This window comes from Methanothermococcus thermolithotrophicus DSM 2095 (assembly GCF_000376965.1).
GTDB classification, from domain to species: Archaea; AGJL01; Methanococci; order Methanococcales; family Methanococcaceae; genus Methanothermococcus; species Methanothermococcus thermolithotrophicus.
In genome coordinates, this window is record NZ_AQXV01000055.1 from 57,672 (window position 1) to 115,342 (window position 57,671).

Here is a 57,671-nt window from a genome sequence, read left to right on the forward strand (position 1 = left end):
TTTTTTATTGGAAATTGGAAGGGGCTGTCCAAGGAGATGTAAATTTTGCATGGCTAGAAGTATATACTATCCACCGAGATTCAGAAAACTCGACGATTTAAAATATCTTGTTGATGAGGGCCTAAAACATACAAAAACAAATAAAATTGCATTAATATCCCCATCTGTTGGGGATTATAAATACATAATTGATTTATGTCAATATATAAAGGAAAAGGATGAGAACATTTCAATATCACCATCATCACTAAGGGCAGACACCATAACGGATGAGCTCCTAAAAATCCTTAATCTTAAAACCCTTACAATAGCACCAGAAGCTGGAAGCGAGAGATTAAGAGGGTATATTAAAAAGGACATATCAAATGATGATATTTTAAATGCTGTGGAAATAGCAAAAAATAACAACATTGATAAGGTAAAATTATATTTTATGGTTGGACTTCCAACAGAAACCGAAGAGGATATTGATGAAGTTATAAATTTATCCAAATATATTAAGAAGGATTTTAGAAAGGTAGAAATAAGTGTAAATCCATTTATTCCAAAACCTCATACCGAATTTGAAAACGAACCATTTAATTTAGAATCAAAAAGTAATATAAAATATATTGAAAAATCCTTAAAAAAGTCCAATGTGAAGGTAAACTATGAAAATTTCAACTCCATGGTTATTCAGTATGTTTTATGCCGTGGCGGTGCTGAATTAGGAGATTTATTGGAAAATTATAATAAGCCAGTGCAGTTTTTGAAGCATTTGAAAAAGAATAATATGTTAGAAGATTATTTAAATAGCAGTATTTAGCGCCAATTTTTAAGGTATTCTTTTCCGGCCTGAATGCATCTTGTTATAGTAGTTTGGAGGGGTAGGTTTAAACCTCTTATCCATCTTTTGTAATGAATAACTTTGATGTTGGAAATCCCTCAATGATTGTATATCTATTTTTCCAACTATCAAAGTGGCATTATCGCCCCCCTTAATTTTGACAATATCTTTAATTTCCGTTTTAGATGGTTGTGTAATTCTACTATCCCCATATTTTGAATTATTGACCTGAATCATGTATGAATGAACATCCCTTGAAATACTTTCCACAATGCTTGAAAAATAATTTAAATCACCATTATATTCTATTGCTATGGTATAGTCGTTTTTCCCTACTAACTTTGAACGATATTCTATGTCAGCTAGTTCATAGCAATTAAATACGCTGAAATAAGTTCCTCTCCATACAAATACATCTATTTCATGATTATCTTCGTTAATACCACATCGATCTATTAGATTATAACATACATCTGGTTTATGGTGATTGTGGTTTATTTCCTCGTTTTCTGCCGGAGCTCCGTGAAGTTTTAGATTAAATTTAACAAAAACATGTTTATATTCATCATCTTTGAAGGGTAAAGCGATGCATGTATAATTATATACATTACTATCTACTGAAAAATGTTCAATTCCAAATATCACTGCAATACTGTTTTTTCTAGAATAGTCTATTAATATGTCCATCCACTCAACAGGAATTGAGACCTCAGGAAAAATCAATACATCACATTTATGTTTTGAATCATTAGCCATATTTAATATATGATAAATGGCGTCTAATCTACTATTGTTATGATTTGGATTTCCATATACTGAGTTGAAGGTGTCATTTTTATCAACCGCAATGTTTGCAATTCCAATGTTTAACGATTTTGGGGCGTCTTTTTCATCATGCTGAATTATGTAATATGTAATATTTATGTCGTCTTTATTTAATTCATCTTTTTTGCTTTCTTTTTTGTCATTAATAAAAATTCGATAATACTGTTCTGATTCGGTAGAGTTATCGGGGCTCTTATTGTCATCATAATTGAAAATTTTTGATTTATTATTGTATATGTCTTTATAATTAACATCTTTACCTTTTGCCCATGATAAAAACCGTTTATAGAATAATATTTTTTCATGATGGTGTATGTATCTTGGGGAATATTTTATTTTATTGCCATCTATATTGTAAATTTCGTACTCACCATTATTTTTGCGTTTTTTAGTTAAATAATCATGTTTTTTATTTACAAATGAAATTGATTTAAAATCATCATCCTTAAATTCACAATAGTTAAACAACGAATTTGGTATATAATAGTGCCTGATTAAATTAGATTTTATTAAATTTAAAGCCCTTGAAAATAAACTATCAATTTTCTCGTTTTCTTCTACACATTTATTTAATTCATCTTTAAATTTATATAATCTACCTAATTTATTTTTATTTAATTTTTCTAATTCATTTTTAAGTTTTTTGTTGTAAAATTTTGGGTCTAATCCAATAGCTATGGCTAATGAATGAGATAAGTAATATTCTAAATCTTCTTTCATCTTTTCGACAATTTTTTGATTAATTACTCTCTCCCCATCTTCATCCTTATTTTTATATTCTATATTTGAAATAATGTCCAATAAATCATTTACAGCACTAACGAGCTCTTTTTCGTTTTTTGAAATTATGTAGTACGTAAATATCTTTTCCCACAATCTAAGTATCTCCAATACTTCCGCGCCTGAGAAAATATATTTTATTGTTTGATTATACTTATTAATATCTTCGTCAGGTAGTTTGGCCCTTAAAAATTTGTAGATTATGTTTTTGCTTAAATTTGTTGAGAGTAAAAAATGGTCTAAACTGTGTCCATCGATAGAGCTCAGTCTATTTTTTGAAGATGATGAGTATTTTATATTAATAGGACTGCTACCTAATGTAGAACTCATGTCATCATCTTCGGGCAGAGTTTTAAATATGCTCCTATTACGAGTAATCTGTTTTGAATATTCTTCAAGCAAATAAATAGGGTCGTTTTTATCAAAATCGTATATTTTAACTTTATTGCTATTTATTAAAAATGTATTTTCAATTTTTTTAGTTTCATCCTTTTCATCATTTTTTATTTCGAAATAAATAACGACTTCATCCTTAGTTTTTCCACATTTCTTTTCTTCATAATTTATTTTACAATTGCAATATTTAATTAATCTATTTCCACAACCCTTCATATTGCAATTTATGACTGATTCCAAAATTTTTGCAATTTTAAGTTTTTCATCGTATTCATCAATAGGGTTATTGTATTTATCAATTTCCAACTCTTCAACATACTCATTGGCAAAAACAAACAACATATCATCTACATATCTGCCGTAATATTCAGGTTTTACCTTTTTGATAATGATATCATCAAAATCTTTTAAAGCATAATTTGCTATAATGCTCGATGATAGCAGACCTATTGGTAATATTCTCTTTTCGGCATTATCCTTGTCAAGTTTAATATTATTAAAATTATTATCGTCCTTATTTTCATTGGCATATACATATTTAAATATACCATTATCTATAATATCATCTACAAATTTATCTTCTTTTAAACGATTTTGGAATTCCTCATGGATTTTTGACATTATATTATTCAGCTTTTTATTAAATTCATCTTCTTCATTTTTTGACAATTCCTTAAAGTCAAATGAAATATTGTAAAAAAATTTATTTATATCGATATTTATTAATATCACATCCGATTTGTCTTTATAGCACTTGATAGCTTTTTTAATGGCATCATCACGAAAACTGGAATATTTTTCATGATACTTCTCAAAAAGACGGAATTTGTTATCCTTTTCAAAACATTCATATTCATTTCTAACAAGTCTATATCCTTTGACATTATTAGATAATACCTCATCGAGTTTATGCCCTATTTTCATAATCCACAAAACAGAAATTAAATGAATTTCTATTGGACAATCGATAAAGATATTATAATCTTCTACTTCATATTTTCCAAATTTTGCATGGTTTTTATATATATTACTTGGATATTTTGGTTTTTCAACTTTTTTTGGTAATATCATATAATTTATATCTTCTAGATATTCATTTAATTCAGTTTTTCCACCGTTATAATCAATAATGGCTTTTGCTAACTCTTCAAATTTATTCTCAACATTATTATTGGCTTCAAATTCTGCTAATTTCATTCTTATATGTGGTAATGTATTATCATAGTATATATATGATTTAAATTTTAGATATGCTTGTTCAATATTCTTTTTTAATTCTTCAATCCCATCATTCTGTTTATTTTCTGATTGGGTAGTCATAGTTACCCCCCGTCCTAATTAATAAGTATATTAGCTGATGCCCATTTATATATGGATTTTATCTGAAAATTAAAACATCCTTAACTTTTTCACCATTATAACGCCCTCTTTCTTCTAGAAGATAGTAATTTTTCCAAATTTTCCTTCATAATCATCAATTCCGCTGATGATTCTTAGGTTATAGTTTTTCCGCCCCGTTATGTCCCCATAGTCTAATATTTCCCCGCTTTTTGATAGCATATGATAAATCTTTTATTGCCATCTTTGAACGTAGATTTTGAAACATGTTTAATATAATTCTTTCTATTGTTCCCAACGAATAATTATATATTAAATGATTTTGTAAATACACGTAATAATGGTTTTTAAATTATTAGTATTATTGGTATATTAATGATATATTGGTGAAAAAATACGTGAAAATCATATTTGAATTTTTTCACTATTATAAAGTCAAAGATTTTGGGAAATTAAAAACTCAAAGTTTTTAATTAAAAAAGAAAGAGCGTGAAAAAATACATAAAATCAAAAGATTTTATATTTTTTCTCCCGGAGGTCGAAAAAATGGCAATATTGGGACTAGTAGGAAAACCAAACGTTGGAAAATCAACCACATTCAATGCAATGACTGAAAAAATGGTAGATATAGGAAATTATCCATTTACCACAATAAACCCCAACATAGGAACTTCTTTTGTAACTGCAGAATGCCCTTGTAAAGAGTTAGAAATAGAGTGCAACCCACAGAACTCAAAATGTATAAATGGTATGAGATACATCCCTGTTGAAATAATCGACGTTGCAGGATTAGTTCCAGAAGCCCATAAAGGGAAAGGTATGGGAAACAAGTTTTTAGATGATTTAAGACAGGCTGATGCTTTCATACTTGTTGTAGATGCTAGTGGTAAAACAGATTTAGAGGGAAATCCTACAGAAAACCACAATCCCGTAGATGATGTTAAATTCCTTTTAAATGAACTTGATATGTGGATTTATGGAATTTTAACCAAAAACTGGGATAGATTATCCAGGAGAGCTCAGCAGGAAAAAAACGTAGTTAAAGTAATTGCAGATCAGCTAAGTGGTTTAAACATTTCAGAAGATCAGGTAAGAATTGCAGTAAGAGACTTAGACGAAAGTCCAATAAAATGGACTGAAGAAGACCTTTTGAATATAGCTCAGAATATCAGAAAGCTATCAAAGCCAATGATTATTGCTGCCAACAAAGCGGATCATCCTGGGGCAGAAGAAAACATTGAAAAACTAAAAAGCGAATTTAAAGATTATATAGTTATTCCAACTTCTGCTGAGATAGAACTTGCTTTGAAAAAGGCCCAGAATGCAGGTATTATAAACTACACTGGAAATGATTTTGAGATTTTAAACGAATCTGCGTTAAATGATGCTCAGAAAAACGCTTTAGAATATATGAGAAATTATTTAAAAAAATACGGCGGAACTGGAATTCAGGACCTCATAAATAAGGCCTACTTTGAATTACTCGATATGATTGTAGTTTATCCTGTTGAAGATGAAAATAAATACTGCGATAAAAAAGGAAATGTACTTCCAGATGCTCACTTAGTAAAAAGAGGAGCTACTGCAAAGGACTTGGCATTTAAGATTCACACCGAAATTGGTGAAAAGTTCATCTATGCAATTGATGCAAGGAAAAAAATTAGAATAGGGTCTGATCACCAGCTGGAAAACGGAGATATTATTAAAATAGTATCTGCAGCATAAACTTATCTATTTGCAGAATTTATTATATTATTGCCTCAGTAAATTTTTTAAAGAACGACCATAACGCAAACGATTATAAATATTATAAATCATATTAACTTTATATATGCTATGTTAACATTATTATATTAATAATTTTTTAGGTGATAATTATGAAGTGTCCCAGATGTGGCGATGAAAAGTGTGTAAATGATGATGCAGTTGAGATATATCTAGAATTGATAAAGATGTTTTTCAAATATAGGGATGAAAATAGTGATGTAACATTTAAAAAATATCCAACAGTTGGGGAAGTAGGAGCATGTGAAAAAGACGGTAAAAAAATCTGGTTCTGCCCATACTGTAAAAAACCATTTGAAGAGAATTATGAATTAGATAAAGTTACAGTTAAATGTCCACACTGTGATGAAACTTTGTGTATCCCAGTATCAAACAGGACGTTTTGCTAATTTAGTTATCTCTTTTTATCTATTAAAAAATTTCATACTTTTTCCCCTTTGGAGTTAGGAGCTCCTAACACCATCTAATATTATCCCATACTTCCACATAATTTTGAAGTGATAGAGATTCCCCCATGATTAACTTATATTTTCATTCATCCTATACTTAATAATTGCAACAATTTCAGGTTTAGCCAAATTATCAATAGTAGTTTGAATAGATTCACCCTTATTTAAAATTTTATTCAATTCTTTGATTAATTTTGAGATTTCATTTTCGGTGTTCCTTATTAAATCTGGAATATTATTATATTCTTCTAATAATTTAATAATCTTCTCCTTATCAGCACGAGGTAAAGTATTTAATTTACCATCATTTATTAATAATCTCCTTATTTTAGGGCTACAATTCCTACACAATCTCTTAATCTCGTTAGAGAGTTTATCATTCCTATTTTTAGACTGCATGAACTTGGTATCTATATCATTAATCCTATCATTAACCATCTTATTTATTACATCAAAATCATCATCAGTTAATGGTGTTTTGTACTCAATTGGGTGATAGGATAACCCTCCACAATAATGATTATTATTCCTATACTTCAATACAATAAAATAATCATCCTCATCACTATTTAAGGAAGTGTAAATAGATTTTCCATATTTTTTATAATAAAGGAGAACGCTTTCTTTTGAAATATTATACTGATTAATGTACTCCCTTAAAACCTTATCCTCCCTATTAACCGTACTACTAATACTCTTCTGCAAATCACCAAGACTTGAGCTAGCCAATTTATTCTTCCACTCTTTAATGCATCCATAAATAATATCCCTATTCTCATCTGAAAACTTATCAACTTTCTTCTGCTCAACAGCCCAAATTAAAAACTCCAAACCAACCGTAACAGCAATATTCTCAACCCTCTCCTTCAACTTATCACAGAGCTCTAACTCCTTATCAATACTATCATCAGGTTTGAAATTATATACTCTAATATGCTTTGGATTATTCAATCTGATAGCACGCCCTGCTCTTTGAATCAATCTAACAGGGTTATATGGTAAATCAAAGTTTATGACAATATCTGCCCTTGGAAGATTAACCCCCTCGCTTAAACTATCCGTAGTAATTAGAATATCATATATTCCTTTATTGAATAATTCTTGGATTTTCTTTTTATTTATTTTACCTCCTTTGCTTCCACCATAAGCCACTTCTATCTTATTAAAACCAGCAGATTCTAATTTACTTCTAAGATATAACACCGTATCCTTTGATTCTGAAAATATAATTGCAGGTTTATTCTCTTTTTTAAGGATTTTAACTAATTCTTTAACTTTATCATCTTTTTTTAATAATTCCTCTATACTATTTACTCTTTCCAGCATAATTTTAGTAATATCAATATCTTTCTCTATATTCTCTATTATCTTCTTTTTTGTATCTTCATCTAATGATTCGTATGTTGAAAATATTGTTTCCAGCCTATCGTTAGTAAATAATCTTTCAGCACCAGTCTTTACTAATTTCTTCCTGTTTATATCTTCAAAGGCAGTTAATAAATACTCATTTCTTTGGACAAATAATTCTAAACTTGTTTTAAAGGCATGAATACTACTTTCTAATCGTTTATACAATCTCCACTTATACCAAAAGATTAAGTTCTTACTTTCTTCGTATCCTTCATCCCCCCACAATTTAGCGTATTCATAATTTAAGTGTTCCAAATAAGGTATTACCCTATCAAAAACCGCCTGAATAATATCCTTATTGTAATTATACTCTACTGGCCGGACTTCTGGCATTTCAAAATCAGTAACACCTGCAATTTTAAGCAAATCCTCTTTAAAATGACTGATTACATCAATCCATTCAATCCTTACAGTAAATTCCTTAATTAACTCCCTTACTACACTAATAGCATTTATTGTATCTTTATTCTTAACATATTTTTTAGCAATGTTTATTTTAGTTAAAATACCAGTATTCTCAAATTTTCCATAATATAACGGTTTAAGAGTGAATAATTCAATCAAACTAATGTAATTATCCAATGAAGTATTAATTGGCGTTGCAGATACTAACAAAGTATGATTATTTTGGTTTATTTTTATGAGCTCATCTAAATTTTTCCTTCTGTTAGAGCTCCTATTCCTAAAATTGTGAGCCTCATCAATAATTATTAAATCATAATTATTATCGTAATCATATGGGTTAAAATCCCTATTTTGTAGTACTCCCATTGATAATAATTTAACATCTTTATTTGGGTTTAATCCTACTTTTTTTAAGGTTTCCGTCCATTGGTGTTTCACATTGGGAGGATGAATTATTAGTATTTTTTTATTCATTTCATTATAGTATTTTGCTATTGCACAGGAAACATCGGTTTTTCCTAAACCTACGGAGTTGGATAGTATGCATCCACCGTACTCATGGAGTTTTTCTAAACAGTAATAATAACTCATTTTTTGAAATTCCGCTAAATATCCAATTTCTACTGAAGGGTTTGATAATAAGTATTCTTTATCCATTATTTTAATTAAGTTTGAAAAGAATTCCTTTGGTGGTAAGTATATGGCTTTTACTGTTGCTCCTTGTTTGATAATGTCTATTGTTTTTAATTCTTCTAATTCATCAGTGGCATTATCCCATAAAGCATTAAAGAATAATTCGTAATTTTTCCGTTCAATGCTTGATGTTCCTGTTGGTACTACTAATTCTATATTGTTAGTTAATCCTGCTCTTGTAAGGTTTGCACTTCCTGCATAAACATCTTCTATAATGTCATTTGCTTTAAAAATGTATAATTTAATGTGAAATCGTTTATCCGTGTAAATTTTAAATTGAAAAATGTTTTTATCATATAATTCTTTTAAAAATTGATAATCTTCATTGGTTAAGTTTGTAGCATCATTTTTAATTAATTTCAATATTTCCTTTGTATCGTATGTTGTTTCCCGCCCCATTATGAGTTTAAATTCTTTTAATAGGTTTTTATTGTATAATTTTTTTAAATCTTCGATTAATTCCGATAAACCGTTAAAAAAGAAGAACCCTACTGCACAGTATATTGATAGTTCCTTGTTATTTGTTAGTGCGTCTCTAATTTTTGATTTGAATAAGTTTAATACTGTGTCCTCGTTGGGAATAATATTTGGTTTATTGTTGTATATTGGCTCTACTTGAAGAGACTGCATGAGCTCACCTTAATATATATATTTAAAGCTTACACATTTAAATCATCATTAACATCAGATGTTTTATATGAGGTATAATTTAATATACTAAATATATACTTCCACATTTTAATAATATATTCATCTATTTTTTGAATAAATTTATTAATTCGTCTTTTTCCTGTTCGTCTAACCATTATCAAAATTGCAAAATTTGGGAAAATATTTAATTAAAATATTATTTTTTAAATATTTCAATATATCAATTGTTTTCTTTTTTATTTTTTCATTTATTTCTACCAGTTTTTTACCCACATTTTTATTTATTTTAAATACATGATGCTTTATTAATTCAATTCCTCCACCAAATATTGTTAATCCACCTAAAACTGTAAAAAAACAGTTAATCATCTTTATCTAAAAAAATTAAAAGTATCCCGACTACTTAAAAAAATTAAAATAGTAATTATTAATCAATTAATTATTTAACTTAAAAAATTATCCTGAGTTTATAAAAAGTTTGTTTTTAAATCCTGTAATGACTTAATTTTGCATTGCTGTAACACTTTATTATCCTCAGGTACAGGGATAAACGCTGAGCCCCAGCATTCATCCTTTTTATTATTTGTTTTTAGATTATATCCATAGGCATTCTCCCAATAATTCAAATTATTTTGTAATTCTTTTACATCCAATATTAAAATTTTATCAATATTTTTATATATCTTGGTGCTATCTTCATATTCACAAATAATATATATTAAAATATCTGCATCACATTCTTTCAACTTTCCCCATTTTTTAATTGTTATTTTTTTATTATTTATTTTCTCATTGAAATTTTTTAAACCCCAAATTTTAATATAAGGAATGTATGCTGAGACATAATCTAATCTTATATCCCCATATTTTCTAAAATCATCTATGGAGGAATGTTGAAGTTCCATAATAATTGGTTTCGTTGTATCCTTAAATTTTACAGATATATCTTTATTGGGATGTTGCATATCCTCCTTATCGGTTTTAATTTTATCGTATTTCTCAATTAGATTTTTAATTCCTTTAAAATCCTTACACCCCTCCAAATAATCCAGGGACAATTTAAACAACTCCATTTCATTATTTTCAGATCCGTGTTCGAATCTACTTTGAGTCATTACAATAACCCCCCATTATGATTTTAACATAATTATTGTTTTTTATATTATTCATTATTCTTTGAATATCTTGATTATCTTTTAACTCTAAAATAAATTCTTCAATCGACGATATATCTCCAAGTTTTAATATTTTCCCACTTAATAACTTAGTTAATTCATAACCAATAACCTCCCCCAAGTAGAGCTCATATATTAAGAGGTTTGCTATATCTTCAATATAAGTTATTATTTCACTATATTTATCTCCATATTCTGCTTGATTTAATAGTATAAGGCAATTGCATAATTTAACAAACATATCTTGATTATCTGATAACTTAATTGGAATATCCTCTATATATGACCCAGAAAAGTGCATGGTTCTTACTGAATTAATGTATATATATTTATACACATACCAATTAATTAATTCTGAATGAAGAAGCAATAATAAGTATTTATCGTCAAATTCATCGGATATTAATTTGACATTTGTAATAGTATTTAGGTTTAATAATGGTTTTTCTAAATAAACTCCAGTTATTTTTATATGGGGTCTTGGATTTTGTATATGGGCAAGTATTTCCTGAAATTGTAGGTTTGAACCCTTAAAATTAATATTTTCTAAATATTTTTTGTCAATATACGATTTTGAACGCAAATAATATCTCTGAATATCATTTCCTCTCAATATTTCAACCGAATTTTCAGTTTTTTCACTGGAAACTTTATTATTTACTGACAATCCCTTATAATTCTCCGAAATATCGCCCAACAATACAGAATCTTTTAAAATGGTGGATACTATTTTTTCTTTTTCCTCATCCATCTCAGTAACAAATCTTTTGCTGGTAAGATATTTCATATCAATGGAGTATGGACGGGTGGAGTATTTGGTATAATTATAAAGATATAAACTATGAACAACAACATTATCGGCATTTTTACAGCCATTACCATTTTTAAAAATTATATTGGCCATTTCTAATTTAACATCTTTGAACGCTTTGCCATTATCCACAACCCGTTTAATATTGACTTTTTCCAATAGGAATTTTCTCGTCTTTTCCCACTCAGACACGTACAAAATTGCTTTTGGAACTATGAATCCTAAATACCCGCTGTTTTTTAATAAGTATTTGCTCCTTTCGATAAATAATGCAGCAGTATTCTTTGTTCCTTTTCCTTTTTTATCAGTTTTAATTACATCCAATATTTTTCCTTTTTCTAAAATCTTTTTTTCAATATCCATTAATATATTACCATAAGGAGGGTTACCAATTATAACATCAAAACCTTCTTTAATAATAAATCCAAAATCTACCCTCCAATGAAATGGGTTTAAACTTTCAAAATCATCATCAACGATTTTTTTACTCTTACTTTTAATTTCACTATTAATATAATTCAAGAAAGCAGGATTCACACTATTATAAATAACTTTCCGAATATCATCTAAAATTTCCTTTAATTGAATTGCCTTATAACCAGAGCTCACCCTATAAATCTTATAAAGAATATGTAATGTTTCAACATAATTATCTAAAATATTCCCCTTCATTAATTTAAGTAAATCACGAGCCTTTTTTAACGCTTCTCTTTCTTCAACACTTTGAGAAAATGCGATTAAACCCTTAAAAATCCCGTCAATTTTATCAGTATAAGCATACTTTAAAGTAGGTTGTAAGGACTCATCAACCCAACCAATCAAACTATTCCCACACTTGATATTATACTCTAAATTAGGTAAAGGTTCTAATTCAGAAGAATCATCCTTTAACTGGCTCACCAACCACAACCATAACCTTAATTTAGCAATTTCAACTGCATTCTCACAAATATCTACTCCATATAAATTATCCACTATAATATTTTTAACCTCATCATAGGCATAGGTATTATACTTTCTACTAAATGACTCATCTATCTTTTTCAACTTTTCACAAATACCATTCTTCATATTAAATAAGAGCTCCCCTGCACATACTAAAAAGTGTCCGCTACCACATGCAGGGTCTAAAATCTTAATATTGATTAGAGTTTCCAAAGATTTTTTCAATAAATCAGAAGATGCATTTTCAACAAAATCATCAAAATCTTTATACTGTTCGCTAACTTCCAATTTATCAAATAAGTATGGAACAATAGTATTTTCTGAAATATACTTAGTAATCTCTTCGGGAGTATAGAAGGCACCTACTTTTTTCCTACCTATTTTAACTTCCTTATCAATTTTTATCTCATCTAATTTTACTTCTCCAATATTCTCTAAACCAACAACAAACTTTTCATAAACATGCCCCATTACTTCTGGTGTTAAACTACCTACTGAATCATCATCCTCTTCTGCATATTCTCCAATTACCCAGTTATATTTGTTTAGTGTTTCTATTAAGTTTTTAGTTCCATTAAATTTTATTTTAGTTTCTTCAATGCCGTTAAATTTTTTTACACGATATAATCCACCGTTTAAGTATGGAACTCTAACAATTATCTTACCTATATTTTTAACATTATATAAAATTGGGATTAATTTTTTTTCTTCAATATTCTTATCATTTCCAAATCCTTCAAAGAATATTTTATTTAAAAAACTACATAACTCTTCATCATCTAAGTTTTTAATTAAATCTTTAAAAAACTCCTTTGTTTTATTCTTATTCAATATAATATACGAATTTTCTTCCCCATACTCCACTTTAATAATTCCTAATTGTGCTAAAAAGTAGAAAAATACTAATCTATCAATAAAGTGTTGGGCAATGAATAATTTATCATTATCAGTGAGCGGTTCAGTTATACTTTTAGCCATTTCTAACCTATGAGTCCATAAATCCTTATAGAATTTATCCATTACATCTTTAATATCAAATAATATATCCACATTATCAGGTGAGAATTTTTTAAGTTTATCCTGTTTGCCCTTTTTTCTTTCAGGTTTTGATATGGCATCAGAGTAATAAAACCATTTAACCCCCCCAGTTCTCCTAAATACTTTTATTTTATTATCTGTTTGATAATAGAAATAAATCATTTCTATTCTTGGATATTTATCTGAAATTAATTTTTTTAATTCATCCACTTCATTATTATCACTTACCTCAACATATGCAAGATAATTATCTATATCGACAATTATATCTTTACCATCTTCACCATACTCCCTTTGATTTTCAAAAAACCCTTTACTCTTTAAAAATTTATAATCATAATTTATCATGAGCTCACCTAATTGGGATAATTATATATGGTTATAATTATGCCCTATTTAATTTATTATTTATTCTGCATCTTTTCCTTAGCTTCTATAAACATCTCTTCAGGAGTATTTTCTTCAAAATCTAAATATTTAATAACGGTTTCCCCATATTTTAAGTACTCTTCTTCAACCGGGAGCTCTCCAATAAACAGACCTGGACAGTTATTTAAAAACCATCCATCATAAGTTAAAACAGGTTTTTTGTTTTTTAACTGGGGAGAATAAGGTCTAACTCTACAAATCAAAGGTCTGGCTTTATAGATCGTACATTTTTTATTTTCTCCTAAAAATATACACCTTCCTTTTACTTCTTTTATTTCTCCCCTCATTCCATCAAAATATGTTAGATATTTTTTTACAACTTCGTCAAATGGTATTTTCAAATGACCTGCAATATTTGCAATATCCTTTTTTGTAACGGTTGGAGAGTCGCAACATCTTCCGCACATTATACAGCTCCAAGCTATTCCCTTTGTATCCTGTGTAATTTTCGTTTTCATACTCTATCATCTTTTATTTTTTTAATTTTCAGAGCCTATCTATTTCTTTTTACTTTCAGTTACTTCATTCTCATGGTGCGAGTGAATATGAAATTCACCACTTAAATAATTCAAAATATTGTAAATCTTTAAATGGATATCCTTTGGTAGATTGTAGAGGAAATATGCAAATAATATTCCTGTAATAACATCAACAACCCAATGCTGTCCCATAATCAATGTAGAAATTGGAATCAATACACCTAACAGGTAAAAGATGTATTTTATGCTGCCGGGTTCGTTTTTAAAGTGTAATGCCATTAGAACAGAATAGGCCGTATGTAGTGATGGGATTTCGTAAGTTGGTTTTGTGAATATCCACATAAAGCGTTCGTTTACCAAATCGTGAGCCACACCAACTTGAAATGGGGCTTTAACTACAAAAATTGTGTATATCAATCCTGCTATGAACCACCCCATGACCAAATCAACCAATATTATATCAGATTTTAAAAAATCTCTTTTTACTATTAAATAGTATCCGATTCCCCCGATTATACATATGGTAAAGGCGTAAACATAGATTATTTTAAAAAATAAAATGATATTATAGGGCAGGGATTGTAAGGTATTATAGAACATGGAATTGCACAGTGGAATTTTTAGTAAATAATTTGTTAGATCCAATGGTGTTATGGCCTGAGAATACCACATCAACCCGCCCCACATAAGGTATCCGAGGGGATATACCATCATACGAACCCATATCTTTTTCATCTGCGGTCCCTTAGAAGTATTTATCAACCTCTTTTATACATGAAACTATGAGCTCTACAGTTTTTTCCAAATCATTTACATCCATAACTTCCACAGGTGTGTGGATATATCTTGTAGGTACTGAAATTACCCCTGTTGGAATTCCATCCCTTGTTAAGTGTATTGCTGTAGCGTCTGTAGTTCCGCCTTCCCCAACTTCATACTGTACAGGGATTTTATTCTTTTGAGAAACTTCTTTAATCATTTTTAAGACTTTTGGATGCGTAATTAAACCCCTACCTGATGCATCCACTATGCAGGCTACAGGACCTTTACCGAGCTCAACTGGAGCATCTTCCATTTTTATTCCTGGATGGTCACCACATATGGTTACATCAAGGGCAATTGCAACATCTGGATTTATTCCAAAAGCAGAAGTTTTAGCTCCTTTTAAACCTACTTCTTCCTGAACTGTACCGACTGCATAAACCTGGCAGTTTAAGTCCATATCTTTTATCTGATTCATAGTTTCTAAAAGAACTGCACATCCTGCCCTGTCATCAAAGGATTTACAGGTAATTCTATCTTTTCCAAGACTGTCAAATTCGGCTTTAAATGAAATCCAGGTTCCTATCTCTACACCCATTTCAATGGCTTCTTCCCTGTTCTTTGCCCCGATATCTATAAACATGTCTTCGTATTTTATTAATTTGTTTCTTTCACTTTCTTTCATTTTATGAGGTGGTTTTGAACCTAAAACGCCGATTATATCTCCTTTACTTCCATGAACTACTACCTTCTGATTTAACAACATTTGGTCGTTTATTCCGCCTATTTTTGTGAACTTTAAGAATCCTTTATCGTCTATGTATTTTACCATTAACCCTATTTCATCCATGTGAGCGGCGATCATTATCTTAGGGCCTTTGTTACCTTTTTTAGCAATTAAATTTCCAAATTTATCTGTAAAAACTTCATCACAAGATGTTTGAAGTTCTTTTTCCATGTAATTTCTTATTCTATCTTCTCTTCCTGAAATACCCCTTTCCAATGAAAGTATTTTTAGATGCGTCAATACACTCATATAATCACCCATTAATTATTTACCAAAGGTATAATCCAAAACAATTTAAATCTTTTGTATGCATATATAGTCGTTTCACGAAATATATAAATAATTATCTTAAATTTTAATAGATAATTGTTATTTGCCAGTGTTAATTTAAATTAAAATATAACTAAATAGTTAATTGTGAACAGGCAATTTTAATTTATGGGATTTATTAGTATTAAAACCAAGGTTGTAAAAAATAATTATAAAAACATTTATAAGTAGTGACATCTAAGAGTTATTGTTTTTAAAGTATCACTATATATAAGGATTCGATAAATGGTTCATACTAATACTTTTTTATATTTTGTTTTCATCTTATTGATGGTAAGATAAGAACCCAAATACATAAAGTCTAAAAAAGACTGGTTAAAAAAGGACTGATAAATTTTTATTATTTTGATTTGTTTGGCTATAGGGTGATAAAATGGAGAATAAAAACGTAGAAATCTCTGAATTAAAAGAAATTGCTAAAAAAATTAGATACAATATTGTAAAGATGATTGGATTGGCAGAATCTGGACATCCTGGAGGTTCATTATCTGCTACTGATATTATTGTTGCTCTTTATTTCAAAATAATGAATCACGATCCAAAAAATCCAAAAATGGAAAATAGAGATAGGTTTGTTCTCAGTAAGGGACATGCATGTCCTGCATTATATGCAACCCTTGCAGAATTGGGGTATTTTGATAAGGAAGAACTTTGGAAGTTGAGAAAGTTAGGAGCTCTTTTACAAGGTCACCCTTCAATAGAAATTCCAGGTATTGAAGTAAATACAGGTTCATTAGGACACGGTTTTTCATCTGCTGTAGGGATAGCATTGGGATGCAAGTTGGATAAATTGGATAATCATGTTTATGTTCTCCTAGGGGATGGAGAATGTCAGGAAGGACAGGTTTGGGAAGCTGCAATGGCTGCGTACCACTATAAATTGGACAATTTAATTGGTTTTGTAGATAGAAACAGGTTACAAATAGATGGCTGTACAGAAGATGTTATGTGTTTAGGCGAGTTAAAAAATAAATTTAAAGGATTTGAATGGGATGTATTTGAAATAGATGGTCACAACTTTGAAGAGATAATAGCCACAGTTGAAAAGGCTAAATCTATGAAAAACGGAAGACCTAAAATGATAATTGCAAATACTGTAAAGGGTAAAGGCGTTTCATTTATGGAAAATAACGTAGGATTCCATGGAAAAGCCCCAAATAAGGAGCAGTTGGAACAAGCGTTAAAAGAGCTAGAATAGTTGACAATATGGTCAATTCATCTATCTAATAAACGGTGATCTTATGGTAATGATTGGTGCATCAATACTCTCTGCAGATTTTGGTTATTTGGCAGAAGAAGTTAAAAAGGCAGAAGAGGCTGGAGTAAACTTTATTCACGCAGATATTATGGATGGTCATTTTGTTCCAAATTTAAGTTTAGGAATTGGTCTAACAAAGTATGTCAAAAAAATGACAGATCTACCTGTTGATGTTCATTTAATGGTTGAAAATCCAGATTTATTTATTCCCAAGTTGGCAGAAGATGCAGATATGATATCCTTCCATATCGAATCCTGCAAATACCCATTTAGAACGATAAATTTAATAAAAGAACATGGTGCAAAGCCAATAGTAGCTTTAAATCCTTCAACTCCCATAACCAACATTGAATATATTTTAGGGGAGCTCTACGGAGTTTTAATAATGACAGTTGAGCCAGGATTTTCAGGGCAGAAGTTTATAAACCCAATGCTCAAAAAAATAGATGATTTAAAGAACAGAATACTTAGAGAAGGCTATGACACAAAAATCTTCGTTGATGGAGGTATAAACACGGAAACCGCCCCGGCCGTGGCTGAATCTGGTGCTGATGCATTGATAGCAGCATCTGCAATATATGGAAAAGAAAACGTTAAAGAAGCGGTAGATGAACTTAGAAGAGCAGCAACTTTTAAAATTTAATTTGGGTGAAATCATGTCAAAGAAGATAGGAATGAGGAATGCCTATGGTGAAACATTAGTGGAATTGGGAAAAAAGTATGAAAATATTGTAGTGTTAGATGCCGATTTGTCAGGTTCTACAAAATCAGCAATGTTTGCAAAGGAATTCCCTGAAAGGTTTTTCAACGCAGGGATTGCAGAACAAAATATGATTGGAATGGCTGCAGGTTTAGCAAGAACTGGAAAAATTGTGTTTGCCTCCACGTTTGCAATGTTTGCCACTGGAAGGGCATGGGAGCAAATAAGAAACTCAGTAGCATATCCAAATTTAAATGTTAAAGTAATAGCTACACACAGTGGAATTACAGTGGGAGAAGATGGGGCTTCCCACCAGATGACAGAAGATATTGCAATATTGAGGGCAATACCGAACATGGCGGTTATAGCGCCTGCTGACTACTACGAAACAAAGAATGTAATAAGATGGTGTGCAGAGTACAATGGACCTGTTTATGTAAGAATGCCGAGAAGGGATACTGAAGTTATATTTGAAAGTGAAGAGGATGCAAAGTTCGAATTTGGAAAAGCAAGAATCCTAAAAGAAGGAAATGATTTAACAATAATCGCCACTGGGGAAATGGTTCCTGAAGGTTTAAAGGCTGCTGAAATATTGAAAGAAAATGGAATAGCTGCAGAAGTAGTTTCAATGAGCACTATAAAACCAATAGATGAAGAAGCTATCTTGAATTCAAAGGACTTTATAGTTTCACTTGAAGACCATAACATAATAGGAGGACTCGGTGGAGCAATAGCTGAGGTAATAGCTTCAAAAGGATTAAACAAAAGGCTCCTAAGAATAGGAATAAATGATGAATTTGGTAAATCTGGAAAAGCAGACGAGCTCCTAAAATATTATAAGTTAGACGGAGAAAGTGTGGCAAAAAGAATAATTGAAGAATTTAATAAATAAAAAATAAAATATACTAACTTTTTTAATTCAAACTTAATTTAACTTTTATATTATTTAGTTTATCTTTTATATTTTCTAAATCTAACTTTTCTAAGGGCTCCATACATGCCATTGTGATGATAAAAATGTATGGAAGTAAGTACCTTTCGTCCTGTGCAACCCATAACAACGGCATGATGAGAAATGTTATTCCAGTTAATAGCATGAAATTATTGAATTTCATTTTATTCCATATTTCCAATATTAAAATGAATATTGGAATTATCATGAGATGGATGAATTTTGGTAGATAATAATGAATATTATTTATAACAAGGTCCAGTGTTATGCCTCCTTTGATGGAAATTTCATCTAAATACCCCATAACTTGCCCGTATGTTAGGTTGAGGAGGATCACATAAAGTAAGATTGACAGGATGTTGTATATCAATGCGTTTTTATTTCTTTGGAATATTAGGTAAATTAAAGGTATAATCATAATGTGTACACGTATCAAAGCTGATATTGATGTTATTATGGACAATACAATGATATTTAATTTTGAGTTTTTAGAATTCTTTAAACCATACAGTATCACAGCCATAAAACCTAAAAATGTTAATTCTGTTGAAAACCAAGTAATATACTCCCTGAATAGTGGAATACTTAATAGAATCAACCATGCCGCTAAACCGAGCTCTTTCTTTTTGAAGTATAGGAATACAAAACTCATGAGTATGAAACATAGATACACCTGGTAAAGTAGTATGCTTTGAATACTTGGGGAGAATAGTTTAAACCAAAAATACAGGCAGTACGAGAGTCCTGGAAAATTTCTTCCATGTATTATTGTTTCATAATGTCCAAGATAGGTTAATGAAAGTGCCCCATCGAGGTAAACAAGTAATGTATCCCATACAACGCAGAATTTATCGAATGAGTGGATTATCCACAGTATAGTTATAATTGCGCCAAATAAGTAATATCTACTTTTTATAATTGAATAAAATATCCCCAATGTTATAGCCAACAGTATTATAAACTTGAAAAAATCGCTGGATGAATAATCTATATCTTGCTTAGAAAACAGTCTGCCTATTGTAATAGGTAGATTTTCGTCACTTCCTGTGATAAATAGAGTGTTGTTTGATAGTATAACTGCAGGACTGAATGAGACTATTTCTGGGATTTCCCTATGATTCCATGATTCATTCATTCCTGGGTTGTTATTTATATTTCCAACATATACATAAAATGTTTCGTTTTCTATATCATTACTTCTTGGAAGCTGATTTTCTACGAACTTTGACCATCTGATACTGATATCACTATTTCCAGATATAACCTTCCAATTCCTTTTTTCATCAATAAATTCTATAATAGCATTTTTTGATGGATAGTATATCAATTCACCTGATGAAGATATGTTGTAAAAATCTGATAGTATCATATAAGCGGTTTCAGCTCTATTTTTTCCAGAATATCTTTTATAATTCCCATAATTATAAATCTCAGGAACTGCTGCTTTCCCACCTACAATTATTACTTCATCGGGATTTAATGCTTTTATTTCATTTAAGTATTTTACATCCGTGGAACCCCAAGGTAATATTACCAATGATGCATTTAGATGATTGGATAGTTGACATGCCAGTGATTTATCCTGGTCAGAAGCAACTACAACAGTTTTTGCGTTTAATGGGTTTAAAATTATAAAAAGAATAGTCAAGACAATAAGTGGATATTTTAAATTCATGTTTTCACCGTACTGTAGTATCCTATTTCCCTAAATATAAAAATTATAAAGCCACCTATTTGATTCATACCACCATATAAGAATTAAGGATATTAATAATTAAGGATATATATAGGAAAATTATTATATTTTTAAATAAAATTTGTTCGTTTTTCATATGACGATTTTAAAGGGATATCATGAGAAAAATAGGGATTCTTGAAATTTTAGTTTTACTTGCTATATTGATAACTTCAGGAGCTCTGGCATATAAATTTTTAAGCTCCAATGGCAATAATAGTTATGAGTTTGATGGAGACCAGATGTATAAGTGTGCATGGATTTCTGAAAAAATAATGAAAAAAAATTTTCCATTGTATGCCAATGTAAAAGGTAAATGGACATCATCCAATGAAGAATTTAATGATATTGTATTAATAACGGGAGCTCGGGGAGGAACTCTTACTGCAGTATATAAAAACCAGTCCATAACAATAGGGGGAGAGATGGCTTACATCGAAGATATAGCAGCTAAAAAGATAGTTTTAAAACCCTTGGGAAATACTGTAGTTGAATATCAGATGAACCCAATTGAAGGAAATTCATTTAAAGAAATTGGGGACATAATAGAAAGTACAAAAAATAATTATGAAAATTCAAATATGACAGTACTTAAAACATATATTAGCAGTTCAATTGCAGTAGATTCAAAAACTTTTGCACCATCAGAACAACAATCCATAAAAAATAAGTTAAATTTGGATTTAAATAAATTATCTATTAAATTCGTTGAAAATGGCTTGTTTTTAGATGGAAAATTGGATTTGGAAATGTTAAACATGCTGGACAATATAATTAAACCAGAGAAAATAGCCACTTCAAAGATAACCGTATATTTAGTTGTAAATGAAACCGCGGATGAATTACCTAAAAATATCGGGCTAAATCCTGGGGATTTTGCTATTTATACATTACCTTGAATGACAAAATATAATTATAGTATAGGACAAAACCTTTTAAAAAAGGTTTTGAATCCAAACCCGATACCTACTCAACTTCGTTGAGTCGAAGCGAATCCTTTGGATTCGCTGATCGAGACAAATTCCAAGGGAATTTGTCGATTCACAAAAACCAAAGGTTTTTGTCGAACTCACGAAAACCTAAAAGGTTTTCGTCGAGTAGGTATATTTTAGGATTGAGTATTCGCTCAATGATGATTGTAAAGTTAAGTTTTTATGTCTAAAACTATAATAAAATAAAAAGGAATGAACATGGAGCTCCTAAAAACTGATTTAAGGAATTTGAAATTAAATGAAAAAATTAAAGCACATCATTTATTTGTATTATTGGTGTGCGTATATATTTTATTTTCCACGGTATCATCTTTTTCAGGATTTTTAGCACTTTTTAGTGCAATTTTCTTTTATATATCTTTCATGGTGGGTGAGAGGTTATATCATATTTTAAATTTAGATGAGTCAGGAAATCGAAGATTTTTGGCACATAAACCAAATTATTCAAAACATTACATATTTGGGATATTTTTAATGTTTATTGGTATATTGTTCATATTTTTTGATATTTTATGGGTAAGGGATATTCCACTCTTTGATCCGACTTCAAGAAGATTTTTGAATGTTCCTTTTACCGCTCTATCTCATCTTATGCTTTTAGGTTGGGCAATAGTAGTTGCATCAAATTTAAGTATGAGCAGAATAAAGGTTGTAATATATTCCATGGTTTTTTCAGCACTGATTATGCTTTTAGGATATAGAACAAATGTTATGATATTATTTTTATCCATACTTTTTGTAATGTATTATTTAAATAAAATAAAAACAAAGGAATTGATATATTCGGCATTTGGAATATTTTTGGTATTACTCTCCATGTCAATATTGAGGCTTTATACATTAGGAAGTGGTGGAAATCCAATACTTTCAAGAATAGATTTAACAATGAGCATTTTTGATATTATTGTTAAGAATTTTAATGGAGTATTTAATGGGGTAATTCATTATTGTGCGATTTATTCCTATTTAGGAATGGCTCCTGGAGCAAGAGGGGTTGTTGCAAAAAGTATCGGAGTTCAGGGTGTTTCAATAACTCCAACAATTTTTGGGGCAGTTATTGGTGATTATGGAATCCTTGGAATTATCCCATATTTTGGTATTTTGGGTGTATTTTTAGGTTTGTATTATAAAATAGCTGAGGATTTAAAAGGTATTTATTTAGGGGTTTATGCCATTTTAATAGCGTATTTATTGGTCGGTATTGAAACAGGAATTTTGGATCTTGATGTTATCCTATTCTACATGTTTGGATTTGTACTATCCATTTATGCATTGATAAAAGGGGTCTTAAATGCTAAAAAATAAATTAAAAGTAGATGATAGGTTCCTATTTAATCCAGTTTTTATAGTTTTAGCAGGTCATTTAATCATATTTTTACTTGCAGTACCGTATTTTAATAAATTCAATCCAGTTTTAATCTTAAAAATGTTCTTTATTGTTCTAACATATATTGCAAGCTTTTCAATTCCTTTTTTTACAAATATTGGCACCAATATTAAAAGAGAGTTCATCATTTACTTATCTGGAAGTTTAATATTCTTTTTGATATTTTATGGGGTTATGGCGGTGTCAGATTCTTTAATTTTGGCCATAATTTATCCTTTGGCGGTATTGGGTATTATCCACTTATTTGTAGCAACATATCCTTCAAAAAAGATGGATAATGTAATATTTTTTGTCGGGATATTTTCTTTTATTTTAATCGTAGTTCAAAATGGTGCAATACCAATATTAGATTATACCACGCGTATGGATATAGCTGCTGATCCCCTTAGATTAATTTCCTCTGGAGCATTGACTTATGGGGGTTTAAGCGGTGTACCGTATTTTTTAGTGGCTTTTGTTCTACTAATACTCTTAGGCTACAAGGCAAATGTCCTTATACTACTGGCGGCATTTTTAATATATCAGTATGGAAAAGGTAGAATATCGCCAAAACATATAATCTTATATGGTTTTGCCTCTGTGTTGTTACTTGGAATAATGGCTAAGTTGATACTCTTATCTTCAGGCCAGTCCTGGAAGCTTAATTTTATAGAAATTTTATCATATAGAGCATACTTTGACTTGATGACTTTGGATAGGATTATAAACTATCCTGAACTACTACTTGGGAAGGTTTCCTTTAATCCAAATGGAGAATCATTAATTGGGAATATTATTTTTAACTATAGTCATAATATAACTTCAACTATGTTTGGACCAATCTACCTTGATTTTGGGATTTTCGGGGTAATATTTGCCTTTTTATTGGGTCTGATAAGTAAGTTAATATATACAAAGGGAGATATTAGAATATACTCCATATATGGTGCTACCCTGTTATCAATGTGTGAAATAGGAATTAATTATGGGTTTTTAATAACCTTGTTTGTTATACTTTATGTAGTCATACTGCAATTATGTGACACACATACTTAGGTTAAATTAATTAAAACCAATATAATATCTAATTATAATTTTAAATAAACAAAGACAAACATTCGCAGAGCTCCATATTTAGAAGTTCTTCAAAAGATGCCACAAACTCGAAGAATTTTTATTAAGGCCATGTTTCATGTTTGAATAATATTCAAAATAATATTTGTTAGGGGTATTATGAATTTTGTTAAAGATGTTGTACCTAAAGGTAAAGATGTTAAAAAATATCTTGTTATTGTTGTTGATATGGATGATGATATCGGTAGAAAAGGCAATATAAGAACCCCTATTTTAGGTATGGAAGATAATATAAATGCAGCTGTAAAATTGGGTTTAGCTGATCCAGGAGATAGTGATGTAAATTCCATTTTAGGCGGAGTAAAACTTTACGATGAATTAAAAAAAGAAGGAAAGGATGTGGAAATCGCCACAATTTCAGGGGATAAGGATGTTGAATCTGAAAGATGTGCAATGCGAATAAAAGAACAGCTTGATTTTTTAATGTATTTATATGAACCTACTTTTATATATCTTGTTTCAGATGGAAAAGAAGATGAACTGGTTTTAAAATATTTGGAATCCAACGAAGTATTTGTATGGAAAAAAAGAATAGTTGTAAAACAGAATGAATCTTTAGAATCCACCTATTACTTAATACAGGAATTCATTAAAAAAACCATGTCCCAATACGTGCCGTTTTTGTTTACCTCTGTTGGATTTGCCATGATACTCTATGCAGTATTTGCAGATTTGGGTTGGAGGATAATTGCAGGACTAATAGGGTTATATATTTTATCGGAGGGCGTTAGTCTAACAGAGACTTTAAAGAAATCATTCAAGGAAGGAAAAGAAGGAATAGAGGTTGGAAAACTTACCCCAATTGGTAATGTTATAAGCTCATTAATAATAATTGTTGGGATTATTTATTCTTATAAGATGTCTGCAGGCTTGGAATTGGTTAAATTCGTTGGGACATTTTTAAATTATATGGCCAATCCTTTAGCACTTGGACTTTTCATATTTGTGACAATACGTTTTATAGATGATATAATACATACAAGTAAAAATGTACTTAGTTTATTAAAGAGAATTTTCTTTAAAATTATAGTCATATTTATGGCAAGAGAAATTTTGATGATATTTTCAATGTTCTTGATTGATGAAAGCGTCAAATTTGCCAACGTCATGGTATATGTTATAGCTTATACTTCGATATTAATTATAATTTCGGCTATTCTCTTTTACGAGCCTAAATCAGAGTCTGGGGATAAAGTTGAGTCTCAAACCCATTAATTATATTTATGTGATAGTATGCTAGAAGTCATAGGGTACAATGGTAAAAACATTGAAAAAATGAATTTAGACGATTTAAGTAAAGAATACGCCCTCTGCTGGATAGATTGCTATGCCCCATCTGATGAGGAGCTCCGTAAGCTATCCGATAAAATAAATATAAAAGTGGAAGAACTAATGCTTGGTCTTGACGAACAGGAGGTTCCAAGGGTTGAAGAAGAGGATGATTACTACCTTATAATTTTCAAAGCCCCACTTTTTGAAGAGGATATTACAACAACGTCTTTCGGTATATTTATAAAGGACAATGTGATCTTAACAGTACATACCGATAAAATAAAATCCATCGGGAGGTTATGCAACCTATTAAAAACTAAAAAACCTAAAATGTTACTTGACAGGGGGATTGGTTTTTTTATATACACCCTTTTGAATCAGATAACTATAAGTTATTCCAGAATCTTGCTTAATTTAGAAGATGAGTTAGATGAATTGGAGGATAGTCTTTTACAAGGTCATAATAGAAATATAACTGAGGAAACACTTCAACTTAGAAAAATGCTAGTTTACTTCCATAAGGCGTTGGTATCAAACAAAGATGTTCTTTCGGTCTTAAAAAGGAAGTATATTCCTATAACTACTCAGGAAGATAGGTGGCATTTTGAAGACCTGTATTACGACATTTTGCAGTTAATTGATATGGAAACCACGTATAGGGAATTGCTTGTTTCAATGATGGATATGAATCTATCACTCGAAAACATTCGAATGAACCAAATTATGAAAATTTTAACAATGGTTACAACGTTATTTGCCGTTCCAATGTGGATTACCGGAATTTACGGAATGAATTTCAAATATATGCCATTGATTGATGATCCACATGGTTTTTGGATAGTTTTTGGAATATCATTTGTCGTGATAGCTATCCTATTCTATGTGTTCATTAAAGAAAAGTGGATAAGGTGAAAATATGATAGCATCTAAGAATGATAACAATAACTCAGGGACAAAAGAAATTATAATCTGGCCAACGTACATAGATGCTAAAAAGAGTAGAAAAGAAGGTAGAAAAGTTCCAAAGGAATTGGGCGTTAACAATCCAAGGTTGAAGGACATAGAATCAAAACTTAGAAAAATGGGCTATGAATTTAAAACCGAAAAAGATAAATCCTATCCACGAGAAAATTGGAAAATTTGTGGATATATAAAGGTAAAAGTTAATGATGAAAATATTTCAAAATTAGAGTTTCTTAAAAGATTATGTAAAAGTTTGAAGGCTTAAAAATAATAAAAAATAAAAAATTAGTTGTTGATCGTTTCCATTAACTTTTTAGCTGCATCTTCCATGGAGAGCTCGTAAGGTATTCCATGTTCTTCCAATATTTTTCTTCCTTCTTCTTCATTTGTTCCCATCATCCTAACTGCAAATTTGACATTTGGATGCTCTTCTAAAACATCAACGATACCTTTTGCAACTTCATCGCATCTTGTGATACCGCCTAATACGTTAATGAAAACTCCTTTTACACCCTGCTTTTCTAAAACCTTTTTAAGTGCTTTTTTAACTATTTCTGAACTGGCTCCACCACCTATATCTAAGAAACATGCCGGTTCTCCACCAAACTCTTTAACAATATCCATACTAGCCAAAGTTAAACCTGCACCATTGCCTATAACCCCAATGTCGCCATCCAGTTCAACATAGGCAAATTCTGATTTGTCTTTTTTATTGAATTCTTCGAATTCTTGATAGTTGTGTCTGTAGAATGCATCGTCGTCCACATTTAAAACAGCATCTGCAGCAAAGATTCTTCCGTCCTCGGTAATAACCAATGGATTTATTTCAGTTAAAGTTCCGTCCATGTCTTTGAATACCTTGTAGAGTTTGTATATCACATCTGCAATTTTTGGGATTTCTTCGGACGGGATAGAAGCCTCGTTTAAAATATTTCTTGCTATGTATGGTAAAAATTCCTTTTCCAGGTCCACATAGTGTTTTACTATTTTTTCAGGCGTGTTTTTTGCAACTTCCTCTATGTCCACTCCACCTTCGGTTGAGAACATTATAACAGGCTTTTTTTCCGTTCTGTCTATAACTATACCAATATAGTATTCCTTTTTTATTGGAAGCTTATCTTCAATTAAAACTTTTTCAACTTTTTCTCCTTTTATTTCTTTCTTAAGGAGCTCTTCAATTTTTGCATTGGCTTCTTCGGTATTATCTGCAAAAAGAATTCCTCCAGCTTTTCCTCTACCGCCAACTAAAACCTGAGCCTTAATTACAACTGGTTTTTCAATGGATTCTATTTTTTCTGAAGTTAAAATACTTTCAGGTACTGGTATTCCATAATTTTTGAATATTCTCTTTGCCTCGTATTCATGCAACTTCATTTAATCACCTTATACCTGTTTATATTTTTATATCGACAATTAACAATAACAATAAATAATAACAACATAACATCATCAAAAATACAAAAAGTGAAAATTCTATTTTGAATATATTATGGAGCTAATGAACTTTTCACAGTATATGCATCTTATTTTTAAAGGATGTTTCTTTTCTACAATGAATTTAGACTCTATTTGTTCTTGGTTAGTGATACATTTTGTGTTTGTACACTTTAAGATACCCTCGATTTTTTCAGGGATATCTAATTTAGACTTAAATATTACCTTTCCATTTTTTATAATGTTTATTGTTGCATTAGGTGAAATAAGACTTATTTTATTAACATCCTCTTTGGATAACTCCAGACCTTCTATTTTTAAAATATCCTTTTTATTTCTTTTTTTAGAAGAAACATTCATAGCCAGTGTTACTGGTAATCCTTCTTTAATATTTAAGATCCTATAGACTTCCAGAGCTTTTCCTCCATCTATATGATCAATAACAGTACCGTTTTCAATCCTTTTTACCTTTAGTTCTTCCATGAGCTCACCAAGATAAATGTTATTTTAGTACCTCTTCATACCTGCTTAAATATAAAATAAATTATTGTGTTTAACTTAGTATAGAATAATATTTAGATTTTAATAATATATTCTTTAATTTTATACAACATCTCAAAAGCATCGCTTCTTTTTATATCGTCATGAGTTTTGAAGTAACTCAAAAGTTTTTCTTTCATATCCTCTTCAAATTTACTTTTTTCAAGTACGTTTTCAAAAGTTCTTAAAGGATAGTATAAACTTTTTGCTATTTTAAGTAAATCCCCACCATCTTTTTCATGTATGATTCCATCTTTTATAGCATTTTGCACCATTATTCTAAAATTAATCATTGAAAAAGTTATTTGATGGAAGTCTTCACTGAATGTAACTGCAACCTCATCATCATCTGTGATTATTCCGTTCTTATAATATTCGTATATTTTCCCTACCCCTATCATTCCATAGGTATCTAATTCAGAAGCTCTTAATGCACCCATTGAACTTGCTCCAAATATTTTCTTACCTTCGTTTAATCTCTTCAGTATCTCCCTGTGGGCCACTGCAGAATTCTGTAAAAAAACTCCGTCAATAATGCCAATAATATCGTAATTATCAATTTTACTGTCCATCAAGTCTCCTCTCTTAATAGGGGGAAATACATCAGCTTCTTTTAGAACATCCTTTATTTCATCTTCTTTTAAGGTTAATTTTGAAAAGATAGCTATTTTCATTTACTTAACCTCCATAAAAATTCAAAATATTCCTTTTCATCGGTGAGAATGTTTTTATCAACAATTGCTACGCTGGATTCCCTATTTTCAAATAAAGCCTTATCTGTCCAATTATGGCTCCCAACTACTACGGTATCATCCACAATTATGAGCTTATTATGGGTTCTTTCAGAGTTTAGAGTCCTTACTGAAATCCTTTCGCTACTGAGTCTGTTCCTGACCTTTTTATTTGATTCAACATTTCTGTCGAGAATTATTCTAACCATAACTCCTCTCTTTCTTGCATTTATCAGTTCGTTTATAAGTTCTTCAGTTTTTTTACAGCAAAATATGGAGAACATTACTATAGATATTTCCCTTTTTGCGGATTTTAAAAGGTTGATAACATAATAATAGTATTTTTCATCGTTTAATACTTTGATATCTTGTTTTGTTTTTTCTAGATTTTTAGATTCGTTTTCCACACATCTGAGATTCTTAAGATCTTGTATCATTTTTGAAAGGACAAAAATCAAGTATATCATCAGGACTAATAGTATAGTGTAGATAATTAATATATAATTCAATAAATTGGTAAAATTTATCATATTATCATTCCTATTTACAAACAAATATTTATTTTATCTTTTTATCTTTGATGTATAATTACCTATATGGATTAAATTATAAATACAATAAAACAATATTTCATAAAAACACCATAAACTCAATAAGATACTAAATTGGTGATTAAATGAATACCACCTATGATGTTGAAAGTGACATAATTGAAGAAGAAAGTAAATATGTAATGAGAACATATGGAAGGTTACCTGTTGTTCTTGTTGAAGGTAAAGGGATTTATGTTTATGATATAAACGGAAAAAAATATATTGACTTCCTTGCAGGAATTGCAGTAAATAATGTTGGTCACTGCAATCCAAGGGTAGTTGAAGCTATTAAAAATCAGGCTGAAAAATTAATCCATGTTTCAAACATATACTACAATATACCTCAAGTAGAGCTCGCAAAGAAACTTGTAAATTTAAGTGGTTTGGATAAAGCTTTCTTTTGCAACAGTGGAGCTGAGGCCAATGAAGCTGCAATAAAACTTGCAAGAAAGTATGGTAAGAGTATAGGAAAGGATGGTGGAGAAATAATCACAATGGAAAACTGTTTCCATGGTAGGACTTTAACAACAATAACTGCAACTGCAAAACCAAAGTATCAGGAAGGATATGAGCCCCTTCCACAAGGATTTAAATACATTCCATTTAATGATATAGAAGCTTTAAAGGAGAGTGTATCTAATAAAACCGTCGCTATAATGATAGAACCTATACAGGGGGAAGGGGGAATACATGTTGCAGATAAGGAATATTTAAGAGCGGTTAGGGATTTATGTGATGACGAGAATATAATTTTAATATTTGATGAAATCCAGTGTGGGGCAGGTAGGACTGGAAAGATGTTTGCCTATGAACACTATGGGGTTAAACCTGATATAATGACCCTTGCAAAGGCACTTGGTGGAGGAGTACCTATTGGTGCAACCCTTGCTAAAGAAGAAATTGCAAAGGTATTTACACCTGGAAGTCATGGAACCACTTTTGGAGGAAATCCTCTTGCATGTTCAGCTGCACTAGCTTCAGTTGATGTTATAGAAGGTCTCTTAGAAAATACTCAAAAAATGGGAGACTACCTAACCAGTAGGTTAAAGGAGCTCATGGAAAAGTACGACTTTATTAAAGAAGTTAGGGGAATGGGGTTAATGATAGGAGCTGAGTTAACATTTAACGGTGGAGACATCGTTAATAAAATGCTTGAAAAAGGTTATTTAATAAACTGTACCTCAGATACAGTTTTAAGATTTTTGCCACCGTTAATGGTTGAAAAAGACCACATAAACGGTATGATTGAAGCTTTAGATGATGTATTCTCGAAAATAATCTAATTCTATAATTTAAACTTCTTTTTTTCTTTTTTTCATTAAAAGTGAATTTATTTAAATAAATTTTGTGAAAATGTTAAGCCATTTAAAATAGTGAAAAGTAATTAAAATTAACTATTCTATTATTTTGCAAATTATGTGTGGTATCTGAGTATCCCCCTGTGGATTATATCCCGGTCTTGGTTTTTCAAATCGTTCATCGAGTAAATTAACTGATGAAATATTTTCCACAATAAAAAGTTTCCACCCGCTAGCTTCTCCACTATTGCTATCTCCTTTTATTTGATATGCTCTCAACTTTTTTTGATCGTAAGTATCATTACCATAACAGTGTGGTTCTATTGTTCTCGCATCCCCTCCATTATATATTATTTTTAATTTTCTTTTTTCATTGATTGCAGTGATTATTTTATTATACATGTTCTTCCCCCCTCGTGGATTCATATCTTATTAACTAACAATAGGTGTATAGATATAAAAAACTTAGTATTGTCAAAAAGTAAATTATATCCTATAAAATAAGTTAATAGATATCATCATGATTTCTTTAAAAGATTACCTAAAATTGTTAGGGAAGGGAAAAAGGAAGCTCAGAAAATATTAGATAATCTTTCAGATAAAAATAGAATTACACTTCAAACCAATGAATGCGTAATTCCTACAAAGGCAGTAGGGGAAGGATATTTTGGACAGGAGTTAAAAGAATCCGAAGAAGGATGGAGAAATAGGTATGATGGAGATAATTTATTAGTCATGCAGGCACTCCTTGCAGGAGGTGAATATACTCCATCGATGAGAGGAAAATTGACTTAATTTATAAAGTGTGTCTATTGTGAAGTAGTAAAATCCATAGAAATGGAAAAACCAGTAAGGAACACAGGAATACCATTGCTTAGAATTAGACAAAAACCTTCGGTTTTTGTTGTTCGCTTACTTCGTAAGCGATGTGGTAGATACTTTAACTATTTAACAAATACAGTATTTAATAAGCATAAATTCCCTATTTATTATCCAATGAATATTCCTAATAGGCTTCTGATCGATTCCATCTGTATCCAGAACTTTTTAATCCTTCTTTTAAGTCATAATTGCATAATTATCACGATTATGATATGTCTTAATATATAATTTATATAACATTATATATAAATTTATAGAATTATTAAAAAGTGAATTAAGTATTTTTTTGAAAGTCTAAAAGAGAATTTTACCTTTTGTTTTATAAAGCAATAGTTGGTAAGTATTTTTTGAACCCTTTTTTATCTCTTAGAACGAAAAATATTTTAGTGAAATATGATTTATATGTATAAAAGGCATAATTATTTATGGGATTAATACATTAATTATAATTAAACAGTATATGGTGTTATCATGGCAACAGATACTTTTATTGTAAAGGATGGGAAAATAAAAGGAGTAATTATTGAATATGACGAATATGAGAAAATTGAGGAACTTTTAGATATTGGTTTAGCAAAGGCTATGGATGAAGCAAAAAATGATAAATTAATTTCGTATGATAAAATAAAGCATTTATTGGGGGATGATGAAGGTTCTATTTAGAAATTCATTTGCAAAGGATTTGGAGAAAGTTCCGATGAATGTGAGGAAAAAAATAAAAAATATTATTGTAGATCTCCAAAATACTGATAATTTTTTTAGCATGAATTTGGATGTTAAAAAAATAAAAGGATATGGTAATTATTATCGTTTTAGAGTGGGACAATATAGGGTTGGGATTGAATGGAATGACGATACGGTTATTTTTTGTAGAGTGTTGCATAGAAAAAGCATTTATAAGTATTTTCCATGATAATTCTATTTTATTATTCTAATTATTATTTAAATGCTTTTTTAAGTTCTCGTGTCTTTATTAACCCCCTATCCGCATACTTATATTTATAAATCATTATATATAAAGTTTTAATGATACTTCACCATGTAAATTATAATAATTATTAAGTAGTTGCAAAAGTCATTATAATCTATAAAATAAATTCGTAGGGTGTATTATTGGTTTCATTATAGATGAATTACCTAAAATTGTTAAGGAATGGAAAAAAGAAGCTCAGAAATTTTAGGCGGCCATTCAGATAGAAATGAGAGTAAATACTGAAACAATAATTATTTCTCGGAAGTTAAGGCACGGAAAGACCTTAATAATAAATGTCCAACAAAAAATGCTTTCAATTATTAACTTTGTGAATACTATAAATGAGCTCCCACATGAAAATAATTACTTTTTTATCTTTGCCCACACATCTCCTCCTCGTTAAGTGAGAATATATGATTACTATACTCTCTTAACTCCCCAATAAGTTTTGTTGTAATATGTAACAATATTTTCCTTATCTATATGAAACCAGTCTTCAGTCTAAAGTTGGTTAATGCAGATAAAAGGTATTATTCCACACTAATTTAAAAATTCATACACTATAATTCACATAAAAACAAATAAAGAATATCTTGCAGAATGGGTGATAAACAATGATGCAAAGTGGTGCAAGATGTATTGGAGGCAATATGCCTCAAGATATTCAAAAAAAAGTAGATAATCTTTTAGATGAATTCGGAAAGATTGTAGAAAACATTTCCCAAAGCCGAGAACTTAGAAAAGCTATGGTGAGAAGCAGATTGCCATGTAGCATAATAGCCTTATTAGATGTTCAAAATTTGTATATTATAGCTCAAAATCATTTTGGTATGCCCAGTACTTTATATATTTATGACCGTGATATACGATTATCACCAGAACAGGCAATAAATATATCCCGTTTTGACTTTGGATTTCACGACCCATTCCTTATAAGATTTCCAGCTTCATTGCTTGATCAAAGTAAGGAATGCCGCCAAAAGTTATTGAATGCAATAGCATTAACACATATTGAATCAGAAGTTCAGAGGGTTATAAAAATGACCAATCTTATTCAAATAAACCCAATTTTTGGACCTGCATCTTATAGTATGGACAAACAGTTGGTTTTTGTCCTTATGCCTTTTGATGATGAACTCACTACAATATATGAGACCATTATCAAACCCACAGTTGAATCTATGGAGATGGTTTGTCGACGTGCTGATGACTACAAAACAAATAAAGCAATAATTCAAGACATATGGAAGGGCATCTGTGAAGCAAGACTCATCATTGCAGACCTTACAAATTTAAATTCTAATGTAATGTATGAATTAGGGATTGCACATACAGTTGGTAAAGAAACAATTATGATCTACCAAAAAAATAAGGAAGAGGTTAAATTTCCTTTCGACATTGCTCATATTCGAAGGATAGAATATGAAAATACTGCCACGGGCGGTAAAAAACTAGAAGTAGATATTAAGGAAACAATAACGTCCATACTCGAACCTACAGCAATACCTTAATGATTTTAATAAAAAATACAATACTCTAAACTACTATACTATTCAATAATTACACTTTTAATAATTCGATTTTCTTTTTAGCTTTTCTGATTTCCTCAGCTCTTAAGTATATACAACTCATGAGTGTTTAAACTGTATATGTAAGCAAGTCCCAGTGCAAATATCTCTTTTTTATTTAGAATTTCCTTTAAAATTAATTGCCATCAGTGATAAATTTGAATAATGGTATTATTCAAAAGGTCGTCACTACAACGCCGCTAGGTTTTAAGATAACTATAAATTAAGTTTTCCATATATATTTAATTATAATTTACTTTTTAACTTTTTAGTGGAGATATAATGGCAAAAAGAAAAGGAAGTAAAAAAGAAACTATTGTAGCTAATAAACTAAAAAAATCAGGGCACAAGATATTGGAAAGAAATTCAGTTAAAAGATTAAATCAACACAAAAAAGCAGAATACGATATAATAACAAAAAGAGGTAATAAAAAATACTCTATTGAAGTTAAAAGTGGAAAACAAACATTAACAAGTACCGACATAGAAAAACATATTAAAAAATCAAATAAAATAAGGGCAAAACCAGTATTTCATGTTAGTAAAAGGGTTAAATTTACAAAACCAGCTCAAGAATTGGCTAAAAAGAAAGGAGTTAAAATAATAAGGGGTTAGTAGTTAAACTTCAATTGATATAATCAATATTCTTTTTAAGTTATTACTGAATTTGGATTTAAAAAAATATATAAACCTTAATTGATAAATATTATGTTGTATGATTGAGGACAAAATTACTGAGGGGATAAATATGGAGGGCGTTGATATAAATAAACAGAACGAAGGGGAAATAAAAAAGGAGATCGATGAAATTATAGAGAATGTAAAAGCTGCATCACACAATGAGAAAGAAAAAGATGATGATAATACCGTTAATAAAACAATTAAAAATGTGGATAAATCTTTAATTGACAGTTTGGCAAACTTGCTGTCAAGTGAAGTTAAGGCAAAAATTTACATTTATCTTAGAAAGTATGAAAACAGTACAGTGGAAGAAATAGCTCATGGGACTGGGATATATCCTTCAACAGTTAGAGAGGCAATTTTAGAAATGTACAGAGAGGGGATTGTAACTAGAGGTAAGCTAGATAAAGAGGGGTCAGGTAAAAAACCGTATGTTTATTCAGCAATACCTCCATCAGAGATCGTGAAAAAAATTTCAAAGTCCCTTCAAAAGAAGTTAAATGATTTAATGATGGTAGATAAAAAAATCAAAAAGAAAGAAATTAAAGTACCATTTTTACCTGTGAAGATAGTCATAGATGAAAATACTGAGAATACTGAGAATTGAAATCTTCACATCGTAGTTTAGGAGCTCCCAAAACTTTTTAAAAATTTTTAAAGGGTCATGTTCAATAATGAAAATATATATCGTTGGGTGGTATTTTTGAAGACCTTATCCTTATGCCCCACATGTTTAAAGAAAGTCGAAGCTGAAGTATTTGAAGAAGATGGCGAGGTTATAATAAAAAAGGAATGTGAGGAACATGGTAAATTTAGGGACATATACTGGAGTGATAGTGAACTATACGAGAAATACAAGAAATATGAATACATAGGAGACAAGTTGAAGAATACAAATACTGAAAGAAAATATGGATGTCCATTTGACTGTGGACTGTGTCCAAGCCACGTATCTACAACAGTACTAGCGAATTTGGATGTTACAAATAGATGTAATCTAAACTGCCCAATATGCTTTGCAAATGCAAACCGTACCAAGATGATATACGAACCATCCCTTGAAGAGATAAAACACATGATGGTTAATTTGAGGAATGAAAATATACCATGTCCTGCAATACAATTTGCAGGAGGGGAGCCCACACTTAGGGAAGATTTACCTGAAATTATAAGAACTGCCAAGGAGCTCGGTTTTATCCATATACAGATAGCCACAAATGGAATTAAACTTCAAAATGTTGAATACATAAAGAAGCTGAGAGAGGCAGGTTTATCAACAATTTATTTGCAATTTGACGGTTTAACTGAAAAGTCCTATTTAACTGCAAGGGGTAAAAATCTACTTCCTGTAAAACTAAAAGTTATCGAGAGCTGTAGAAAGGCAGATTTTAGAAGTATAGTTTTAGTGCCCACACTTGTTAAGGGGGTTAATGATGACCAGATAGGGGATATAATAAGATTTGCTGCAAAAAATGTGGATGTTGTAAGAAATGTAAATGTTCAACCTGTTTCATTTACTGGACGAATAGATGAAAATAAAAGATTTGAGCAGAGAATAACAATTCCTGATTTTGTTGAATTGGTTGAAGAACAGACCAACGGAGAGATCTTAAAGGAAGATTTTTATCCAGTACCTTCGGTAGTACCTATGTCATTATTTGTTGAGCTCTGGGGAAATAGACCTACAGTAAAGTTAAGTTCCCATCAGCACTGTGGTGCTGCAACCTATGTTTTTGTTGAAAATGAAAAGCTGATTCCAATAACAAGGTTTTTTGATGTTGAAGGATTTATAGAATTGTTGAATGAGATTAGCCAAGAGATAAAAGAACCCCATAAACTAACAAAAACAGAACGGGCAAAAATAATTTTGAAAATTACGAAAAGACTTCCAAGTTTGGTGGAGCACTCAAAGGCCCCTTCAAACGTGAAACTAATCGAAACAATAATAAGAATTCTAAAAGGGGACAACAATGCCCTTGCAAAATTCCATTACAACAGTATTTTAGTTGGATGTATGCATTTCATGGACCCATACAACTTTGATACAAGAAGAGCTCAGAGATGCGTAATTCATTATGCCACACCTGATGGAAGAATCATACCATTTTGCACGTACAACACACTTTATAGAAAAGAAATAGAAGAAAAATATTCGATACCTATTGAAGAGTGGAAGAAAAAATTAAGTCAGTAAAAAATAAAACTTATTAGCTTTCATAATGTTTAAAATGTTGGATCGAAAAGTTTGCTATTATCCTTTTAAAAAAATGTTGGATAGAAGAAGCATATCTAACTTTCATAATGTTTAAAATCAAATTCCTCTTCTTTTATACGCTCTCCAGTTATCATATAAACTATCCTATCTCCAATGGATGCTATTAAATCACCGATTCTTTCCAAATACTTTGCAGCAAAGATAGTCTCTGTGGCCATGGTAATGTTTTTAGGATTTTCAATTACGTAGCTCATCATCTCCCTATAGAGCTGTTCATATAATCGGTCTACTTTTCTATCTCGGTCATATACTTCTCTTGCCAATTCCTCGTTTTTTGTTTTAAATGCAATTAATGCATCTTTTAACATGCTTTCAAGATAATCTAGCATTACATTTAATATCTCATTTTCTCTTTCGGCATTTAATTCAGATTTTAGAACTATTTTGGCTATTTTTGAAGCACTATCTCCTATTTTCTCTAGTTTTGATATTGTTTTAATAACTGTTAGTATCTCCCTTAAATCGGTTGCAACAGGTTGCTGAAGTGCAATAATTGAAACACATTTTTCTTCAATTTCCATTTCCTTTCTATCTATTAAATCATCTCCCTCTCTGACTTCTTTTGCAAGTTCTTTATTGCAGTTTAAAAATGAATCAACTGATTTTCTTAAAGCATCCATACAAAGGTTGCCCATATCTATTACATCACTTTCTATTTCTTCAATTTTTACATAGAATGCTTCCCTAGTCATTTTATCACCTGATGTTGTCCATTGGGCTCTATTGAGTAATTTTTCTTCCCCTAAGTACTTTCCAGACCAAGTGCAATTATATCTCCACATCCCTCTAAATACTTTGCAGTTAAAATTAGCTCTCCACTTTTCTGGACTTTGCATACTTAAATTTACCATATCCATATAAATTTCATAGCATAGTTCTTTTATCTCCTTGTTTCTCTCGTGAACATCCATTGCTAACTTTTCGTTTCCAGTTTTAAATGCTATCAAAGAATCTATGGACATAGCTTCAATTTTTTCCATCATTAAATTCAACAGTTTATTATCTCTTTTGATATTAGATTTGGATTTCAAAGTTATTTGCGCTATTTTTATGGTATAGTTTCCAATTATCTCCAGTTTGGAGATTATTTTAATAATTGTCATTACAGTCTTCAAGTCGGTTGCAACAGGTTGCTGAAGTGCAATAATTGAAACACATTTTTCTTCAAGTTCTCTTACTTTTTTATCCAGCGAACTATCACATTTAATTACCTCTTTGGCAAGTTTTTTATCGGAATTTAAAAATGCGACCATAGATTTTCTCAGAATGCCCAAACATAGGATACTCATATCCAATACATTATCTTCTATCTTTTGAATTTTTTTAAGAAATGCTTCTCTAGGAACTTTTCCCCCCATATAGTTCACCCCCCTTAATTAATATTCTAAACTTTAGGCATTTATCCAAATAAACCCCTTATGTAGTTTTCAGTTTCTTTTTTCTCAGGTTCAAGGAATATTTTCTCAGTTTTGTTAAATTCTATGAGTCTCCCCATTAAAAAGAATCCAGTGTAGTCTGAGATCCTACTTGCCTGTTGCATGTTGTGAGTAACTATAACAATCGTATAATCTTTTTTGAGCTCAGCCATTAGATCTTCAATTTTTAAAGTGGAAATTGGATCAAGTGCGGAAGTAGGCTCATCCATCAATATAACTTCTGGTTTCACAGCGATGGTTCTTGCAATACATAATCTTTGCTGCTGCCCCCCTGAAAGACCTAAAGCTGATTTTTTTAAGTCATCTTTAACTTCGTCCCATAGTGCGGCCTTTTTCAAAGCCCACTCCACGATTTCATCCAATGTTTTTTTGTCGGTTATTCCATGTATTCTTGGGCCGTAGGCGACATTGTCATAAATACTCATTGGAAATGGATTTGGTTTTTGGAATACCATTCCTACTCTCTTTCTTAGTTCCACAACATCCACATCTTTGTCATAGATATTTTTTCCATCAAGTAAAATTTCGCCTTCTATTTTTACAGTGGGGATTAAATCGTTCATCCTGTTTAAGCATCTTAAGAACGTAGATTTACCGCAACCACTCGGTCCAATTAATGCAGTAATTTTTTTTTCATAGATTGGTAAATTAATGCCCTTTAAAGCTCGCTTTTCACCATACCACAAATTTACATTCTTTGTATTCATTTTTAAATCCATCTGACCCACCTACTTATTTAGTTGTTATTTTGCGTCATTGAATCTTATTTTAAAAGTTCTACATAATTTATTTCATTATTGAGATGATGTCATTTTAAATCTGTTTTTGAGTATATTTGCTAAACCAAATAAGATGAACATCATTAATATAAGGACTAAGGCAATACCGTAGGCCATCTGTAGTTCTTCAGCTGTTGAATATTCTGTAGCAAGTACATATAAGCTAAAAGGTAGTGCTTCTACCCTATTAAATAAACCTATACCAAACGAAAAGGCAGTTGCAGCTGTGAACATAATTGCAGCGGTTTCTTCTGCACTTCTCCCCATGGATAATATTATTCCAGTTATAATTTGAGGCAGTGCGGTCGGAACTACGACTTTTCTAATGGTTTGCCATTTTGTAGCTCCAAGTGCCAAACTACCTTCCCTTAATCCTGGAGGTACTGCTTTAAGACCTTCTTCAGTAGCCCTAATTATGGTGGGAAGTACCATAAATGATAGAGTTAAAGCCCCAATTAGGAGACATGGTCCAACTGTTTTAATTGCTATGGCATAACCAAAGAGACCAAAGACGATTGAAGGAAATCCTGCCAAACAGTCAGATGAGAATCTAATTATTCTTGTTAGGATATTATCTGATGCATATTCATGTAGATATATGGCCCCCAGTACACCAAAAGGTATGGAGAATAATACCGACAGTACAACCAAGGCAAAAGTTCCGAGAATGGAATTCCATATTCCATCAAATGTTCGTTCTGTTCCAAGTATAACGTTAATTGGGTTACTTTCTCCAAAGAAGAATTCCATGTTTATTGCGCCTATTCCATTGACAAAGATATAACCCACTATTACAAATAATATACCAATTACTGTAAACCCAAAGAGGTACAGTGTGAAAAATGCAATTTTTTCTTCTAATCTGGCTCTTTGCGAATGGTTCAAAATCCCACCTTTTAAACGTTAAGTGATTCTGACATTGTTTAGTATTATAATGATCCAATGTACTTAACTTTATTTAATCCCATTTTATTCTATATTTCTTATCTAAATATTGCGAAATTAGATTTAATCCAATAACCATTACAAACAAAACTATGCCTGTTGCAAACATTGCATAGTATACCACACTTCCTGAAGCCGCTTCCTTAATGTTTAAAACTATATGTGAAGTTAACGGTCTAACGGGATCAAATACTGATCTTGGTATAAGGGCCCAGTTTCCTGCAACCATTAAAACTGCCATGGTTTCCCCAATAGCTCTTCCCATTCCCAGCACTATACTTGATAGAATACCACTTAATGCTGCTGGAAGAATTACCTTCTTAATAGTCTGCCATTTTGTGGATCCGAGTGCTAAACTACCTTCTTTTAACTCACGTGGAACTGAATTTATCGCATCTTCTGATAGGACGGTTATTGTAGGTAATATCATAACTGCCAGTATTATTGAAGCTGCCAGCCAACTAAATCCCGGATTTACATTGAAAAAATCTCTGAGAAATGGAACTAACAAAACCATACCTACGAAACCATAAACAACAGATGGTATTGCAGTTAAAATTTCAATAGCTGGTCTTAAAATACTTTGTACTCTTTTAGGTGCCATTTCAGCCAAAAATATGGCACAACCTACACCTAGAGGAACTGCAAACAAAAGAGCCAAAATAGTTACGACAAAAGAGCCAACTATCATGGGAAATATTCCATAATAGCCCATAGTTGGATTCCATTTCATCCCAAAAACAAAATCTACAGGACTTATAAAATTAAATGCAGGTATGCCATTGAATATTAAAAACAAAATCATCGCTAAGATGATTATACTCGAAAATAATGCGCACAATTTTAAGAAATTTTCCAAAATAAATTCAAATACGTTCCTTTTATGCATTTTTTTCACCATTCCGAATGATTTGGACAAAAGTTGCTACTCCATTACAACCTTCAACCTTCAATTGCAGTATTAGATAATGGATAAGAAATTACTTCGGAATTTTATTTAATTTCCGAACTGAAGTGGATGAAATCAAAAACTTATTGAATGTTGTAAATTAATATTAACTAATATGTTCATTCAATGGCTTACATAAAAACTTATTGTTTTGTGGTAAACAGGGGATATTATTGAGGTATGCTGTATTTATATTTGACCACAAAATATTCGTAAATTTATCTAACTGACATATATAAATCTAAAAAATTGAGAAGAATATTTTATTTATTTAATAGGTAGGTAGCCTTTTTCTCTAACTATTTCTTGACCTTCAGGACTTAAAACATAGTCTAAGTAAGCCTGTACTGCAGGAGATGGTTCCCCATTTGTAATCATGTTTAGAGCTCTTGAAACTTTATAAATTCCTTTTTTAACATTTTCTTCTGTAGGTTCTACACCATTGAACTTAACAGCTTTAATAGTGCTGTCAACATATCCAATTGAAAGGTAGCCTATTCCGTTCTTGTCCTGTTTAACTGCAGTTTTCATTGCACCATTTGAATTAACTACTGTAGCTTTTTCAGTAATTTTTCCTTTACCAAGTGCTTTTTCCCAGAATACTTCTCTAGTACCACTTTCTTCGTCCCTTGTGTAAACGTTTATAGGTGCGTCAGGACCTCCAACTTCTTTCCAGTTGGTAATTTCTCCTGAGAAGATTTTTTTAACTTGCTCTTGTGTTAAATCTGAAACTGGGTTTTCTGGGTGAACTACAACTGCCACACCATCGCGAGCTATGCTGTGAGTGATTAAATTAGGATATTTCTCTTTTTCTTCAGCTTTTAAGTCTCTTGAAGCCATACCAATGTCAACCAAGCCTTCAGCAACTTGTTTGACACCAAAACCTGAACCTCCACCTGATACTTCAAGGTTGTAGTTTGGATTTTTCATCATAAATTTTTTTGCAGCCTCTTTAGCAATTGGTAATACTGTAGTTGAACCTGAGATTTTTATTGTTACTGGCTGATTATTGGCACTTACACTGTTTGAATCGGCAGGACCACCACCAATACATCCACTAAAACTGACAAACGAACTTATCAGCAATAGGCCAAAAATTAGGCCGAGATACCTTTTCAAGGGATCACCTCTAAACTTTTTGATAATAATCCCTCTACATTACGAATATATAAATGTTTCTATTTTGCTACATTTATTTCATAAAATATGAACTAATAGGTATAATGAATGAATATACCGCTTCATCATTAATAACTGTTACAAGTCTAAACTCAGAATAATGTAGTAAAATATCCAACCAAAAGCTTTACAAAGTATCACGAGATAATATCAAATGTAACATCGTAGGTGAAGCCATGTTAATGATGACTGAAATTTGATGACTGGCTCATTTTAACAGTCTCTCTCTTTATATCACACAGTTAAAAACTATTAACGAGGATCCTAAAAGCAAGAAACTCTAAAATGACACATACTTCATATATCTGATGAGCAGATTTTAACGATATTGTAATATGACTCCATAGGGCTTTACAAGAGAAATTTGGGAATATAGACATACAATCACGGCGTGAACACCAACCGTTCATCATTGTATGACAAAGGGATAAAAAGTATAAACCAATAATTCAGTAAGAAAAATAGATTAAAATATACAATCAAGATAGAAGCAAATATTGGCATAGATAACGAGTCATCATATATTATACCACTATTGAACGCTGGAAAACTATACAGTATTTAAAAGTACAATAGAATTAATATATATGCTATCATATAAATACTAATTATATAAATTAAAAAAGCGATTCCAGATGTACATGCATTCGATATACTGATACAATAGGAGGTGCGGTTACACCGGCATGATATTACCTTTGAAATATGCATATATTGAGGTTTGGAATGATGGTTAGATATTATAACCTGTTCTGAGTCTATGGCTTAACGTAGTATATATAAAGTAAATATTAATAAACTCTTTTTCTAATATACCATATCTCAATCATAAGGGAGGAATAACATGAAACTAATAGCATGGTTAGATGATCTAAGGAATGAAGATGTTAATATAGCAGGTGGAAAAGGAGCCTCTTTAGGTGAAATGTGGAATGCAAAATTACCGGTGCCTCCAGCATTTGTTGTTACTTCAGAAGCTTACAGGTACTTTATTAATGAGACAAAATTGGACGAAAAAATAAGAAATATCTTAAGTGGATTGGATGTTAACGACACAAAAGAATTAACTAAAGCTTCAAAAGAAATAAGAAAACTCATTGAAACTGCAAAAATGCCAGATGATTTGAGATTGAGCATTATTGAAAGTTATCATAGGCTCTGTGAGATGAGCGGGGGAGAAGAAGTATTTGTTGCAGTTAGGAGCTCAGCTACTGCAGAAGATTTACCTGATGCAAGTTTTGCAGGTCAGCAGGATACCTATTTGAATATTAAAGGGGCCGAAGAAGTTGTTAAAAGTGTACAAAAGTGTTTCTCATCATTGTTTACCCCAAGAGCAATATTTTACAGAGAACAGAAAGGATTTGACCACTTTAAAGTAGCTCTAGCTGCAGTTGTTCAAAGAATGGTAAATGCCGACAAAGCCGGTGTAATGTTTACCGTAAACCCAATCAATCAAGATTACAATCAAATGGTTATTGAAGGAGCCTGGGGATTAGGTGAAGGTGTTGTTAGTGGAACTGTAAGCCCAGATACCTACATAGTAGAAAAAGACCCATTAAAAGTGGTTGATATTTACGTTGCAAAAAAGGATACAATGTTTATAAAGGATGAAAATGGGGAAACAAAAGAAATACCTACTCCAGACGATTTAAAGGAAAAACAGGTTTTAACTGAAGAAGAAATAATAAAATTGGCAGAAATAGGTATGAGAATTGAACAGCACTACAAGAGACCAATGGATATTGAATGGGCCATTGAAAAGGGTGAAATATTCATGCTTCAAGCAAGGCCTATTACAACATTAGGGGAGAAAAAAGAAGTGGAAAGAAAGGGAGCTGAAGAAGTTGAAGCTAAAATTTTGGTAAAAGGTATTGGAGCATCACCGGGTGTTGCTTCAGGAAAAGTAAAAATAATCATGGACCTTGAAGAAATAGGAAAAATTGAAGATGGAGACATTTTAGTCACAAAAATGACAACTCCGGATATGGTCCCTGCAATGAAAAGGGCAAGTGCTATTGTTACAAGCGATGGTGGCCTTACCTGTCACGCAGCCATCATTTCAAGAGAGCTCGGAACACCATGTGTGGTAGGTACAAAAAACGCTACCCATGTTTTAAAGGACAACATGATTGTTACAGTAGATGGTGAAAAAGGAGTAGTCTATGAAGGAGAAATAAAGAAAAAAGAAGAAGTGAAAGAAACAGGAGCTCAGGTAGTATATCAGGGAGCTCCGGTGATAACTGCTACAGAGATAAAGGTAAATGTAAGTATGCCAGAAGTTGCTGAAAGAGCTGCTGCAACTGGAGCCGATGGTGTAGGTTTATTAAGGGCAGAACACATGATTTTAGGAACTGGAGTACATCCAAGTAAGATTTTAGCTGAACAAGGGGAAGAGGCTTTGATTGATGTATTTGCAGAGGGAATAAGAAAGGTTGCAGATGCATTCTACCCAAGACCTATAACCTACAGAACATTGGATGCTCCAACAGATGAATTCAGAGGATTACAAGGCGGAGACGATGAACCAGAAGAACACAACCCAATGATGGGCTGGAGAGGTATTAGAAGAGGACTTGATCAATCAGAGATTTTAAAATGTGAGCTCCTTGCTATTAAGAAGTTAAGGGAAGAAGGCTACAAAAATATAAGTATAATGATACCTCTTGTAACCAATGCAGATGAAATTAAGGCAGTTAAAAAAATTGCTTGTGAAATTGGGTTGAATCTTGAGAAGGATATTGAGTTTGGTGTAATGGTTGAAACCCCTGCTGCAGCCTTGATAATTGAGGATATAATAGAAGAAGGTATAGATTTCATAAGCTTGGGAACCAATGATTTAACACAGTATACCATAGCAATAGACAGGAACAACGAATTCGTTTCAAAATACTATATGGAAAACCACCCTGCGGTTATGAAACTTATTGAACATGTTATAAAAGCATGTAAAAAACACGGTATAAAAACTTCAATCTGTGGACAGGCTGGAAGCAGACCTCAGATCGTAGAAAAACTTGTAGAATGGGGTATAACCAGCATATCTGCAAATATCGATGCTGTAGAAACCATAAGAAATGTTGTAGCAAGAACTGAACAAAAGATAATACTCGATGCAATAAGAAACAAAAACAGCGAATTGTAAGTAATATTGCCGCCCATATCTATTATTTTACTATTTTTATTTATTTGATTACTATTTTGATGCATTAACATTATTATTTAATCATTATTTACATTAACTGTTTTTTGAAATTATTGAATTGAACTAATTTTTTTAGTTAAATTTAAATTATAGGGATATGCAATTTAACTAAACTTACTTCATACCAGTTAAAATTAAAACATAAAAAATTACTTTAACTTTAATTCAACGAATAAATGGCATACACATAAATTTAACTACAATCATTATTGTATAGTAGCAATGCACCTACATACCACACACATACTGTAAATTTTATAGAATAATAATATAATATAAAGTACGGAAACCGGAGATGAATTATCATGTTTGAAAAGCCAAAAGTAGTTGTTGGCGGAACTTTTGATATACTTCATGAAGGGCATAAAAATCTATTTAAGTATGCTTCAAAATATGGGAAACTTTGTATTGGGATAACAAACGATGAATTTGCCAAAACATATAAAAAACACGATATAAATCCCTTAAATATCAGGATTAAAAATCTGGAAAAATTTTTAGACGAAAACAAAATTGACTATGAGATACAGATAATAAACGACCCATACGGAGACTCTATAGAAAAGGACTATGATATAATTGTTGTAACTCCTGAAACATATCCAAATGCTGAAAAAATAAATGAGATAAGAATAAAAAACAATTTAAAACCACTGGAAATTAAAGTTTACGGCTATGTTTTAAGTGAAGATAAAAAACCGATATCAACCACAAGAATAAGAAATAAAGAAATAGATGATAAAGGCAGACTGTTAAAATCATAGTTATACTACGAACTTAGGCACTGAATGTATTACAAAGTCTCCAACTAAAAAACACTACCGAGCGAAGCGAGGTAGTGTATTGTTTTTGGAATCACCTGAGTGAAACGAAGGTGAGTTATGAAAATCCTTCGGATTTTCATTCAATCCAAACCTCTCGACAAAAATTCTTCGAATTTTTGTGAGTATCAACGAAAATCAAAGATTTTCGTGAGTCAGCGAATTCTTTGAAATTTGCTTCGATCGACGAAACATAGTTTCGTGAATCGACAAATTCCGAAAGGAATTTGTCTCGATCAGCAAATCTTCGATTTGCTTCGATTTTTTAAAAGGTTTGGAAATAAAAATAACTTGGTGTTATGATGGAAATAATGATTATCATAGTTCTCTTAATATTAACTGGTTATCTATCAAAATATTTTGGCATATTGAAAGAAAGCGACAGGTTAACACTCAATAACATTGTTGTGCACATTGCGATGCCATCAACTATCTTTTTAACCATCATGAAAAACGTTTCACCTGCGGATTTACCCCAATTTTTAAAACTGCCTGTTTTAATATTTTTAACATTTGTTATCTGCGGTTTTATAGGTTATTTAATTGGAAGACTTTTAAAATTAAATAAGGAATCATTGGGGGGACTTATATTAGTTTGTGCACTGGGCAATACTGGGTTTTTAGGATATCCAGTAATTTACGGATTTTATGGAACAGAAGGTCTTACAAGGGCAATATTTTGTGACATAGGCAGTGTTTTTGCGAGTTTGCTATTTGGGACCTATGTTGGATTGAAATTTGGAAATGAAAATAGCAATAACTCAATTATATACGAGCTCCTAAAGTTTCCACCATTGATTACTGGGATATTAAGTATAGTACTAGTATTTTTTGGATTTAATGTTGACAGCTTTCCAGGATTTATTATCAAAACATTAGGTTATTTATCAAATGCTACAATTCCTTTGATTATGCTATCTCTTGGTTTATCGTTATCTCCAAAATCTGCAAGATTTGGGGCCATTTATGGAGTTATAGCATCGATGGTTAGAATGGGAATTGCTCCTTTGCTCGTATTTGCACTTTCAACCATATTTCTCATAGATGGATTGGAAAAGAATGTTTTAATACTTGAATCTGCAATGCCCTCTGCAATGATGTCCCTTGTATTTGCGGTTATGTATGAGTTAGATGTAAAATTGGTAGCTTCAGCATGCTTTATAACTACGGTGGTTTCTTTGTTTATACTGCCATTAATATACAGTTTTTTATAGAGCTCATGCCCATGCTTTATAAGGTTTTAATTCTAAAAAATAATTTTTAAAACTGCCTCATTTTCATAAAAAAAATGATTAAAATTAAATAAAAAAGGAAGTAATAATATAATATTGAGGTAATGAAAATAGTGATTGAAGATTAATACAGATATGGCTACTAACTATCAAGGTGGAAAAATGATAAAAAAAGCGATAATTCCTGCTGCAGGATTTGGTACAAGATTACTTCCAATTACAAAAGCTCAGCCAAAGGAAATGCTTCCAGTTGTGGGCAAACCAATCATACAGTACGTGGTAGAAGATTTAGCTGAAGCTGGAATAGACAACATACTCATGGTAACAGGAAAAGGAAAACAGGCGATAGAAAATCACTTTGATAAGAACTTTGAACTTGAGGAAAAACTTAAAAAAGATGGAAAAAACGAAGCTTTAGAGATCTTAAAAGAAATTGACGATATTGCATGTATATTTTATATCAGGCAGAGGGACCAGAAAGGTCTTGGAGATGCAATTTTCTGTGGAAGTGAATTTATAGGGAACGAGTACTTTGTGGCAATGGTTGGAGATACCATCTATTCAGGAAATGTTGTTAAAAAGTTGATAGATGCATATAATAAGTACAAATGCTCTGTTATAGCACTTGAAAGGGTACCTATGGATGATGTTCATAAATATGGAGTTATAGCAGGGGAGGAGATAGAAGAAGGAATATTTAACATTACAGATTTAGTTGAAAAACCACCTAAAGAAAGAGCTCCTTCAAACTTAATTATAACCGGAGCTTACCTGCTCTCTCCAAAGATATTTGAACACTTAAAAAATACAAAACCTGGAAGGGGTGGAGAAATCCAACTAACCGATGCAATGAAATCAATGTTAAAAGAAGAAAAAATATTAGGAGTTGAAGTGGATTTCAAAAGATACGATATTGGAGATATTGAAGGATGGTTAAAGGCAAATGTGGAATTGGGAATTGAAAATATCGAAGGCTTTAAGGACTACCTGAAAGAACTATGTAAATAAGGTGAAAAATTGAAAATTCTTGTAACCGGGGGAGCTGGTTTTATTGGCAGCCATGTCGTAGATAAACTTGTAAAAAACAACCATGACGTTGTTGTACTGGATAACTTACTTACTGGAAATTTGAATAATATAAATAAGAATGCTGAATTTGTGCATGGGGACCTTTTGGATAAAGATTTAAATCTCGAAGGAATCGACGTGGTTATACACCATGCCGCCCAGATAAATGTAAGAACATCTATTGAAAAACCAGTTTATGATGGAAATATCAATGTTTTAGGTACATTGAATTTATTGGAAAAAATGAGGGAGTACGATGTTAAAAAAATAATATATGCTTCATCCGGTGGTGCAGTATATGGGGAACCGAAATATTTACCAGTGGATGAAAATCATCCCATAAATCCACTATCCCCTTATGGATTGAGTAAGTACTGTGGGGAGGAATATATAAAACTGTACAACCGGTTATATGGTATTGAATACTGTATTTTAAGGTATGCCAATGTATATGGCGAGAGACAGGATCCAATGGGGGAGGCTGGAGTCATAAGTATTTTTGTAGATAAAATTTTAAACAACCAACAACCTGTAATATTTGGAGATGGAAACCAGACAAGGGATTTTGTATATGTTGGTGATGTAGCTAAGGCAAATCTAATGGCTTTAAACTGGAAAAATGAAATAGTAAATATAGGAACTGGAAAAGAAATATCTGTTAATGAGCTATTCAATTTAATATCCAGTGAATTAGGTTATAACGATAATCCAATATACGACAAACCAAGGGATGGAGAAGTTAGAAAAATTTACTTAAATATTGATAAGGCAAAAAAATTAGGGTGGAGCTCTGAGTACGATTTGAAGGAAGGGATTAGAAGAACTGTTGAGTGGATAAAGAATAAAGAATAATTTCGGAGTGAGTGAAGCGAACGAAGAGTATAAAATTGCTTCGCAATTTTAACTTCGAACCTTTGGTTCGATGCAACGAAAACCGTTTAGGTTTTCGTTTAATATTATTTTTTAGATTTATGAAATGATAGGAGAGGTATATAACATGAAAATCTCAGTTATAGGAACAGGTTATGTTGGTTTGATTCAGTCTGTCGGGTTAGCAGAGTTTGGATTTGATGTTGTTGGAATAGATATAGATGAGAGTAAGGTAAAACAGTTAAACGACGGAAAATGTCCATTGTATGAGGAAGGTTTAGAGGAGCTCTTAAAAAAGCATGTAGGAAACAATTTAAACTTCACCACATCTTATGAACCAATAAAAGATTCAGATGTTATTTTTGTATGTGTGGGAACTCCGCAGGATAACGAAGGAAATGCAGACTTAAGGTTCTTGTTCTCTGCTGTTGAAAAGATGAAGGATTATTTGAACAAAATGTATAAAGTCGTTGTTATAAAATCTACAGTTCCAGTAGGGACCAATAGAAAGGTTAAAGAGCTTTTAAAGTATTATAATGTTGATGTGGTTTCGAATCCAGAATTTTTAAGGGAAGGAATTGCAGTTCACGACTTCTTTGGTCCTGAAAGAATTGTTTTGGGTTTTGAGGATTTGAATAACAACAAGCCAATCGAAATAATGAAAAACATGTACAAATATTTCATGGATAAAAACATCCCATTTATAATTACCGATTGGGAAAGTGCTGAAATGATAAAATATGCATCAAATGCATTCCTTGCAACAAAGATATCGTTTATAAACGAGCTCTCAAAACTGTCCGATGAAGTTGGTGCAGACATAAAAACCATAAGTAAAGCTATGGGATTGGATAAAAGAATAGGGGATAAGTTTTTAAATGCTGGTATCGGCTATGCGGGAAGCTGTTTTCCGAAAGACGTTAAAGCACTTATAAAACAGTTTGAAAACCACAATTTATCCCCTAAATTAATTAAAGCCACTGATGAAGTAAATGAAGAACAGATAAACTGGTTTTTTAACAAAATTAAAAATCACTACAAAGATGATTTAGACCAAAAAACCTTTGCAGTGTTGGGATTAGCATTTAAACCAAATACTGATGATTTAAGGGAAAGCAGAGCTATAAAATTAATAGATCTACTATTGGAGAATGGAGCCATTGTTAAAGGGTTTGATTACGTGGAGAAGGCTAGAGAAAATGCCATTAACAGCTACAAGCTAGATAAATCAAAAGCACATTATGGTTACAATTTATACGTGTTTGAAAGTGTTTATGAGACAGTTAAAGATGTTGATGGAATTATAATAGCAACTGAGTATGATTTCAATAAGGAAGACTGGGAAAAAATTGGAGATTTAGTTAAGGAAAGGGTTATATTTGATGGGAGAAATATATTGAACGAGGAAAAAGTTAAAAGTTTAGGATTTGAATATATGGGGGTCGGGATACAATAAATTGGCAATTTCTTTTTAATTTTAGATAATGATGAATAAAACCTTCGGGGTTATAATATGGAAAATGTGGCTATTATTGGTTTGGGGATGGTTGGCTATGAAATGGTTAAGAAGTATTTAGGACTGGAAGATTATAGGGTTCATATTGTAACCAGGAGCAATAAGGAATTTTTTAAGGATGATGTTGATAAATACATTGTAGACATTACCAATGAAAATAAAATTAAAGAAACCATTAAAAAAATAAATCCCGACTTTGTTGTAAATACTGCTGCAATAACCAATGTAGATTTGTGTGAAACTGAGAGGGATTTAGCATATAAGACAAACGCCCTTGCTGTTAAATATCTTGGAGAAGCTTGCAAAGAAATCGGAGCTCCGCTATGTCATATATCAACTGACTATGTTTTTGACGGCAACCGTGAAAATCAAAGATCATATACTGAGGAAGATAAAATAAATCCCATTAACTACTATGGATATACTAAGGCAGAAGGGGAGAGACTTTTAAATGAATTAGATTATGATTTAACTTCGATTGTTAGAATATCTGTTCCTTACTGCATAAGCCCAGTTAAAGTTAATTTTCTTATGTGGGTTTTGGAGAAGTTGAAAGCTGGTGAAACAATTAATGTAGTTGTTGACCAATGGAATACTCCAACCTATGTTAATGAGCTCGTTGATGGAATTGTTAAGATTTACGAAAAAGATGTTAATAAACTGCTTCATTTCGGAGGGAGTGAGAGATTAAGTAGGTATGAATTTGCCTTGAAGGTTGCCGAGGTTTTTGACTTAAATGGTGATTTAATTAATCCCATTAGGAGCTCTGAGTTAGGATGGAAAGCGAATAGACCAAAAAATACTTCTTTGAATAGTGAAAAGGTTGAAAAATTACTTAATATTAAATTAAAGAAAGTTGATGAATGTTTAAATGAATTAAAAAAGATTATTTAAGTTTGTATTAAATAATAGTATCAAATAATTCTTCTGCACTCCTTGAAGTTAGCTGGTGAATTGTAATTACACTATCAGATATTCTTTTTAAACTAACAGTAGGTTTTGTATTTATACAGAATGTGAAGATTTTTCCTTTTTTAACTTCCTCAACATACATGATAAACTCCCTATGCATATCACACTCCCCATCAGTTATAAAAACGATATCTCCATTGAAAGTCAGTGCCTTTTTAATAGGCTTCTCGAAATTTGTTCCCCCTCCAAAAAACACAGATGCAAATTCAATAATCTCCTCTGAACATGGTTTTTTATCAAATATTCTTATTTCCCGGATATCATCATCGAATAATATACAGATAAACCTTTTTTTGTCCCTCAACTGAATTTCCAACAGTGATAATGCAATTGCCTTAGCCCAGATTTCTTTCGCCCCCCTCATAGAACCGCTTAAATCCAGACACACGATAAAATCTCCTTTGGTATCATCATGATTTAGAATCTCGTAATTTAGCAATTTATGCTCTGAAAATCTTTTTAAAAAATCAACATATAAACATTCATCAGATAGGTTTTTTACTTCAGTTATAAGCAATTTTGACAAATCACTACCGTATTTTATATCGTGCTTTTCCCCATTGAAGTGTTTTATTTTTGTTTTCTGCTTTCTCAATGCCATCTTTTTAAATTTTCCCAATTTTTCTATGAATTCATTTAACCGTCTATTTTTTAGGAGCTCTTCTGCCAATTCCATTTTTTTCTTTGGATTTGTATAGCTTTTTACCCCATTACCTTTGCCGCAGATGGTATTTATTGAAGACGAGATATCCTCCATATAACTACCGAGCTCCTCCATAATGTCACTTATATCATTTACCATATTTTCGTCATAATCCTCTTTTTCTTCTTTCTTTTTTTTATCGAATTTTTCAGAAAAGTAGGATGTGGCAATAGCGGAATAGGACTCATCCAAACTAGTAATGACCTTTATGTTTTTGTAATGCCTGTTATTCATAATAGCGTCTATAATCGGGTCATGTTTTACAACCTCCACATGATATTTAAAAAACAGATAAAATATATCTTCTATTCTGTTTTCATCCAAATATTGGGCACAATAGGATAGTTTATGCTTATTTTCATTCCAGACGAGTTTGTCATATTTATCGTGTTTTATTGCATTGCATTCCATATTATCACAATCTATATTAACATATATTGTAATACTATTATTATATTAAATCATAAATTATATTACTAATATTATATTAAATCATAAATTATATTACTAATTTTATAATAATATTACTCAAAATTTATAAATTTTTTGGTTATATTTAGATTATGAGATTAACAATATCGGAGCTCTGTATAAAAAGACCTAAAAAATTTAAATTTAAATTAAACAGATTAATATGGATATCCTTAACTACCAAATGAAAAAGAAATAAAAATATAAACAGACAGAGTCTCAACGGCTGCATCATATTTATTTAAATCAAATTTTCTAAGCATTCTTTATCTGCATTGTTGTATTTATCTTCATATTTCAAAATCAAAGGTATAAAATCATTTATTAAACTCTCATCTCTTTCTTTAATTTTATTTAATATATACAATATACATGGGGAATAATTATCACAAAATTTTTTATACAAATCCAACAATAACGCTTCTTTATTCTCTGTCTTAAAAATCAAAGAAACAATGGCGTCTGCATAAATTTCATTATTTAAATTTTTTATAAGTTTTGGGTAGGAATAAATTGTTAATTTTGAGGGAATTTTTGCCAGAGCTCCGGCACTGGCATGTCTTATTATATCGAATTCGCTATCAAGTGATTTTATAAGATAAGGTATGTAGTTATAAACCTCTTCCGCATACTTTTCTCCTACCTTTCCAATGATTTTTATTCCAAGGGATATTATTTCCCTATTTTTAGTATCTAATGTCTGAAACTCATAAACAATGTCTGCAAAATCCCTTTCTCGCGTTTCCCTAATTAGTGCAAATATGTCATCCAATATATTCATTCCTATTATATCATCTACATCTTTATTGTATATTTCAGTTAATGCCTTTAATTTTGATATATTATCCAATCTAAACATTTTTTTATAATAATTATACTCATTATAATCCTTATTTTTATAATTCATTCAACAACCCCTCAATGATTTTATCAAACTCTTTGCAGTCATTTAATATGTTATCTATAACCTCCGAGGATTTGCCGTTTGATAATGCCTCATTTCTCATTTTTTTTAGTTCTAATTTTATATATCCAACCTTGCAGAGCATTTCAATAAGTTTGTTATAATCCTTTCCACAATTTTTGATTTTTTTAGTGTTGATGTATTTTAATTCCTTTTTTAGATTGTCCAAAATCTCTTTTTTTTCCAATGCCTTCTGGGAATATGAGTTTGAACATTCAAAAATAACCTTTGATACCGTAAGGTAGTCCTCCACTTCGTCCCAAAATATATGTCTTAGTATTTCCAAATCATTTTCATCAGCTTCTTTTTTCCCATTTAACAATGCATAGCTTTTTATTGCCTTAATGGATTTTTTAAGCCGCCTGTCTGATATAAATATGTTGTGATGGTTCAATTTCATTTTTATATCCAGCAGATAATCGACAATACCATCGATATTAACTTTTTCAACCTCTTTTTGTAATTTCTTAATGTCTTCTACAGTAATCTTTGTTTTTGGTTTGTAATCCTCATCTAAATAAACCAATTTTTTTAAATTTTCACGGTTGTTTATATTTTTAACGATTTTCCTAAACAAGAATCTGTCATAAAAGGCAAACAATCCATTTTCTTCTGGCAGTTCATTGGATGCTCCAAACAAACTTATCAACGGAGCTCTCTGGACTTCATCACCATTGTGATATATTCTTTCGTTTATTATGGACAACAGTGCATTTAATATGCTACTGTTTGCCTTAAAAATCTCATCTAAAAATACAATTTCTGCATCGGGCATATAATTTTCCGTCTTTCTAATAAATCTATCATTATCTTTAAGTTCTTTAATGCTTAAAGGACCAAATAACTCATCCTCTGTTGAAAATCGTGTAATGAGTTTTTCAAAGTAATCTGCATCAGATATATGGGAAGAAATCGCTCTGATTAACTGGGATTTTGCAACACCTGGATTTCCCAAAAATATACAGTGTTCATTTGCCAAAATTGAAGTTAGGGCAATGTCTATCTCTTCCTTCCTTTCTAAAAAATAACTGTTCAATTCATTCCTTATTTTCTGTATAGCATTCATGTTATCCATTTTTTTACCGTTTTTAGTTTATTAATTTTATTTAATTTTTAATTTTTTATTCATTTAACAAATCCTTTAACATGTGCATAAATGCACAGGGGTCAGATACAATACCAAGTGCCTGATGTGTCCCCCTATCCTGCAATCTGGTAACGACATAAGGGTTCATATCAATACAAACGGTTTTAACCGATGCTGGCAGCATATTTCCGGTGGCAATACCATGAAGCATCGTAGCCAATATAACACACATATCGGCCTCTTGGATGTATTTCCTCATCTCATCCTGTGCTTTTACCACATCCCTTATGGTATCTGGTAAAGGTCCATCGTCCCTTAAAGAGCCACCAATCACATAGGGGATGTTATTTTTCACACACTCGTATAATACGCCTTTTTTTAAAATTCCCTTTTCTACGGCGTTTTTTATTCCACCATGTTTCCACATCTCATTTATTGCCACAAGATGACTTTTATATCCTCCTTTAACCACATTACATTCATTGTTCATACCAAGGGTTGTATTGAACAGTGCATATTCTATATCCATTGTGGCAAATCCATTTCCACAAAACAGTGCATCAACATACCCCTTCCTTATGAGCTCCTCTAATATAGTATGAGCTCGGGTGTGAGCTATTGCTGTTCCAACGACCCATATGATTTTTCCATTATTTTTCTTAATTTCCCTCATTTCATCCATCATGGTTTTTGAATAATATTCAAGTGGTTTTTCAGGAGATACTTCACTTTGCATAAATCCAAATACATCCTTTTCTCTCGTCCTTTCCAGTGGAACCACCCTTATTCCATCATAACCAACAACTACTTCTTCGCCTTCTTTTATAAGTCCCATTCTTTTACATACTGGGATTTTTTCCCCATTTATTGTTTCGATTACTATTACACAATCCATTTCTATATCCCTGACTTTTTTCCAAACTCCATCAATTTTAACATATGTCGGTAAATTTGTGGTACCGTAAAAATTATCTGGCAAGACGCAATCCTTTGGAGCTTTTTTAGTATTTACATTCTTTGTTGAGATTATGGCGCCGATTTGCTGAATTTCTCGTAATATGTCGTCCAAATGTTTATGGTCTTTCCCCTTAACAAGAATTTTTGCATAGGACTCATCATTATTTGTCTTTCCAACATCAAGATGTTCGATATTAAAATCCCCGCCCATCATTGTAACTTTATCCAGTGTTTTTGACAATATATTGGAATCTATTATATGTCCTTTTAATTCAATAACTTCAATATTCACTATACCACCTAGCTCTACATTTAATATTTATTTTATTATTTTGATTATTTCATATTATTATTATATAATTAATTCATTAATAATATTACAAAATAAACAGAAAGTATTATATATAAGTTATTATAAACGATAGTTTGGGGGGTCATAAACAACCATAGGAACCACAAATCTAACAAATAAAACCCCTCTTAAATTTACCGCTATAACTCCGGTAAATCTGTTAAAACTTAGCATGGTATTTCCACGAAGTTTTCAAGCTAAGCAAAGGAAAGTAATGAAAATCAAAAAAATAAAATGACATCTCGCTTCGCCCATGTAATAAAGCCGAATGGGTTTTCATAAATATCCAAGAGCTGCTGAAATTTATTGGAATTTCATCTAATGTTTAACAAAATGGTAAAGGGGCATGATTATTATTGTTTTGAAATGAATATCCATTTGCCTTTACTTGTTTGACTGATGAAGAACATGTGTGGTGGAAATACTATAATTTTAGTTTTTTAGTTTTTGTTGTGCGTCCACAGATTTTTGAGGCAATATTGATGGCCAGAATAGTCAGCATATTGT

At 31.1% G+C, this 57,671-nt stretch carries 48 protein-coding genes and 1 pseudogene (1 of these 49 only partly in view); 26 read left to right on the top strand and 23 right to left on the bottom strand.

What is annotated here, in order from left to right:
• Positions 1-805: the 3' portion of a B12-binding domain-containing radical SAM protein gene (locus F555_RS0108045; protein ID WP_018154711.1), read on the top strand. 518 nt of this gene lie to the left of the window's left edge; 805 of the gene's 1,323 nt are visible here — the last part of the coding sequence; its start codon lies beyond the left edge, outside the window; its stop codon occupies positions 803-805.
• A gap of 9 nt (positions 806-814) precedes the next feature.
• Here the strand turns inward: F555_RS0108045 and F555_RS0108050 are convergent, their stop codons facing one another.
• Complete coding sequence (locus F555_RS0108050) at positions 815-4,147, bottom strand: RNA-dependent RNA polymerase family protein (RefSeq protein ID WP_018154712.1); 3,333 nt, start codon at positions 4,145-4,147, stop codon at positions 815-817.
• 564 nt (positions 4,148-4,711) lie between these two features.
• Between F555_RS0108050 and F555_RS0108055 the strand changes: the two genes are divergently transcribed.
• Together F555_RS0108055 and F555_RS0108060 are read left to right on the top strand one after the other, a co-directional pair.
• Positions 4,712-5,890: a redox-regulated ATPase YchF gene (locus F555_RS0108055; protein ID WP_018154713.1), complete on the top strand. Its 1,179-nt coding sequence runs from the start codon at positions 4,712-4,714 to the stop codon at positions 5,888-5,890.
• A 152-nt stretch (positions 5,891-6,042) separates the two neighbouring features.
• Positions 6,043-6,339, top strand: coding sequence for a hypothetical protein (locus F555_RS0108060; protein WP_018154714.1), 297 nt, complete (start codon positions 6,043-6,045; stop codon positions 6,337-6,339).
• A 129-nt stretch (positions 6,340-6,468) separates the two neighbouring features.
• Here the strand turns inward: F555_RS0108060 and F555_RS0108065 are convergent, their stop codons facing one another.
• The 6 genes from F555_RS0108065 to F555_RS0108095 all read right to left on the bottom strand — a co-directional run bounded on the left by F555_RS0108065 (position 6,469) and on the right by F555_RS0108095 (position 16,233).
• A complete protein-coding gene (locus F555_RS0108065) occupies positions 6,469-9,537 on the bottom strand; it encodes a helicase-related protein (protein WP_018154715.1) in 3,069 nt (1,022 codons plus the stop codon).
• A gap of 488 nt (positions 9,538-10,025) precedes the next feature.
• Positions 10,026-10,673: a hypothetical protein gene (locus F555_RS0108075; RefSeq protein ID WP_018154717.1), complete on the bottom strand. Its 648-nt coding sequence runs from the start codon at positions 10,671-10,673 to the stop codon at positions 10,026-10,028.
• Entirely contained in the window at positions 10,660-13,875 is a 3,216-nt protein-coding gene (locus F555_RS0108080) for an Eco57I restriction-modification methylase domain-containing protein (RefSeq protein ID WP_018154718.1), read from the bottom strand. Before F555_RS0108080 ends, F555_RS0108075 begins: the two co-directional genes overlap by 14 nt.
• A 56-nt stretch (positions 13,876-13,931) precedes the next feature.
• A complete protein-coding gene (locus tag F555_RS0108085; protein ID WP_018154719.1) occupies positions 13,932-14,414 on the bottom strand; it encodes a YkgJ family cysteine cluster protein in 483 nt (160 codons plus the stop codon).
• Between the two features lie 39 nt (positions 14,415-14,453).
• On the bottom strand, positions 14,454-15,107 hold the full coding sequence (locus F555_RS0108090; protein WP_018154720.1) for a phosphatase PAP2 family protein: 654 nt from the start codon (positions 15,105-15,107) through the stop codon (positions 14,454-14,456).
• Positions 15,108-15,180: 73 nt separating this feature from the next.
• A complete protein-coding gene (locus F555_RS0108095) occupies positions 15,181-16,233 on the bottom strand; it encodes a M42 family metallopeptidase (protein ID WP_018154721.1) in 1,053 nt (350 codons plus the stop codon).
• Between the two features lie 454 nt (positions 16,234-16,687).
• On the opposite strand from F555_RS0108095, the gene F555_RS0108100 reads away from it, so the two are divergent.
• The 3 genes from F555_RS0108100 to F555_RS0108110 are packed head-to-tail and all read left to right on the top strand — an operon-like array spanning position 16,688 to position 19,164.
• Complete coding sequence (locus F555_RS0108100; protein WP_018154722.1) at positions 16,688-17,512, top strand: transketolase; 825 nt, start codon at positions 16,688-16,690, stop codon at positions 17,510-17,512.
• 43 nt (positions 17,513-17,555) lie between these two features.
• Complete coding sequence (gene rpe, locus F555_RS0108105) at positions 17,556-18,215, top strand: ribulose-phosphate 3-epimerase (protein WP_018154723.1); 660 nt, start codon at positions 17,556-17,558, stop codon at positions 18,213-18,215.
• A gap of 13 nt (positions 18,216-18,228) precedes the next feature.
• Positions 18,229-19,164 (top strand): transketolase family protein, encoded by a 936-nt coding sequence (locus F555_RS0108110; protein ID WP_018154724.1) that lies wholly within the window; start codon positions 18,229-18,231, stop codon positions 19,162-19,164.
• A 22-nt stretch (positions 19,165-19,186) separates the two neighbouring features.
• On the opposite strand, the gene F555_RS0108115 is transcribed toward F555_RS0108110, so the two are convergent.
• Entirely contained in the window at positions 19,187-20,899 is a 1,713-nt protein-coding gene (locus tag F555_RS0108115; RefSeq protein ID WP_018154725.1) for a cell wall-binding repeat-containing protein, read from the bottom strand.
• A gap of 179 nt (positions 20,900-21,078) precedes the next feature.
• On the opposite strand from F555_RS0108115, the gene F555_RS0108120 reads away from it, so the two are divergent.
• The 6 genes from F555_RS0108120 to F555_RS0108145 all read left to right on the top strand — a co-directional run bounded on the left by F555_RS0108120 (position 21,079) and on the right by F555_RS0108145 (position 26,951).
• On the top strand, positions 21,079-21,858 hold the full coding sequence (locus tag F555_RS0108120) for a TrmB family transcriptional regulator sugar-binding domain-containing protein (RefSeq protein WP_018154726.1): 780 nt from the start codon (positions 21,079-21,081) through the stop codon (positions 21,856-21,858).
• 291 nt (positions 21,859-22,149) lie between these two features.
• Positions 22,150-23,256, top strand: a complete 1,107-nt coding sequence (locus F555_RS0108125; RefSeq protein ID WP_018154727.1) for an oligosaccharide repeat unit polymerase family protein — start codon at positions 22,150-22,152, stop codon at positions 23,254-23,256.
• Positions 23,243-24,373 (top strand): hypothetical protein, encoded by a 1,131-nt coding sequence (locus F555_RS0108130; protein ID WP_018154728.1) that lies wholly within the window; start codon positions 23,243-23,245, stop codon positions 24,371-24,373. The genes F555_RS0108125 and F555_RS0108130 overlap by 14 nt, the downstream gene beginning before the upstream one ends.
• A gap of 177 nt (positions 24,374-24,550) precedes the next feature.
• On the top strand, positions 24,551-25,666 hold the full coding sequence (locus F555_RS0108135; RefSeq protein ID WP_018154729.1) for a DUF373 family protein: 1,116 nt from the start codon (positions 24,551-24,553) through the stop codon (positions 25,664-25,666).
• A gap of 18 nt (positions 25,667-25,684) precedes the next feature.
• Positions 25,685-26,635 (top strand): magnesium/cobalt transporter CorA, encoded by a 951-nt coding sequence (gene corA, locus F555_RS0108140; protein ID WP_018154730.1) that lies wholly within the window; start codon positions 25,685-25,687, stop codon positions 26,633-26,635.
• Positions 26,636-26,639: 4 nt separating this feature from the next.
• Positions 26,640-26,951: a signal recognition particle subunit SRP19/SEC65 family protein gene (locus F555_RS0108145; protein WP_018154731.1), complete on the top strand. Its 312-nt coding sequence runs from the start codon at positions 26,640-26,642 to the stop codon at positions 26,949-26,951.
• Positions 26,952-26,971: 20 nt separating this feature from the next.
• On the opposite strand, the gene sucC is transcribed toward F555_RS0108145, so the two are convergent.
• From sucC to F555_RS0108165, 4 genes are all read right to left on the bottom strand, one after another.
• The gene (sucC, locus tag F555_RS0108150) at positions 26,972-28,060 is read right to left on the bottom strand and encodes an ADP-forming succinate--CoA ligase subunit beta (RefSeq protein WP_018154732.1); all 1,089 of its coding nucleotides are present in this window, start codon (positions 28,058-28,060) and stop codon (positions 26,972-26,974) included.
• Between the two features lie 99 nt (positions 28,061-28,159).
• Positions 28,160-28,603, bottom strand: a complete 444-nt coding sequence (pyrI, locus tag F555_RS0108155; RefSeq protein WP_018154733.1) for an aspartate carbamoyltransferase regulatory subunit — start codon at positions 28,601-28,603, stop codon at positions 28,160-28,162.
• 92 nt (positions 28,604-28,695) lie between these two features.
• Complete coding sequence (locus F555_RS0108160; protein ID WP_018154734.1) at positions 28,696-29,334, bottom strand: TfuA-related McrA-glycine thioamidation protein; 639 nt, start codon at positions 29,332-29,334, stop codon at positions 28,696-28,698.
• Entirely contained in the window at positions 29,331-29,849 is a 519-nt protein-coding gene (locus tag F555_RS0108165; RefSeq protein WP_018154735.1) for a phospholipase D-like domain-containing protein, read from the bottom strand. Before F555_RS0108165 ends, F555_RS0108160 begins: the two co-directional genes overlap by 4 nt.
• 218 nt (positions 29,850-30,067) lie before the next feature.
• Between F555_RS0108165 and F555_RS0108170 the strand changes: the two genes are divergently transcribed.
• Entirely contained in the window at positions 30,068-31,267 is a 1,200-nt protein-coding gene (locus tag F555_RS0108170) for an acetylornithine transaminase (protein WP_018154736.1), read from the top strand.
• A 111-nt stretch (positions 31,268-31,378) separates the two neighbouring features.
• Here F555_RS0108170 and F555_RS0108175 read toward each other — a convergent pair whose 3' ends face one another.
• Entirely contained in the window at positions 31,379-31,684 is a 306-nt protein-coding gene (locus tag F555_RS0108175) for a WYL domain-containing protein (RefSeq protein ID WP_018154737.1), read from the bottom strand.
• A 951-nt stretch (positions 31,685-32,635) separates the two neighbouring features.
• Between F555_RS0108175 and F555_RS0108180 the strand changes: the two genes are divergently transcribed.
• From F555_RS0108180 to tes, 6 genes are all read left to right on the top strand, one after another.
• Positions 32,636-32,827 (top strand): hypothetical protein, encoded by a 192-nt coding sequence (locus F555_RS0108180; protein WP_018154738.1) that lies wholly within the window; start codon positions 32,636-32,638, stop codon positions 32,825-32,827.
• The gene (locus F555_RS0108185; protein WP_018154739.1) at positions 32,811-33,077 is read left to right on the top strand and encodes a type II toxin-antitoxin system RelE family toxin; all 267 of its coding nucleotides are present in this window, start codon (positions 32,811-32,813) and stop codon (positions 33,075-33,077) included. The genes F555_RS0108180 and F555_RS0108185 overlap by 17 nt, the downstream gene beginning before the upstream one ends.
• Before the next feature lie 674 nt (positions 33,078-33,751).
• Positions 33,752-34,648 (top strand): hypothetical protein, encoded by an 897-nt coding sequence (locus F555_RS09250; RefSeq protein WP_018154740.1) that lies wholly within the window; start codon positions 33,752-33,754, stop codon positions 34,646-34,648.
• Positions 34,649-34,987: 339 nt separating this feature from the next.
• Entirely contained in the window at positions 34,988-35,320 is a 333-nt protein-coding gene (locus tag F555_RS0108195) for a restriction endonuclease (RefSeq protein WP_018154741.1), read from the top strand.
• 265 nt (positions 35,321-35,585) lie between these two features.
• Positions 35,586-35,993: a helix-turn-helix domain-containing protein gene (locus F555_RS0108200; protein WP_026183021.1), complete on the top strand. Its 408-nt coding sequence runs from the start codon at positions 35,586-35,588 to the stop codon at positions 35,991-35,993.
• A gap of 57 nt (positions 35,994-36,050) precedes the next feature.
• Complete coding sequence (gene tes / locus F555_RS0108205; protein ID WP_245547929.1) at positions 36,051-37,580, top strand: tetraether lipid synthase Tes; 1,530 nt, start codon at positions 36,051-36,053, stop codon at positions 37,578-37,580.
• 95 nt (positions 37,581-37,675) lie between these two features.
• Here tes and phoU read toward each other — a convergent pair whose 3' ends face one another.
• From phoU to F555_RS0108230, 6 genes and pseudogenes are all read right to left on the bottom strand, one after another.
• Positions 37,676-38,353, bottom strand: a complete 678-nt coding sequence (gene phoU / locus F555_RS09690; RefSeq protein WP_026183022.1) for a phosphate signaling complex protein PhoU — start codon at positions 38,351-38,353, stop codon at positions 37,676-37,678.
• Positions 38,354-38,494: 141 nt separating this feature from the next.
• Positions 38,495-39,019 (bottom strand): annotated as a pseudogene (locus F555_RS09695) (phosphate signaling complex PhoU family protein); the annotation flags it as partial.
• A 41-nt stretch (positions 39,020-39,060) separates the two neighbouring features.
• A complete protein-coding gene (pstB, locus tag F555_RS0108215) occupies positions 39,061-39,816 on the bottom strand; it encodes a phosphate ABC transporter ATP-binding protein PstB (RefSeq protein WP_018154745.1) in 756 nt (251 codons plus the stop codon).
• Positions 39,817-39,891: 75 nt separating this feature from the next.
• Positions 39,892-40,761: a phosphate ABC transporter permease PstA gene (gene pstA, locus F555_RS0108220; RefSeq protein WP_018154746.1), complete on the bottom strand. Its 870-nt coding sequence runs from the start codon at positions 40,759-40,761 to the stop codon at positions 39,892-39,894.
• A 73-nt stretch (positions 40,762-40,834) separates the two neighbouring features.
• On the bottom strand, positions 40,835-41,710 hold the full coding sequence (gene pstC, locus F555_RS0108225; RefSeq protein ID WP_018154747.1) for a phosphate ABC transporter permease subunit PstC: 876 nt from the start codon (positions 41,708-41,710) through the stop codon (positions 40,835-40,837).
• 327 nt (positions 41,711-42,037) lie between these two features.
• The gene (locus F555_RS0108230) at positions 42,038-42,889 is read right to left on the bottom strand and encodes a phosphate ABC transporter substrate-binding protein (protein WP_018154748.1); all 852 of its coding nucleotides are present in this window, start codon (positions 42,887-42,889) and stop codon (positions 42,038-42,040) included.
• Between the two features lie 904 nt (positions 42,890-43,793).
• Here F555_RS0108230 and ppsA point away from each other — a divergent pair.
• The 7 genes from ppsA to rfbD all read left to right on the top strand — a co-directional run bounded on the left by ppsA (position 43,794) and on the right by rfbD (position 52,552).
• Positions 43,794-46,091 carry a phosphoenolpyruvate synthase gene (gene ppsA, locus F555_RS0108235; protein ID WP_018154749.1) on the top strand — a complete coding sequence of 766 codons (2,298 nt, stop codon included), beginning with the start codon at positions 43,794-43,796 and terminating at the stop codon, positions 46,089-46,091.
• A gap of 365 nt (positions 46,092-46,456) precedes the next feature.
• Positions 46,457-46,915 (top strand): phosphopantetheine adenylyltransferase, encoded by a 459-nt coding sequence (locus tag F555_RS0108240; RefSeq protein WP_018154750.1) that lies wholly within the window; start codon positions 46,457-46,459, stop codon positions 46,913-46,915.
• A gap of 359 nt (positions 46,916-47,274) precedes the next feature.
• Complete coding sequence (locus F555_RS0108245) at positions 47,275-48,186, top strand: AEC family transporter (protein ID WP_018154751.1); 912 nt, start codon at positions 47,275-47,277, stop codon at positions 48,184-48,186.
• A 180-nt stretch (positions 48,187-48,366) separates the two neighbouring features.
• Positions 48,367-49,212 carry a UTP--glucose-1-phosphate uridylyltransferase GalU gene (galU, locus tag F555_RS0108250; RefSeq protein WP_018154752.1) on the top strand — a complete coding sequence of 282 codons (846 nt, stop codon included), beginning with the start codon at positions 48,367-48,369 and terminating at the stop codon, positions 49,210-49,212.
• Positions 49,213-49,221: 9 nt separating this feature from the next.
• Positions 49,222-50,124: an SDR family oxidoreductase gene (locus tag F555_RS0108255; protein ID WP_018154753.1), complete on the top strand. Its 903-nt coding sequence runs from the start codon at positions 49,222-49,224 to the stop codon at positions 50,122-50,124.
• A 145-nt stretch (positions 50,125-50,269) separates the two neighbouring features.
• Positions 50,270-51,598, top strand: a complete 1,329-nt coding sequence (locus F555_RS0108260) for a UDP-glucose dehydrogenase family protein (RefSeq protein ID WP_018154754.1) — start codon at positions 50,270-50,272, stop codon at positions 51,596-51,598.
• 57 nt (positions 51,599-51,655) lie between these two features.
• Positions 51,656-52,552, top strand: coding sequence for a dTDP-4-dehydrorhamnose reductase (gene rfbD, locus F555_RS0108265; RefSeq protein ID WP_018154755.1), 897 nt, complete (start codon positions 51,656-51,658; stop codon positions 52,550-52,552).
• Between the two features lie 7 nt (positions 52,553-52,559).
• Here rfbD and F555_RS0108270 read toward each other — a convergent pair whose 3' ends face one another.
• The 4 genes from F555_RS0108270 to F555_RS0108285 form a co-directional block, all read right to left on the bottom strand.
• Positions 52,560-53,744, bottom strand: coding sequence for a vWA domain-containing protein (locus F555_RS0108270; RefSeq protein WP_018154756.1), 1,185 nt, complete (start codon positions 53,742-53,744; stop codon positions 52,560-52,562).
• Positions 53,745-54,045: 301 nt separating this feature from the next.
• Positions 54,046-54,711: a hypothetical protein gene (locus tag F555_RS0108275; protein ID WP_018154757.1), complete on the bottom strand. Its 666-nt coding sequence runs from the start codon at positions 54,709-54,711 to the stop codon at positions 54,046-54,048.
• Positions 54,701-55,843, bottom strand: coding sequence for an AAA family ATPase (locus F555_RS0108280; protein WP_018154758.1), 1,143 nt, complete (start codon positions 55,841-55,843; stop codon positions 54,701-54,703). The genes F555_RS0108275 and F555_RS0108280 overlap by 11 nt, the downstream gene beginning before the upstream one ends.
• 46 nt (positions 55,844-55,889) lie before the next feature.
• Entirely contained in the window at positions 55,890-57,104 is a 1,215-nt protein-coding gene (locus F555_RS0108285) for an ornithine cyclodeaminase (protein ID WP_018154759.1), read from the bottom strand.
• Between the last annotated feature and the right edge of the window lie 567 nt (positions 57,105-57,671).

Coding starts and splice junctions, on each gene's coding strand:
- F555_RS0108125 (WP_018154727.1), top strand. CDS start 22,150: ATGGAGCTCCTAAAAACTGATTTAAGGAATTTGAAATTAAATGAAAAA.
- F555_RS0108280 (WP_018154758.1), bottom strand. CDS start 55,843: ATGGATAACATGAATGCTATACAGAAAATAAGGAATGAATTGAACAGT.
- F555_RS0108275 (WP_018154757.1), bottom strand. CDS start 54,711: ATGAATTATAAAAATAAGGATTATAATGAGTATAATTATTATAAAAAA.
- F555_RS0108270 (WP_018154756.1), bottom strand. CDS start 53,744: ATGGAATGCAATGCAATAAAACACGATAAATATGACAAACTCGTCTGG.
- F555_RS0108195 (WP_018154741.1), top strand. CDS start 34,988: ATGGCAAAAAGAAAAGGAAGTAAAAAAGAAACTATTGTAGCTAATAAA.
- rfbD (WP_018154755.1), top strand. CDS start 51,656: ATGGAAAATGTGGCTATTATTGGTTTGGGGATGGTTGGCTATGAAATG.
- F555_RS0108075 (WP_018154717.1), bottom strand. CDS start 10,673: ATGACTCAAAGTAGATTCGAACACGGATCTGAAAATAATGAAATGGAG.
- F555_RS0108240 (WP_018154750.1), top strand. CDS start 46,457: ATGTTTGAAAAGCCAAAAGTAGTTGTTGGCGGAACTTTTGATATACTT.
- pstB (WP_018154745.1), bottom strand. CDS start 39,816: ATGGATTTAAAAATGAATACAAAGAATGTAAATTTGTGGTATGGTGAA.
- rpe (WP_018154723.1), top strand. CDS start 17,556: ATGGTAATGATTGGTGCATCAATACTCTCTGCAGATTTTGGTTATTTG.
- pstC (WP_018154747.1), bottom strand. CDS start 41,710: ATGCATAAAAGGAACGTATTTGAATTTATTTTGGAAAATTTCTTAAAA.
- F555_RS0108185 (WP_018154739.1), top strand. CDS start 32,811: ATGAAGGTTCTATTTAGAAATTCATTTGCAAAGGATTTGGAGAAAGTT.
- F555_RS09250 (WP_018154740.1), top strand. CDS start 33,752: ATGATGCAAAGTGGTGCAAGATGTATTGGAGGCAATATGCCTCAAGAT.
- F555_RS0108110 (WP_018154724.1), top strand. CDS start 18,229: ATGTCAAAGAAGATAGGAATGAGGAATGCCTATGGTGAAACATTAGTG.
- F555_RS0108065 (WP_018154715.1), bottom strand. CDS start 9,537: ATGCAGTCTCTTCAAGTAGAGCCAATATACAACAATAAACCAAATATT.
- F555_RS0108260 (WP_018154754.1), top strand. CDS start 50,270: ATGAAAATCTCAGTTATAGGAACAGGTTATGTTGGTTTGATTCAGTCT.
- tes (WP_245547929.1), top strand. CDS start 36,051: ATGTTCAATAATGAAAATATATATCGTTGGGTGGTATTTTTGAAGACC.
- F555_RS0108050 (WP_018154712.1), bottom strand. CDS start 4,147: ATGACTACCCAATCAGAAAATAAACAGAATGATGGGATTGAAGAATTA.
- corA (WP_018154730.1), top strand. CDS start 25,685: ATGCTAGAAGTCATAGGGTACAATGGTAAAAACATTGAAAAAATGAAT.
- F555_RS0108085 (WP_018154719.1), bottom strand. CDS start 14,414: ATGAAAACGAAAATTACACAGGATACAAAGGGAATAGCTTGGAGCTGT.
- galU (WP_018154752.1), top strand. CDS start 48,367: ATGATAAAAAAAGCGATAATTCCTGCTGCAGGATTTGGTACAAGATTA.
- F555_RS0108115 (WP_018154725.1), bottom strand. CDS start 20,899: ATGAATTTAAAATATCCACTTATTGTCTTGACTATTCTTTTTATAATT.
- phoU (WP_026183022.1), bottom strand. CDS start 38,353: ATGACTAGGGAAGCATTCTATGTAAAAATTGAAGAAATAGAAAGTGAT.
- pyrI (WP_018154733.1), bottom strand. CDS start 28,603: ATGGAAGAACTAAAGGTAAAAAGGATTGAAAACGGTACTGTTATTGAT.
- sucC (WP_018154732.1), bottom strand. CDS start 28,060: ATGAAGTTGCATGAATACGAGGCAAAGAGAATATTCAAAAATTATGGA.
- F555_RS0108245 (WP_018154751.1), top strand. CDS start 47,275: ATGGAAATAATGATTATCATAGTTCTCTTAATATTAACTGGTTATCTA.
- F555_RS0108175 (WP_018154737.1), bottom strand. CDS start 31,684: ATGTATAATAAAATAATCACTGCAATCAATGAAAAAAGAAAATTAAAA.
- F555_RS0108160 (WP_018154734.1), bottom strand. CDS start 29,334: ATGAAAATAGCTATCTTTTCAAAATTAACCTTAAAAGAAGATGAAATA.
- F555_RS0108145 (WP_018154731.1), top strand. CDS start 26,640: ATGATAGCATCTAAGAATGATAACAATAACTCAGGGACAAAAGAAATT.
- F555_RS0108090 (WP_018154720.1), bottom strand. CDS start 15,107: ATGTGGTATTCTCAGGCCATAACACCATTGGATCTAACAAATTATTTA.
- F555_RS0108095 (WP_018154721.1), bottom strand. CDS start 16,233: ATGAGTGTATTGACGCATCTAAAAATACTTTCATTGGAAAGGGGTATT.
- F555_RS0108060 (WP_018154714.1), top strand. CDS start 6,043: ATGAAGTGTCCCAGATGTGGCGATGAAAAGTGTGTAAATGATGATGCA.
- F555_RS0108170 (WP_018154736.1), top strand. CDS start 30,068: ATGAATACCACCTATGATGTTGAAAGTGACATAATTGAAGAAGAAAGT.
- F555_RS0108130 (WP_018154728.1), top strand. CDS start 23,243: ATGCTAAAAAATAAATTAAAAGTAGATGATAGGTTCCTATTTAATCCA.
- F555_RS0108120 (WP_018154726.1), top strand. CDS start 21,079: ATGAGAAAAATAGGGATTCTTGAAATTTTAGTTTTACTTGCTATATTG.
- F555_RS0108100 (WP_018154722.1), top strand. CDS start 16,688: ATGGAGAATAAAAACGTAGAAATCTCTGAATTAAAAGAAATTGCTAAA.
- F555_RS0108180 (WP_018154738.1), top strand. CDS start 32,636: ATGGCAACAGATACTTTTATTGTAAAGGATGGGAAAATAAAAGGAGTA.
- ppsA (WP_018154749.1), top strand. CDS start 43,794: ATGAAACTAATAGCATGGTTAGATGATCTAAGGAATGAAGATGTTAAT.
- F555_RS0108080 (WP_018154718.1), bottom strand. CDS start 13,875: ATGATAAATTATGATTATAAATTTTTAAAGAGTAAAGGGTTTTTTGAA.
- F555_RS0108135 (WP_018154729.1), top strand. CDS start 24,551: ATGAATTTTGTTAAAGATGTTGTACCTAAAGGTAAAGATGTTAAAAAA.
- F555_RS0108055 (WP_018154713.1), top strand. CDS start 4,712: ATGGCAATATTGGGACTAGTAGGAAAACCAAACGTTGGAAAATCAACC.